This is a genomic window from Ruminiclostridium josui JCM 17888, assembly GCF_000526495.1.
Taxonomy (GTDB): Bacteria; Bacillota; Clostridia; order Acetivibrionales; family DSM-1351; genus Ruminiclostridium; species Ruminiclostridium josui.
Genome location: NZ_JAGE01000002.1, coordinates 519,044 through 576,714, shown reverse-complemented (window position 1 = coordinate 576,714; position 57,671 = coordinate 519,044). Strand labels below are relative to the sequence as shown.

Below are 57,671 nucleotides of genomic sequence, written 5' to 3'. Positions count from 1 at the left end.
TGCAGGATGAACCTTGGTAAACCCTAAGATAGAAACAGCTGCTTCTATGGAAACAAAGCTCTTATTATAATGTTTTGCATATTTTCTTGGTATTTTGAGAAAGACTGACTTACTCAAAATGCCCAATACCTTATATACCTGTATTGACTTATAGACAAACTTTGAATACTTAAATTTTCCTACTGGATAACTATCATAGAACAAACACTGCATTTCAACAGGCATTCTCAAATATTCTAAGTTCATATTTAATAAGTCATTAACATTTACGCCAAGTAATTCAGCTACATAATACTCTGGTAGGTACTCCTTAAAAAAGGTTACAGCTTTTGCATAAAATATACAGACTTCTTCGCCATCATATTCCGGATTTATATCGCATAGTTCTAATACATTTTCAGCTATTTCATTTTCAAGAGTAGAAATGCCAAGCATGGTCATTACTTCAAATTTAGTCATTTTCATTTTTGTTATACCCCATTGCTATATTGCTGATGTCATTTATATTTTTAGATACCGCTTCACTTAAAGTATACTCGTCAATGTATACCATAGATGATTCTTCTGAACTGTCTCCTCGTAAAAGAGCAACTAGCTTTGGAATGGGTTTATTTCCACTTCCATTAGCATATCCTTTTTTTACTATGGTGTTAGTGAAAATATGCCTTCCTATGTGAGTACCCCAACGATATTCCTTCATTTGCTGGGCCAAAGCTGGAAGTCCTTCGTTTTCTAAAAACTTAATAAAATCATGTTTCAAATTATTAAAATAATTACTAAAGGAATCTCCTGACATTGGCAGTCCATAAGCATTTACAAAAAGTGCTTTATTCTTTATATACCGACTATTATATATTTTTCTTAAGTATTTTTTATGAGTTTCAAAAATTTCTACTATTCTTGAATGGAGTGGTAATACGGGTTGTTTCTGACGTGGCTTTTTAACTTGTGAATTATTTAGATTTATGTCTCTATCTCCAAATAATTCATACTGATTATCTTTTATGTTAAGATACAGCATATGATTTTGTTTATGTAATTTGACGTCCTTTACACGTAAGTTCACACAACCCCCACGCCGGATTCCACTACAGATTGTGATTATAACCCCAATGGCTATATTAGGATAGTATTCCTCTGCATATTCTACAAAAAGATTCCATATTTCTTCCGGCATATCTTTTAAAACACTTTGAGAATTTGTAAGTTGTTTTGGATATGAAATTACAATATCTGGGCACATGTCGAAAGGAGATATTTTTTTGGATTTCTTATTAATATTTTGGGAGTTTAGTAGGTCCACTTTTTCAATGATATCATCATTAAGATTATTTATATTGGATAGGCTTAGGAATTTATAGAACATAAACAATATATTTTCCTTTATTTTCGCAGTACTTAATAGGGGTAGTGGGAGCATCCGTGTCACCAGGGGCAAAGTAGATGTAATTAATTACCGTTTATTTTTGTCTCAAACTCTTTAACTCTTCTATAAAAGGTGCCTCTATTTAGGTTTAATCGTTTCATAGCTTCTATGGCAGTTATATTCCCTTTTTTCCAAAGCTCTATTACTTTATCCCAGTCTTTTGGTGTCTCAATAAGTGGCCTACCAAATTTTTTACCTTTAATTCGGGCTGCAGCAATCCCTTCCCGCTGACGTTGAAGTGTACTTTCCCTTTCTAATTCTGATAATGCACCAAAAATAGTCAATACGAAGCGACCTTGCGGGGTTGTAGTGTCAATATTTTCTTTTAGGGAAACTAGATCAACCTTTTTATCCTGCAGTATATTTACTATTGATAACAAATCTCTTGTACTTCTGGCTAATCGAGAAATGCTTTCAATATAGAGTGTATCTCCTTCTCTGATATAATCAAGCATTTTGTTTAGCTCCAGTCTATTTGTACTTTTTCCCGAAATTTTCTCAGAAAATATTTTATCCATCCCTATTTCAGATAGAGCTATTTCCTGCCTATCCGTATTTTGTTCAAATGTCGAAACTCTCACGTATCCGATCTTAGACATTATTGAAGCCTCCTACTAAAAAACAATTTTACAGTTGTAAATATATCATAAGTATCACAAAAATACTATATTGCTATTTGTGATATCAATAAATTATTTTTGGTGACTTTTGTGACAGAGTTTTGTTCTGACACAAAACCCCTACTTATTGGGATAGTATATATAATTAGTTTTAAATAATTTTAATATACTTACATAAACTAAAAACTGAATAAAAATAAGGAGTGAATAGAAATGAGAAACTTTAAAAATTTAAAGATAAATATTCTTATTGGAACACTATTAATCACAATTTTACTAGCTACATACAATAATGTAGCTGCATCTATTCAAACGCAAGGTAAAAATTATGTTGTTGCCGACCCTAGTAGAATTGAATCCAAAGAGATACTTTACAGGGATTTTCTTCTTACACAGCTTTCACCACTTATTAGCGATGCTGTACAAAATTATTATGGTTATCCCAAAAGTTTTGATTTATTTGATGCCAAAGTACTGGAAATTAAGAGATTAGAAAAAGGATCTTTTTATTTTAATATTATAATACAAGTAATAACATATGAGGGAGCACATAATCCCCCATATGGACTTGAAACAGTAACTATTCGTCAAGACTACAAAGGTATTAGAGTTACGGACTTTAAACATAGTGATTATATTGATAGGTCTTCTAATTAAGGTAATAAAATAAGGCTAAGTAAAATTCCCATTTACCTAGCCTTATTTCTTTAATTAAGTAATTAATACATTACCATCTGACTGTATAATTACATTTCTGCTTTCCAAAATTTATTGCTGCTTGATCATATGTAGGTTTCAATCCAACATAGCAATCAAACCAATACTTCGTTAGCCCCCTCGTATTATTTACATCCCCGATGTCTTGTACTTGAAATACTGTCATACCATCGCCTGCATTTGGAAGATATAATTCCGATGTAGTTGTTATAAATGCTCCAAATGGGAATAGTGGATTGGTATGACTACCCCAAGTTTTAGGATGAACAGCAACATAACCTACTTCTGGGGTTGCTCCGCTTGCCGTGAGTGCACTTGAATAAGCCGTATATGCTGTTACATCTTGATTGGAATAAGAATATGACGTAGCATAACATACCGAGAAAGCATTAGATAATACCGCAACTAGTAAAAATAGTACAATTATTCGTTTTTTCAAAGCAAAAACCACCTTCTTTTCATCTGTATTTTTTGTGCAAGTAGCTTAAGAACGTCGCCAAGCGTTCATAACACTGTTTAAAAGAGATTTTTTACATTTAAACCACCTCCCATTTCATCCATTGACTAGTTCCACTATCAATTTGTTTATAAAATGCTGATTCTACATTTCCAATTAATGTATTAAAATTAACTTTAGCAAAATTGCCATTGGAATCTAGTCCTACAACAGTTAATAGTGTTTTTCCACCGATTTTATTCAAAACGAAGTGGTACCCTTGGGCCCACTCTTTTCCCGGATTCAAATTATACTTCTTTATCGCCGCTTTTACAGCATAGGTACTATTCATTTCTATCTCACTGTAATTAATTAAGTTTTCATTTAGGGTTAGGGAATTAACCTGGTTACAGTTGATTATTACACCGTCATGTATCGTTAATAGCAGATGGTGGTTTGTATTTTTTACTGCATAATCTATATTCCAATATCTTCTCCTGCCATTCTTACCAGATTCGTTATTTTTATAATTAGGATTATCAACGCTTGTCAAAAAATATAAGGAAGCTTGATTATTCCACTCAATAGCTCTTTTAGAAGAAATATTAATTGCTTGTTGTAAATCTATTAATACAGTATCTTTTTCTTTCTTTATCCCGTAAATTGAGGTTATACATAAAATAGTTATGATGGTAGTGCATAAGGCGATGACGAGCATTATCTTTTTTAATCTCATAGTTCCCTCCAAAGATATTACTATAAATCAATTTTATACTATTACCTCTAAATTACAAATTTCCCATACTTATTCCTTATAAAATAAAAAATCTGTTCATATTTTAAAGGATATAAAATATTCTTCAATTGCAAATATATCCATAACTACCGTATGTTATGATATACTGAAATAGACGAAATTCAGTAGTGGAGGTATTCTTTTGAAAAGACATTGGGAAATAGACGAACTTATTGAAAACTTTACATTTCTACCTAATGAGCTTACTGAGTTAAGTAATAAAACTGGAACAACTCGCCTTGGCTTTGCTGTATTATTTAAATACTTTCAATATGAAGCAAGGTTTCCAAGTAACAAAAATGAAATTCCCAAAGAAGTATTATTATATATAGCTAAGCAATTGAATCTTGATGATTGTTCTATTGAAAATTATGACTGGAACGGAAGAACCAGAAAGTATCACAGGGCACAAATAAGAGAATTCTTCGGTTTTAGAGAAGTCAATACCGAAGACATCCAATCAATTACCAGTTGGCTATCAAAGCACGTGTTTTATCACGATGCAGAAGTAGAAAGTTTAAAAGAAGAAGCATATAAGCGTTTCAGGGAACTTCATATCGAACCACCTACCGCCGATCGTATTGACCGCATTACCAGATCTGCTGTTTTTGCATATGAAAATCAATTCTTTAAGGAAACATATGCAAAGCTAGCAAAAGAAACAATTCTGAAGATGGATGAACTAATTACAACCCTTACTACATACGACGAAACAGAAGTTGATTATACATCTAATGGTGATTCCATGACATTTAGCGAATTAAGAGCTGATCCTGGACGAATAGGAATAGACAGTGTTTTTAGAGAAATAGCAAAATTGAGGACAATTCAGCAACTGGAACTTCCTAATAATCTTTTTAACAATATACCTCAAAAAATAGTAAAAAGGTATAAGCTCAGGGCGGTATCAGAAAAGCTACCTGAGCTTCGTCGGCATCCAGATCATGTAAGGTACACAATTCTTGCTGCTTTCTTCTGGCTCAGGTGTAGAGAAATAACTGATAATCTCATTGAGCTGCTAATACAAATAATACACAGAATAAGTGTCAGAGCTGAAAGAAAGGTTGAAAAGCAGCTTATTAATGATTTCAGGAAAGTTAATGGTAAGACAAATATTTTGTTCCAAATGGCTGATGCTGCTTTAAATAATCCTGATGGGATAATTAAAAAAGTATTATTCCCGGTAGTCAGTGAAAATACATTAAGAGCATTGGTAAAAGAATTCAAAAATACCGGTGCTCAGTACCGTCAAAAGGTTTATACCATAATGAGGGCTTCCTACGCTACTCATTATAGACGAATGGTTCCTGAATTACTTAATACATTAGAATTCCGTTCTAACAACGAAGTTCACCAACCAGTAATAAAAGCTTTAGACGTAATCAGAAAGTACTATGACATTCGTACTCATTATTTTTCTGATGCAGAAAATATTCCTATTGAAGGTGTTATACGCTCCGGCATGAAGGATGCTGTCATTGAAAAAGATAGCGAAAAAGGAATTGAACGAATTAACAGAATGAACTATGAAATTGTTGCTTTACAGTCTCTCAGGGATAAATTACGCTGTAAAGAAATATGGGTAGTTGGTGCTAACAGATACAGGAATCCTGATGATGATTTGCCAACCGACTTTGAAGAACGTAGGGAGGAAAATTACAAGGCGTTAAAGCAGCCGATGGATGCACAAGAATTTATAGATAAAATCCGTCAAGCAATGTACGATGGTTTATCTAAACTAGATGTAGGTATGCCCAGAAATTCCAAAGTCAGATTTACTGATAGGGGTAATGGTTGGATAACAATATCTCCAAGTGAACCACAGCAAGAATCAATGAATTTGTCAAAATTAAAAGCAGAAATTATGCGGCATTGGCCTATGACAAATTTACTTGATGTATTGAAAGAAACAGATTTGAGGATAAATTTTACAGACCATTTAAAAACAGTAGCTTCACATGAACGATTGGAAAGGTCAGTAATTCAAAAACGTTTAATACTGGCTCTATATGGGCTTGGCACGAATACGGGTTTAAAACGTGTATCCGCCGGCAATCATGGAGAAAGCTACCAAGACTTGCTTTACATCAGAAGGAAGTTTATAAATAAAGATAATTTACGCAATGCAATATCCTCTGTAGTTAATGCAATACTTCAGAGCCGTGTTCAAGATGTTTGGGGTGAAGGAACTACAACCTGTGCATCAGACTCTAAAAAATTCGGTGCCTGGGATCAGAACCTGATGACTGAATGGCATATTCGCTACCGTGGCCGTGGGGTTATGATTTATTGGCATGTAGAAAAAATTCAACCTGTATTTATTCTCAACTGAAGTCTTGTTCATCCTCAGAAGTATCCGCTATGATTGAAGGACTATTAAAACATTGCACAGACATGGAAATTGAGAAAAACTACGTTGATACGCATGGACAAAGTGAAGTGGCTTTTGCATTCTGCCATCTGTTAGGCTTTAATTTAATGCCCCGTTTAAAAAACATCGGCTCACAAAAATTATACCGTCCAGACACTGGTATATCTGATGCTTTCCCAAACTTACAGGCAATTCTTACACGCCCAATTAATTGGGAACTTATTCGGCAGCAGTATGACCAAATGGTAAAATATGCTACCGCATTACGGTTAGGTACGGCTGAAACCGAGGCAATAATGAAAAGGTTCACTAGAAATAACATAAAACATCCTACATATCTTGCCCTTGCCGAACTTGGAAAAGCCATAAAGACAATATTTCTTTGTGAATACCTTAATTCTGAGGAATTAAGAATAGAAATACACGAAGGTCTTAATGTGGTTGAAAACTGGAATTCAGCAAATAGCTTTATTTTCTATGGAAAAGGTGGAGAAATATCCACCAACAGGATAGAAGATCAGGAGCTTTCCGTTCTATGCCTTCATTTATTACAAAATTGCCTTGTCTATATAAATACCCTGATGATTCAACAGGTTCTATCACAGAAAAAATGGTATGAATTAATGACACATGAAGATTTCAGGGCACTTACACCACTTATATATACACATATCAACCCATACGGTAATTTTGATCTCAATATGAATGAAAGACTTTTAATCGACATTGCCATATAATTACATTGGAGAAAGTGTATCGTAGTGAAACAGAGAACGGCTACCAAGAGTATGAATTTATTACATTTATAGCCGTTTCGTTTTACTAAGGCTAAACATAACTTATTTATTATTAGTCTCAGTTTTGATAAATTTTTCAGCTGCTTTTGCTTTATCTTGTATCATCGCCAAATAATCAAGTGCATTTTCATAATTACCGTTCTTAACAGCTTCTATAATTCGATTTACTCTTGAACAAATATACTCACCTTCCCATACTTGTCCGAATTCCCCTATATTCAAATAATCACCTTCCTCCAGTAAACTACATTTTATTGATATACTTAATTGTTACCACTAATTACCCATGTTACACTTTTACTAAGTATAGTTTCCAAAATTCATTTACACAATTACATTACTTTTCAGTATAGATTACCCTATGAATGAAAGAATACCTATTGAAAACGCACTATAATATAATGGAATCTACTTTGCCCCTAGTGACACGGATGCTCCCACTACCCCTAATAATACCGGTTTTTCAGGGTTATTTGAAATGTGATTTAAATAATGAGCCAGATGATAAAAGGTTAAGCCAGAAAGCCCTTGAGTCTTTAAAGGTTCAAATATTTCATTCTGGCTACTTTGTACATTATCAATTATGTAATTAATAAACAAACACAATTCATTTGCATACTTCCTCTGTGAATTATATGACTTACCATATTTTATTACAAAATGTGTTAATGGACTTGGTAAAACAAAATCAGGAGAATCTGTACAAAATTTCACAATAAAGATTTGCTTATTTCTTTCCTTTTGAAGTTCGTCGTAGACAGTTATGTCCTTGGTCTTGTAAATAATCACGTGCTATCCCTTCTTTTTCAAAATATATAGTAGCAACAATTACCATTGAAGCAAAAATCGCTACTATTTCGTATATATATGCATTTTATGATAGCACATCATTTACAAATATTCTATAACATTATAGAATATTAATATAACCCAGAAACACTATGTTTTGGAAGGAATTTTATAGGCCACATTTAATATTCTATAAAAGGATTATGATAAGCAATAAATACATTTAGAATACACATAATCCATCCAAATCCATAAAGTGATTAAATGCAAACATTTAATAAGAATCCAACTAAAAGTGCAAAAATTATAACATATGATAAATACAGCACAAATCGTCGAGTACCCAATACAATTTTTACAGCACCTAAATTAGTTATTTTTGTGGCTGGCCCTGTAATCATAAAAGCTGCTGCAGAGCCCAAGCTCATACCGTCAAATAACCACTGCCTCAAAAGCGGTATTGTTCCTCCGCCGCACATGTAAAGCGGAACACCAATGGTGGCTGCCATCAGTATACCGAATCCTCTGTTGCTGCCGAATAGATTAGCAAATGCATTTGCCGGTACATACCTCTGAAACAGCGCGGACAATAAAATTCCCAGAAGAAAATACAGACCGGTTGCTTTCACATTTCTTCCAAAATTCTTGAGGAAACGTAGTAATATATTAGGATCTGTATCACGGTTTTTCGTTTCATAAAAACCACTGAAATTAAAAAAAGATTTTTCCTTGTAAAATATTCTTATTAGCAACCCTGCTATAAATCCACATAGTAAGCATGAGACAATTCGTACAATAAATGCTGTAGTTCCCAATGCTGCACTGTAAATAATCAGCTGAGGATTTAATAAAATCGATGACATCATAAAAGCGGCCAACCAGTCGTCTCTCATGCCCTTCTGTGAAAAGGAAGCGGCAATTGGAATCGTTCCATACATGCAAAGCGGAGAAGCTATCCCAAGGCAACAGGCTAGAAAAATGCCTAAAACACCAAGTCTCTTATTCTGCATGCCGCTAAACAGCCGGTGTATCCGTTCTTTGCCAAACACTGACACTGTAGACCCTATGAGCATACCTAACAGCCAATATGTAAAAATCTGTTCAAGCTGAACACTAAAGTAATAGAGTAAATATATAAATTCACGATACAGTATATCAATCATTAATGTTCACCAATTTATAATTGCGACTACCAAGACCAATTTTCTCTGCGTGTTCCAATGTATGTAATCCATTCAAATCTTCAATTCTTCCTACCAGGGATTCATTACCTTTTGCAGCATATACAAGGTCAATACATGCCTGGTCCAACGCTACCGGATCAGTAGATGCAAGTATTCCAATATCATCAATCTCCGGTTCTGCTGGATAGCCGTTACAGTCACAATCTATACTAAGATTATTCATTACATTTATGTAAACAATATTCTTTCCGTTTTTCAGGCTGTCAGAAACTGCCTTACCTGCATCACCCATGGATTCAAGGAAGTCATCCTGATTTGCGCCATATATGGTTGAATTATATTTTCCGGCTGTATGGATTAGACATTTTCCCTCGCTTGAACCAAGACCTATGGAAATATTCTTAATAGCTCCTCCAAATCCAGCCATTTCATGTCCTTTAAAATGAGATAATACTAGATAAGAATTATAGTTGGAAAAGTGTGATCCTACAAGATCTTCTTTCAGATGGGCTCCCCCTACTACTGGAAGACTCATTGAACCATCGGCATCCAAAATATCTACTTTTGCAATCTCAGTAAAACCATGGTCCTTTGCAACCTGCATATGCATGGCTGTACTGATTCGAGATCCTCCATACGCTGTATTACATTCTACAATTGTACCATTGACTGACTGCACTAAATCTTTAATCAATTTAGGATCCAGATAGTTACTAGACGGCGGCTCACCAGTGCTTAGCTTTACTGCAACATTACCCTCCGGTGCCCAGTTCAGCGCATTATAAGCTGCCATTAAGCCTTTAGAGCTGATATCAGTGGTCATATACACGATTGGAGTCTCTTTCTGTGAATTGGTTGCTGATTGGGTTGATGGTGAGGTTGATGATTTGGTTGGTGACGAGTTTACCTTAGCAACTTCATTAGCACTGTCCTTAGTATTACTGCATGCTACGAGATAAGGAATCATCACCATGCTTAAAACAATACCTATCATACGTTTTATATTCATTTTTCTTATCCTCCCACTATTTCAATACTGCTAATCAGAAGCAATATAAAAATTATGAAATATATACCAAACTTTACAATAACATACATATATAATCTGAGTCAAGGTTATTATTTAAATATTAGATGCAAAAGGATAAGCAAAAAAATAATGCGAAGAATGTATCCAAGTGTATGTTTAAGTTACCACACCAAAATATACATTGGGATACATCTCCGCATAAATCGTCTATCATTAATTAAATGTATTAATATATGATAAAAATAACATCAGCTAGTTTCCAAATAATTTTATAATGTTTTGTCTTACTTCATCCTGCCGAAAGGTTTTTTCATGCATAATAAGCTCTTGTCTAATTATTTCATTCAACTGTATTCTTAATGGAGCAACAAAGTGTTCTTTTAATGTAATTAATGAAAGTCTTGGTTTTTCCGCTATTTTTTTCGCCAAATTATAAGCATGATCAAGAACCTCTAATCTGGGAAGTACCGGAAATGGAACTCCACGTCTTTCAAGTTCAGCCCCACGGTAATTATCAGCACTATATAACATTTCCTGGGCAAGACTGCTGCCCAATTTATTAGGTAAGATGAATGTCGCACCAAAGCCGGGAGTAAATCCGTATCGCATAAAATTAGCACTATAAATACTTTCTCTTGCCAAAATGACAGAGTCAGCAAATAATCCTAATGCAAATCCACCCCCTATTCCATGACCTTGCATAGCTGCAATAACTGGAACTTCACAATTCAATGGAAGATTGTAAAGACTTTTGTCGGTGAATACTTCCTTGCCCTCATTCAATGCCAACAGTCCCTCTTTTGTTCCACCTGTACAAAAATAGTTATCATATCCTGTCATAATGACCACTTTACAGGTAATATCATTCTTTATAGACTCAAAAGCTTCTTTTAAACCAAGCATTAATTCATCAGAAAAAGTATTTTTATTCTCTCTGTCTTCCATTTTAATCAGTACAATTCCTTGTCCCAATTGCTCAATATATACTACCGATTTCATAATCATTCAATCTCCATCTACTTTTACTTTGCCGCATTTTTATGCTTGGCGTCGGCAATCATAATTTGTCCGAGAGATAACCCTCCGTCATTTGATGGTACTGCACTGTGGTAATAAACGTTAAAATCCAATTTCCTCAATGATAAAATTGAGTTTACTAAAAGGTATTCATTAGTAAATACCCCACCACTTAATGCAACATCATTTACCAAATATATATCCCGTAGTTTTACACACATATTTGCAACGATATCAACAATAGTTGTATGGAAACGTCTGCTTAAAGTAGCTACATCTTGATTTTTACTGAGAATATTACTTACAATATCTTTTACTATAGGTCTATAATCAATCTTTAAAATTTCGTCCTTTTCGATAATTTCATACGGAAATGCTTCCAAAAGATCAAAATTTCTATTTAAAAGCCCCTCAAGTTCAACTGCAGCTTGAGCTTCATAATCTATAATAGAACAAATATTCAAGATTGCAGAGATTCCATCGAATATACGGCCCATACTTGAAGTTTGGAAAGCATTGATTTTATTTTCTGCCATTTTAAAGAGCACATGTAATTCTTCTGGCTTTCTATTTTTAATAATATCAAGAGGAAGATTTAAAAATTCTTCACCATAAGTTCGGAAAAGCATATCTATTGCAACTCTGAAAGGTTCTTTAACAGCTTTATCTCCACCAAGTAAATATAAAGGAGAAAAAGTACCTACCCGCTTAAAATCACTATAATCACCAATCAGAAATTCTCCTCCCCAAATTGTCCCATCCAATCCATATCCGGTACCGTCAAATATGACACCGATTGTTTTTCCATCCAGCTTATTTTCTGCCATACATGAAGCCATGTGTGCATGATGATGCTGAACTAATACAACAGGTAATTCCTTTTGATTTTGAGAAGCAACTGTGGACCTAAAAGCAGGATGACTGTCACAAGCAATAAGCTCCGGCTTAATAGAAAGTAGGTTCTGCATATGTGTGGAACAATCCATAAGAGATTTAAATGTAGTATCATTTTTGATATCGCCAATATGTTGACTAACAAATACCTGGTTATCTTTACTTAATGCAATAGTTGCCTTTAGCTCAGAGCCTAGAGCCAATATTGGTTTTATATTTTTATGTATGGTTATGGGATACGGAGCAAATCCACGGGCACGTCTTATATGGGATACGATAGTCTTTTTTAATGGCTTATAATCAGTACATCTTGCTATAGAATCATCTACACGTATACAGATATCCCTGTTATTTAATATATAATAGTCTGCAATACTGTTTAATTGCTCTAATGCATCCTTGTTTTTATAAACAATCGGGTGACCAGAAATATTAGCGCTTGTCATAATCAATGCAGGTAATTTCTCGTTTTCTAGTAAAAGATAATGCAATGGTGCTGACGGAAGCATAATACCTAAACTAGGGTTATTAGGTGCAATAGATTCGGGCAATACCCCTGGCTTTTTTTTCAAAATAACAATGGGTCTTTGGGTGCTTTTTAGTAGTTCTATGTCTTTATCGCATAAATAGGCGATTTTATTTGCCGTGTCAATGTCCTTAACCATCAGGGCAAAAGCTTTAAAATCCCTCTTCTTCTTTTTACGCAGTTGTTGGATTGCTTCATCATTTTGTGCATCAACTGCAAGATGGAAACCGCCTATGCTCTTTATCGCAAATATTTTGCCCTCTAGCAATTTCTCTTGACTAAAACCAATAATATCATCAACTTCAATAGTTTCTCCTTTATTATTAGTCAATTCCAATTGTGGTCCGCACACAGGGCACGCATTGGGCTGGGCATGATAACGGCGATCTTCAATATCAGTATACTCGTGATGACATTCGGGACACATCTTAAAATGCTTCATAGTCGTTTTAGGACGATCATATGGCATGTCCTCAATGATAGAATATCTAGGTCCACAATTAGTGCAGTTGATAAACGGATACCTATATCTACGGTTGGATTCATCAAATAATTCGGATAAACAATCATCGCAAACATTTGCATCCGGGGGTATAAGTGTATTGGTCTTGTCAAGCTTTACACTGCTTCTGATATCAAAACTAGTGTATGGCTCACATTGCTCCGTTTGAAGCAATAGCACAATACTATCAATTCTTGCAATAGGAGGTAATGATGTTTTAACATCATTAATAAATGAAGATAATACTTCAGCCTCCCCCTGAACTTCTATCAGAACACCATCCGAATCATTTAAAATCCACCCGGTTAACCCATATTTTGATGTCAGCTTATGAATAAATGGACGAAACCCCACGCCCTGAACAATTCCTGTTATACGATAACGACGCAGTTCCATACATATCTCCCCCAAAAAATTTATTTTGTATAAGATGAAGAAAATTTTATAAGAAAATGGCTCATTGCAGGTTTTCTTCATCTTATACCAATCAGACTATATTAGTTGAATTCATAGGTGAATCAGCTGATATATCTTGATGTTAACATAATCTTGGCAGTTCCATTCCGATTAATTCTTCGACTATTTTGGAGGAACCATCCACCTTTATCATAACAACATCTGTGGATTTTTCATTAGATACACTTCCTATTGTAACTGCCTTTTGCCCGTACTTATGTTTTTTCATTATTTCTAATACCTTTTCTTCTACCTCAGGTTTTACAAAAAGACAAATACAACCTTCATTAGCAAGATGAATAGGATTGATGCCCAGCATATCACTAGCCATAGCTGTCTCAGGCATAATAGGCAGTTTCTCTTCTTCTATAACTATAGACTTTCCTATGTGTCCTGAGAATTCATTTAAAACAGAAGATAACCCTCCGCGAGTAACATCTCTTATAGTTTTAATGCTTCCAGCAGGTACGGCATTTAACAATTCCTCAATTAATCCGTTAAGTGGTGCACAATCGCTCATAATTCGCTTTTCATAGCCAAGACCTACACGGACGGAAAGAAGATGGATACTGTGATTACCTATATATCCGCTTAAAATTAGTTTATCGCCAGATTCAATTTTATTCATATTCAAAGGCTCTCTCTCAAAAATGCCTACACCAGTTGTGTTGATACATATCTTGTCTATTTCACCTTCATTGACAACTTTTGTATCTCCGGCTACAATCTTAATATTCGCTTCTTTTGAAGCATTACGAATTGATGTAAGGATTTTTACGAGATCAGCTATAGGAAAACCTGTTTCCAGTATCATTGCCAATGTTAAATATAGAGGTTTTGCACCGCTTACGGCAATATCATTTACAGTACCACAAACAGATATTTTTCCAATGTCTCCATTCCCGAAAAACACAGGCGTTACAACAAATGAATCTGTTGTAACTGCAATTCTATCTCCTGTTATGGGAAGTACGGCACTATCTTCCATTTTGCCGATGTAAACATCTCCCAATGTTTCAACAATCAGTGAAATAAGTTCATGACTCAGTTTTGCTCCTGTTCCATGATCTAAAACAATTTTATCGTTTTTCATATCATTCACGTTAACAAGCAAAATGAAACTGTAATTGCAAAAGAACATTTTCTTTAGCTTTATACCTAATTAAAAAATTTAATCTTAATTTAGCTTATGATTTAGCTTATGTAAATACAGTTTGATATCCTCATAATCTAATTGCTTGTTATTCTCCTTTCTAAATAAACATTTTGTCATATTCTCAATAGTCATATTACTGCTGATTTAAAACTTTTAACCATGTAGCCCAAATAACCGCAGCTTTTATATATCCTTAAAGGTAGTTTTTGGGGCAAAATCATCATTTTTCAGTAAGTGCTCATAAATTTCTTCTGAGGTCATAATTAATGCAAAATAATCATTTAACCATTCCAATGCCCTATCAGTATCTTTTTCTTCAGTTGAAATTACTGCATCGCTTGGAACAACTACTTTATACCCTCTGAAAAATGCGTCTGCAGCTGTAGTCTGAACACAAATTTGTGTCTGGAATCCAGTAATTATAAGAGTCTTAACCTCCAATTCTTCAAGAACTTTATCAAGGCTGGAATTATAGAAACCACTTGGTTTGGATTTTTCCACTAGGATATCCTTTTCGTCAAAAAACTCAGCAATAATCTTGGTATCTGGAGAGCCTTTAAGCATAGGTATATTGTCTCCGTAAAGTTTTTTTAGAGTTGGACTGTTAGGATCGTTTACTTGCTGCAGATGTATAATTGGAACGTTTAGGGAACGCATTTTATTATAGAAATCCGCTAATTTTGTTTGGGATTTTAAAACACAGTTCCATCTTTCTTTTTTTGCATCCATAATTCCATACTGAAGATCATTGGTTAACACAACAACGTTTGGCATACTCTTGTAACCTCCTTAAAATTATAAAATTTATTTTTCTTTGCTTTAAGTGGTTTTACCACTTTTTAACGCCATATCTTTTGTACGCCTGTCTATCTCTTCTTTGTTTACCTCTACATATTTACAGCTAGGTTCTGCTCCACATTTCCGACATGACATGTCATACGCTGAATTAATGGTATTGCATTGAGGACAGGAATACCATGCCACCATCTCTTCATACCATTTTTCATATCCTATATTTTTGATTCGCTCTAGGCATCCTGCAACTTCAATCCTATCCGGTGCTTCGGACTCAAAAGCTTTGAACTCTTCACAGGGATATTCTTCGCACAAACTGCAAAAATCAACTTTATGTTTCTCGGCACAATCTCTCATTTTGCATACTGTCGTACAGTAAAAGGACTTATTATCGGAACGACAACCGTGACATGTAACTTCTTCTATAGTACGGTTCGTTCTCTTTGAAATTCCTTTAAGCCTTTCGGGATCTTCCTGAGAGCCGATAAACAATGAACATGCGGTGCAAAAATGCCCACAAACTGCGGCAAGTGTAAAATCTGGCTTACTGAAACGGCTTTCAAAATCACTCATATGTATTCTCCTTTTCTTAATATATTTTTAATGCCCCTATACTTTATATTTTACATGGCAAGTATAATGTCCTGAGGAAGCTTTAAACCAGTCGTATCCTTGCTGTGTAACGCTAAAGCTGCTGCAAATCCAGCCCTTTCTAACTGGTTTGCCCACATTTTACAACTCAGCAGTGGTGAACCTGAAATTCGATGGTCTTCATCCTCATAAAGCCACCAGCCATCTAGCAGTCCGAAGGTAAGCGTCAGAAAGCTGCTAAACGCTGTTATTTCATTTAAAATAAGCAACCCCCGGGGCTTCAAAAGTTTTCTAGTATTTTTCAATGTTTTTTCAATATATTTTGTAGCATGCAGAACGTTGGCTGCAATGACAATATCAAAGGAATAAGGGCTGTATCCCTGAACTTCTATGTCATTTTCAATATTCAATTCCTTAAAATCAACAAACCCATAGGTATTTCCGAACATACCTTTACCATATTGTATAAAGGTTTTAGCTATATCGGTGTAAACATACTCTATATGTCCGTTATACTTTGATATACCCATAAGCACATGCTTACTGGTTCCTCCTGTACCTGCTCCGATTTCCAAAATCCTTATTTGCCCAGTCTTATTAAAATCAAGCTGTTTTTCGATGTAATTCTCTACGCTGTGTGTAACTAAGCCATTGTAGTAATCCGAGCTGGCATTATGTTTATAGATATTCTCAACAAGCTCCATGGACCCCTTAGGAAACATGATTTGTGCAGGGTGTATTTTCCCTGTAAGAATCCTTGGATAATTCTCTACACAAGCTCCCAGGAACTTTATTTGAGCCTTCATTTCAGGATAAGCATAAAGATAATCGCCAAACATTCTTTCTTTATTATTCAGCTTATATCTTATGCTTTCGTCCTCTGCCTTTCTGGTCAAAAATACATATTTACCTTCCCTGTAAACAAACCCAGCATCTTCTACCATGCCTAAAAGTGCACCAAAAAGGCGGCCGTATTGGTAAATGATATTCAGTTTGCTTTTTAACTCATCTTCATGGTACCTTTCTCCTGCATCACAGAAAACTCCCATTTCCCTAAAAGCATTGAATAATAGTAGCTTAGATATATTTTCTAATTCTGTGGCTGCCTCTTGAAACCTATTAAACTCCTTACTGGGTACCATGTATTCATTCATAGTTTCTGTCAAGGCTTCTAGCCGGGCTTGTCCTTCATAACTGCTTGGCTGTTCCTTGTTAAAGATAGATTCGTTATTCGGTACTTCTTGCTCTCTGTTTGTTGTAATTATTACCATCATCTCCTTTGTGACATGATTGATTAACAGTCATATGTATAAAATGCCATTGTCCCTCTGATAATTACCCTTGCATAAGAGTGCCATATTCCACCATTTCCATCTTCTTCCTGAGCAAAAAATGTCAGATGAATAATTCTACCAGTCTCTTTTCGTCCGGTAACAACATTTTTTATGTCATAAATAGGAACATTATTATTGGCTGCCTCTGGTGAAAAGTGGTACTTAAAGCGGCCATTCTCCACTGGAATTTCCCCTTGCTCTACCAATGCCCCCGGTGTAATAGAAGCATAATATACCTTCTTGGCACTGCTTACTCCTTCAATAATCAATCCTTCCTCTATATCAAATTTCTGCTGTTTTCTAAGGTTCAATTTGATATAACTGAAATTAGCAGGTCTTTCCTTTTCATATACAAAGATATAAGCTCCATCTTTGGGCATACCAGGCATACTTCCCTTGTAGCCATTCCAATTTGACTCAAAATTGATTCTGTATACGCCTGGTTGGTCAAGAGGAAACCTTTCAGGTGACATAAAATACCCCAGTTTACTATCGGCACTTCCTTGAACAGTCCTTTTTCTGCCATCAGGATATGTTAGTGTATAATTTATATGCGCCGGAACAATAGGATCCATCTGCAAATATGGCCAGAACAAGTAGTCTTGTTCGTAGAGCAATCCAGGACGGTGAGAGATAATATAGTACCTGAATTTCGCTCCTTTTGCTCCTACCAAAAGTTCTTCTCCAGCTTTGATAACTCGTGCTTCAGAGCCTTTAGATATAATAAATGCATTGGAAATATAATCACCATACATGGGTGTTTCATTTTTTTTGCGTAAAACTACGCCTCCAAGTAGCCTGTATGGAGTTCCCAGAGTACTGCCGGTATTTGATGCGCCAATCTGACCGCCAAAATTAGTTGCACTTACGGGCCAGGACGGCTTGTACACACCATCTTCTGCAACCATAAATCTTGCCGACAGACCGGGGCAAGATGCACCTACATAGTAATATGCCCAGTCAGTTATATATTCCGGATAAAGATGAGGACACAAATCCTTTGAGGCTACGATTCTGACATTGCTGGCACCGACTTTTTCAAAGTCATTCTTATCTTCTCTTCCACTGATGGTGTACGTGAGAACCGGCTCAATCATATTGGCACCGTATCCATCCTCTGGCACAAGTAGTACTTCTCCGTAATTGTATGGATAACCATACTGTTGTGGAGATAAATAATCTTTACATTCCTTCAGCTTTTTCCCATGGGCTATAAGAGGTCCTTTTCCCGTATGAATAACACCTGCATGACGTAAAGTACATACCCATAAGTGGCCTTCATTATCAGTGTATGTAGCCCTTAGTTTTGCATGATATTCTCCCGGTTCGTCAAACACAAATTTTTGCATTCCATAGGCTGTACTGAACATTCCACCGCTACTTGCTTTGCCTTGGGAAGTTGACGTCTTTACATTATTAGGATCAGAACCTACGTAAAGATCTACCTTGACAGTAACATCCGCAGGAACCGCAGGGGCAAACCCAATTTCAGCACCATATCCGTATCCAACACTAAAAGGCATTCCCATAAATGTGGATGTACCAAAAGTTATTCTTTTTGCAATCCAAAATTCATAGGTTCCGCCTCCATAGTAGCGGTTTCCCCATATATCTTCAATCCAGCCCTTTGCAATAACCTTGTACTGTCCATACTTATGGGGCTTCCATTGTATAAAACTAGTTTTGCCTGTGGTTGCACAACCGTTTATATTTTCAACAAATGCAGCAGAACCCAGATCATTTTCGTTTCCATCAGGATCATACACTTTAATTGATAGTTGTCCTGAATGATAATTCCAAGGTATATTTCTCTGACAATCCACAAGGTCAGTTGCAAATACAGGTTCCAAATTATATGTATTTATGTTTCCTCTTTCATCATACAAAGGCAGAATAACTTCATCATGAACAATATTCCTGTTAGATAACGCAAAGTTGTGTTTGTCTTCTTCTGCCACAACACCTTGATATCCATTGGATTTGTATTGATTCAGCAGCACCCAGTACAACCTTTTCTCAATATTGGCTGCATTAATCCAATTACCATAAACATCTTGTCCGCTTACAGTAAAAGGCGGCGAATAAACTAATGAAATATCATCATCATTTTCAGGCCGTCCACCAAACTCTTCATGGTTAAGGCTGAAATTGTTTTTGCCATCCGATATTCCAAAATCCAAGCGTATCCTATAAACTCCGGGTGGCATGTCTTGGGGTAAAGGAATTTCATATTTGCCTTCTATCCAAAAAAAGTTGTCACTGTACCCTTTTTGAAGTTCATTTAGGGGTATCTCAAACATTTCATCAATAGGGTTTCTATACCTGCTGCCCGTATGTTTACTTATGGCATTGGAACTGCCTCCCTCAATAGCCAGGCCTGTAGGTGTCAACAGTGTAGACATTTTCTCATCTAGCGGTATTCGATGGATGCCTTGGGAGTCGAAGCACCGCTCTGAGGTAAATAAGAGTAGCAATGATTTTGGTGTCAGTCTACTGCCATTCATAAATCCATTAAGTATGTTTGTCGATAGGTTTATTCGCAGCTTAAACTGTAGATTTTCTCCGGCTTTAAGGTTTTTCTTGGACATTTCCATGTCTAAAGTCCATTTACCCAATTTTGCTTTTCTTGCCTCCGAAAAGGTTATTGCTCCATCAAATTGTTCTTTTCCTCTATTTGCCATAATGACACCCTCAATTTCAACCAGAAGATCACTTCTGCATACATCAGCCTTTAAATAAACGATTGATTTATCGGGCAAAAATTCCTTGCTGCAAATATCTCTGACAGTCTCAAAGTCCTCTTCGTTTTTAATATATACCTTGATACAATCCAGGTCTTCAAGAGTAAAACCTCTATTTATCCCATAATTGTATAAATTCTTTTCAGATATCAGAACCTTGATATTATCTATGGTTGTCTCACACTGCTTTCTTACATCACCTACGTGAACTGTCTCATGGCCTATAATGCTGGCTGTCCCAGATATATACAATGTCCCTTTGTCTGGACCATACCCCGTATAGGTTGCTCTTGCAAAGCTCGGGGACTTTATTCCATACTTCTGCGGATATTTATATGCAGGAGTCTGGTTTGGGTTTTCAATATATTTGTTTATATCTTTTGATGTGGAAATCGCATAAATTCCAACACTGTCTCCACGACAGCCGATTCCTGTTGCTGCAGGATAAATACTTCTGTTGTTCTGGAAAGAATCCGCTCTGCCATGGCAAAACTGAGTATACCTTTCTGTTTCATTTGCATATTCGTTAATATTGGGGATATTATTCCAAATTCTTGAAATGTTCGGGTAATTATTTCTTCCGATAGCCTCAAAGATTGAATCATATGCAAGCTTGCCAGCTTCTTTCAGTCCTATGTTATCCTCTTTTATGCTAACAGTTAAAAAGTGGTGAAATCCGTCTGTCGCATATTGCAGATCACCCATACTTCCATAAGAAACAGGCTTACTTGACGTCCAAACTTCGTAATATACATCCCCCAAAAGCACCTTCATGTTAACACTTAATTCAGGATAGCCATCTTTTAATGTTTCAAAATCATTACTCTTTTCTTGATTACTATATTTGATGACTCCAAGGATATTTCCATTTTTCATTACTTCTTTCAGTTTGCTTGAATCAGAAGGAAGCAAATATACGCTAACCTCAGGTAACTCTTCATTGCAGATAACGCCTTCTTCTATTGCACTTATCATTGCAGCCATTCCCTCCTTTACAAAATCATTCTACCTATAATTCCATGTATTTACATACTTTTAGTCCAGTAACGCAAGCTGCTTCAAAAATTGATTCCACCATGTTTCATCCAGAACCGGAAATTCAATTCCTGTATCTTCCAGTGCTGCATGTGTATTTGAATTCATAAGACCTTGATATCTAAAATAATATACTTCAAACAACCTATAACCAGTCGCTCCTCTTTTGATAAAAAAGTCCAGTAACACAGTCCTTTTATTGCTTTCGGGCAGGCTTTCAATGTATTTTTGACAGTACTCCACCCATTGTTGATAAGGAATTTCGGACATCGTGGTATTCTTTTTTCTCAAATATCCAAAAAACTCCTTAATGGGAATCGGTTTGGGATTTATCAGGTTATAAATCTTCCCGTAGCAATCGTTTTTCTGACTTATTGCAAGAACCGCTTGACTTATATAGTCAATGGGGGTAACGTCTATCACACCATCATCCCAAGCAGGTGTATATTGTAATTCGCTGAATATTTTCAAAAATCTATGCAACATATCTACTGCAATACCGACACATTTATCACTTGTACCAGTAACCTGACCGCATCTCATAATAGTAACAGGAATCCCTCTTTCATGGGCTTGCATCATGTGATGTTCCGATACCCATTTTGTCTGTGAGTAGCCATTTGTCAGGTATCTTCCGTCTTCCAGCAAATTTTCCTCTGTGTAGGCCGGTAGCAGCAAATTGTCATCACCAGTCCGTATGCATACTCCAGTAGAGGAAATAAAGTGAATGGGTTTAATTTTAAGGTTACCTGCAAATTTGATAATAGAAATTGTCCCATCTACATTCGCCGTTTTCATTTGTGAATAATTCAACACATGGTTTACAAGTGCTCCGCAATGATAAATTGCTTCTATCTCTTTGCTGAGCTCTTCATAAACATCCATGCTGATTCCCATTCTTTCCTCGTTTAAGTCACCTAAGACAGGAAATACACGAGTTTTGTAACCTTCACTCCACAAATTGTACTTTCTTAAATTTTCCTCAATCCGTTTTAAGCCTGATACTTCTGACTCAGCTCTGATAAGACAGTAAACAGATGTAGAAGTACTTCTTAATATTTCGCCACATAAAAATGCACCAAACAGACCTGTTACCCCTGTCAGGAAAACCTTTTCCTTTACAAAGCTATGCTTGAATGGAACAGCATTCTGCCCCAAACTTAATCCCTCAGGCAGTTTTCTGTCCAACTCCCATGGGGACAAGGAGTTGTTACTTGCTGTTGTTACAGGTCTTTGAGATTTTTTTATATCCTCTGTTTCTCCAATATTTTGTATTTTCTCTAAGGAAGTTTTCTGTTCTGGCAGTTCCTTATCCTCAGTCAATATTGGCACCGGAGTACTCTGTTCTTTCCTGGGACAATTTTGCAACTTTTGAAGCTCTTTAATTTGCTCCACTACTTCAGCCATTGTGAATTTCTCAACAAATCTCCTGCCATCAAGTTCTATCTTTAGATCGTTCTTTACCCTATCCTGTAATTTTATTGCTGATATGGAATCCATTCCGTATTTGGACAACTGCTCTTCTGGCTCTATTTGGGTGTTGGAAGATAATCCTAATAACTCCCTTGTTATTTGTTCTACATATTGCTTAACATCAAAGGAATTATTTTCTTCCCCACACGGCTTTTCATCTTCTACTTTCTTTGTCTGTTCCTTGACTGTCTCAAAAGTTGTTTCGGTATTTGGAGTTTTTTGCTCTTTCGTAGGGCAATTTTGCAATTTTTGGAGTTCTTTAATTTGCTCCACTACTTCATTCATTGTAAATTTCTCAACAAATCTTCTGCCGTCAAGTTCTATCTTCAAATCGTTCTTTACCCTATCCTGTAATTTTATTGCTGATATGGAATCCATTCCGTATTTGGACAACTGCTCTTCTGGCTCTATTTGGGTATCTGAAGATAATCCTAATAATTCCCTTATTATTTGTTCTATATATTGCTTAACATCAAAGGAATTATTTTTATTCTGACAGACCTTTTCTTCCTCAACTTTCTTTGGCTGTTCCTTTTCAGTCTCAAATGTCTGTACCGAGACAGTTTGATTTGCCACAGGATTTCCTTGAGGTTTCCTGACTTCGTCTATTTGATTAACCAATTCATTGACTGTAAATTTATCAATAAACCTCTTGCCATCAATTTCAATATTCAAATCCTTCTTAATACGGTCCTGTAATTTTATTGCCAATGTGTAATTCATTCCGTACTTTGACAACTGCTGACCGGGATTGATTAAAGTTTCGGAAACCATGCCTAATAATTCTTTAACAACGCTTTTGACATATTTTAAGCTGTCAAAGGTATTACTTTCCAAATTAATTTGAACAGGCTTACTGCTTACAGAAGATACTTTTTCTTCTGACTTATTACTTTCTGGAATAGTCATTATAGGAAGAGTTGTTTTGCTTTCCATATTTCCTATCATCTTATTTCCAGATACGGGAACCCAATACTTTTCCTTTGCAAAGGGATAAGTAGGAAGGCTTATTCTGTGCAATTCAGCATCACAATAAAGAAGGTTCCATTTTATATCAAAGCCCTTGGTCCAAAGTTCTGCGATTTTAGAGTATTTTTTCTTTATTACCCAATTTTCTATGGCTTTTTGAATATCCTCATCACCGGCAAAAATATCCAAAGCCTTTTTGCTGCTCTTAACCTGACCTCTGTAAAAATCATCAATATCCTGCTGACCTTCAATAAATGCCTTAAGCTTTTCTTTCAGCTCCTCAACTGTTTTTACCACAATTGCAATACGTTCTTCCATGGCGTCACGTCCTACCTGAAGGGTATATGCCATATTGACAATATCATTTTCCTCAAACTGCGGCTTAGATATTGCTTCCAGCAGCTGATTTGCTTGTTCATTAAGACGTTCTTCATTTCTCGCTGACAGTATTATAATGTAAGGCTCACCGCTGTTTTGAAGATTCTTGCTGCAATTGCAGGCTTTAGGTATATACTCTTCCAATACAATATGGCAATTAGCTCCGCCAAATCCAAAGGAGCTTACACCAGCTCTGCGTGGTATGTCATTGCCTGAATCATCTTTAAGAGCCTTCCATTCCTTCTTTTCATTTACAATATAAAATGGACTGTCTTCCAACTGTATATATGGGTTAATAGTTTCAGTGTGCAGACTTTTAACTAAAGTCTTATACTTCATTTGCAGAAGAACTTTAACTACTCCTGCAATTCCAGCTGCCAGTTCCAAATGTCCTATATTACTTTTCACAGAGCCCAGCCCACAATGTCTGCTTGTAACTTCACTATCTCCTGTTTCTTTGTACAAATCCCTGAATGCCATTTTCAATCCGTTTATTTCTATGGGATCTCCAAGTTCAGTACCTGTTCCATGTGCTTCAATATATGTAACGGTTCTCGGATCTACTCCGGCATTAGTGTATGCAGTCTTAATCAACTCTGCCTGAGCTTTAGGATTAGGTGCAGTCAGTGAATTTGCACGACCTCCGTGGTTTTCGGCAGTCCCTAAAATGACTCCATAAATATGATCCCCTGCTTTTTCAGCATCACTTAATCTCTTTAAGAAAAGTATGCCTGCCCCTTCACCTCTCACATATCCATTGGCTTTATCCGAGAAGGTTTTACACCTGCCATCCTCGCAGAGCATTCCTGCTTTGGAAAAGCTGATATGTGCATCGGGGGATACCAATGTGTTTACACCGCCGGCAAGAGCCATATCGCAGCTTCCATCCTTTATTGCGGATACTGCCCGGTGAATTGCAATTAACGAGCTTGAGCAAGCCGTTTCTATAGGTTCACTGGGTCCATGGATATTAAGGAAATAGCTCATCCTGTTTGGACCGACAGAAATAGACAATCCGGTAGCAGTATAACCTTCGATTGGAAGATTTGCCCTGCATATCAATTGGCTATAACCCGTGTTTGCGGTGCCGATAAACATTCCTGTTTTACTTCCTGAAATGCTTTGAGCTGAATATCCGGCATCTTCTATTGCCTTCCATGCATACATCATAAGTAGACGCTGCTGTGGATCCATGAGCTTTGCTTCTTGAGGAGAAATCCCGAAAAATAGCGGATCAAATTCATCGACAGCCTCAATAAAGCCCCCCCACTTAACATTTGTTTTGTTATCTTCTTTAGAAGGGTCTCCATAATATTCCTTATAATCCCAACGTTCTTTTGGAATTTCGGTAATACAGTCCCGTCCGTTTACTAAATTATCCCAGAACATATCTATATCCTTGGATTGAGGGAATATTCCGCTAATACCGACAATGGCAATAGGTTCTTGTTCCCTATGGATACTCTTTGAAGTAGGTGTTTCCTGTATTAATTTATACTTTTCCATCCCTTTATCCATATGTACCGATTCTTCTTTTATATATACATATTTTTCCATATATGTTTCTTTCTCTTGAACAGGAACATCAACTACTTTTCTTACACCAAATTTTGAAGCAAGAACTTCTTCATATTCGTCAGTTAAATACTTGGCAAAGCTATGAAGTGTGGAGTATTCGAAGAAAATTGTAGGAGCCAGTTCAAGTTTGTACTGCTCATTAAGCTTATTTATAAACTGTGTTAGTGAAATAGAGTCAAATCCATATTCACTTAACTCTCCTTCCAAATCAATATCCTGTATTTTGACCTTAAGTAGCATGGAAACCGTTTTGGCTAAATCTGTCTGAACCTTTTCAAATAAATTATCCTTATCAATGACAACTCTGGCTTCTTTCAATGGAGTACTATTCAAAGCTTGCACACCTTCGGAATCATTTATTGCATTGATTTTATCCTTTAACATTTTATACCTCCCCTCCAATACCATTATCTGTTCTTTTGTTGATGAAAAGCATCGGTAAAATGCCTTTATGCCCCTTGAAGATTTCATTGCAACCATTCCGGTATTTCTCATTACCAGCTTTTCATTTTCTTCATCCACATGTAAGCCTCCAGATTTCCAAAGAGGCCAATTGATTGCCAAAGTCCTGCCGTACCGTTGCTTCGATGACACTAGCTCATTACGATAGGAAGCAAATTGATCCATAAATGCATTAGCAGCAGAATAATCTATTTGCCCCATATTTCCCATTGCTCCGGCACCTGATGAAAAGAGTAGGATAAAGTCGAGATTCATATCTTTGCTTTCCAAATCCATATTTACAAGGCCGGTAACTTTGGGTGCCAAAACATTTTTTAATTCTTTCTGAGTTTTCTTTACAATAAAGTTATCCTGAATTAAACCTGCTGCATGTATGATTCCATTGATATTTCCATACTGGTTTTTTATGCTTTGAATTACCATTCGGACATCTTGTCTATTAGCAACGTTCATTTGTTGATATCTGACGGTAGCACCAAGTTTCTCTAATTCTTCTAATTCTTTAAGCCTGCTTTCATTCAGAGGGGATCTTCCTGTTAAAATCAAAATTGGATTTTCAACTCTTTCTGCAATCTCTTTTGAAAAAATCAAGCCTAATTTTCCTGCTCCGCCAGTAATAAGGTAAACTCCGTTATCTCTCCATGGCATTGATTCAACTTGTTCAGGTTTATCTAATTGAGTCCATTGACAAACAAACCTTCTGCCATCCTGATATTTTATTTCTTTATTGCTTAGGTTGAATTTATTTACGTTTATTTTGTTAAAAATTTCATCTAAACTTTCATCGGATTCGATACCAATCATCTGACCGATAAATTTTGAATATTCTAACCGAGCAGTTTTCAACAATGCTGAGAGAGCCCAAAATAGCTGTTTTTCACCTGTTGGTTGAACAACTATTTGGAACAGTACCTTATCTTTTGGCTTTTCTTTGAGTACCCTTTGAATTATTTCAAATATCTGAATGCTATACTCTTCAAACCGTTTGTCAATGTCCTTATGTTTAGAATCTAATATAAAAGTCTCTATGCCATCCATTTCGGCTACGCAACCTTCATCTGAAAGTTGCGGTATCTCACAAAATACTGCGATATGCTTGTACAAGGATGGCATATGGCCTTTTCCAGTTGAAGGCTGTTCTATCCATGATGGATAAATCATGACAGTATCCATATCTGAAGGGTTCATGTCATCTACATTGGTTGTTTCAGGTCCTTTTGATGTCAGCCCTTTTATCTGAGCACAAACCAGCCCTTGTTCATCACACAAGTCAATATCAAGCCTTTGAATCTTTCCGGAACTATTGCTGTCGTTGCTATAACGGATTAAGGCCCACATGTTGGATGTAGATTTACTAAACACATTCAATTGCTGCAATTCAAAGGGAAGAGCAAATTTTTGATTATCCGTACCCATTACCAGAGCAACCGAGGCCTGTAAGGCAGCATCGAGTATGCTTGGATGCAGACCAAACTCCTCTTTGGTTGATGATACGGATGACGGCAGGACTAGCTTTGCAAGAGCCATCTCCTTACCTACAAATACAGATTCTATTCCTTTGAATTCCTGACCATACTCAATACCCAATTCACTAAACACCTGATAGCATTGCTCTGAAGAAATTCTCTTTACATTGGTTTGACATTTCAATTCCTCTAAGTTCAATACAGGTCGCTCACCGGATTTTTCATTGAAAAGAATTTTACCCTGACAATGTAACTTCGAATTTTCATCAGCTGCTTCAACGTCACTGTATACCTTAAAAGCAAATTCGCTGTTGTTATCTTCAGAAAGGTTAATATCGACCTTTGCCGGGGTTTTTTCTACAATAATAGGGTGTACCCAAACCACATTTTTTAATGTTATTTGAGCCTTTGAAAAATCTCCGGACAACATTTCCGCTGCCGCCCTTGCCATCTCAAGATATGCTACACCCGGCATTATCCTTTTTTCTTTTACAACATGCCCTTTTAAGAAGAATTCATCTCCAGTGAAAATCGAGGTGTACCTGTTATGATATAAATCAGAGGTATTTTGGTGCAGTAAAGGATGTAACGCTTTTAAGCCAGTGGTAGTATCCAAAGGCTCATTAGCCTCTGTATTTCCTTGGCAGTTCCAATACCGCTCTCTTTTAAATGGATATGTAGGAGCATGAATACTTCTTGGCCTTTTATCATCATCATAAAGCATGTCCCAATGGATATTAACACCTTTGACAAAAGCCTTTGCCAATCCACTGAAGTTTTTATCCTTAATCCATATTTTTACCGCCGCTAGTATTTCTTTTTCCTCATTTATCTCTTCCACAGACTTTTTTCTTTTAGCTCGACCTGTGAAAACTCGCTCAGAAGGATGTCCGGAAACAACCCCTGCTAACTCCTCAATTAACTGCTCTCTGGATTCTGCAATAACTGCAAGGCGGAAATCCATAGCATCCCTGCCGACCTGAAAAGTGTATGCCAGTTCCTCAATATTGATGTCTTTCTTTGATTCAAGCCAATTTTTTAGTCTGTCAGCATACTCAATGAGGGATTCTTCTTTTTTGGCAGACAAAACAAATAATCCAGGATTATTTGAGTTTATTACAGATGCAGAGTCTTTTATCTCATTTTGTGAAGCATATTCTTCAATTACCAAATGGGCATTTGTTCCACTAAATCCGAAGGAGCTGATACACGCTCGACGCAATTGCCCCGGTGCTGTTTCCCATGGTTTTAATTGTGTGTTGATATAGAATGGGCTATTTTCTAAATAAATATGTTCATTTAAGTTTTCAAAATTTATCGTAGGCGGTATCATTTTATTTTTCAAAGAAAGTAATATTTTAATGAGCCCTGCAACTCCTGCGGCCTTAACAGAATGACCTATATTGCTTTTAACAGAACCCAACGCACAATAATTTTTTTTGTTTGTAAAATGTTGAAAGGATTCTGTAAGTGCCTCTATTTCAATGGGGTCCCCAAGCTTTGTTCCGGTTCCGTGAGCTTCGGCCATTGTAATGGTTTCGGGATTAATTCCAAAGCGCCTATATACTTCCTTCTCAAGCTCAATTTGTGAATTTGCACTCGGTGCAGTAATACCATTGGTTTTCCCGTCATGGTTTACTCCCCATCCGCGGATAACTCCGTAAATAGGATTTCTGTCTCTTATAGCATCAGACAGGCGCTTCAGCAAAACTACGCCTACCCCTTCCCCAGGGACAAACCCATCAGCTCGGGCATCGAAAGTATGACATCTGCCGCTCGGTGACAGCATCCCAGCTTTACTTGCCATTACAAATCCCGCAGGACTAAGCATAATATGTACTCCACCTGCAAGGGCAATATCACTGGTATTCAACATCAAGCTGTTACAAGCTTCTGATATTGCAACTAAGGAGGAAGAGCATGCTGTATCTATGGCCATACATGGTCCTTTTAAATTTAGTATATACGAAATCCGTGCTGCCAAAATAGAAGGGGAACTTCCCATCAGTCCATAGGCATTCAACTCTTGGCCATCCCCCTGCTGTCCATAGTCGCTGACTCCGCACCCTACAAAAACTCCGCATTTGGTTTCAGACAATGATTGAGGATTAATTCCAGCATCTTCTATACAGCCCCAACAGCTTTCAAGGATAAGTCTCTGCTGTGGATCCATGATTTCGGCTTCAATAGGAGATATGTTGAAAAACAAAGGATCAAACTTGTCTACATCCTCAAGTACTCCTTGCCATTTGCAATAGGTCTTTCCCGGAACATTTGCATCTGCATCGTAATATTTTTCAGCAGGCCATCTCTCCGGGGGTACCTCCGAGATACAGTCGATACCGTTTGCGATATTATTCCAAAATTCATGCAAAGTTTTTGACTTTGGGAATTGTCCGGACATACCTATAATTGCAATTCCATTCTCACTTGCGGACACTTCCTTTGCACAGGTCTTTGTGGATGTGCTTATCCTGCTATTTATCCCAAAATCTTTTTCTTCAGGCTTTTTCCTATTTTCCAATATGCTTTTTGTATCAGATATACTTATTTCTCCGGATTTTAATGCCTTTAATATGCTGTTCAATTTTGTCCGGTCTTTGTCCTGCATAGTACTCATCACTCCCCCATTTACCTCAAGAAACCTAACCTATTTCATATTTTCTATAAATTGAAATATTTTGTTGAGATTTTCCGGATCAGAAAACACATCACGATTTGCTTCAACTGCCAATTCTTTTGACTTTACTAAATCATTGTCCAGCATGCTGATGTACTTTTTATACTTTCGAACCGCAGTTTTCGATATATATTTCAACCTTAGAAAATGTTTCCTGAGTAGTAATTCGCTATCGTCTCCCAAAGCATCCACCAACCCCCACGAGTAGGCTTGCTGTGCCGAGATGGGTTGTGTCATCAAAGACATATAATGGGCTTTCTGTAATCCTATTTTTCTTTTTAAGAAAGGCAATACACATGCCGGAAAAAGTCCAAACAGTAATTCAGACAAACTGAACTGAGCATTTGAATCTGCAATAACAATATCGCTTGCAGCAACAAAACCCACTCCTCCGGCATTGGCTTTTCCTCTGACATGAGATACTGTAATATATGGGCCTGTCGCCAACTTAAGCCATAAATTATACAGGGGCTCCGGGTCCTGTTCAAACTGTTCTCCCTGTTTCATAGTTTCATAGATGACCTCAAAATCAGCACCAAAGCAAAAGTATTCAGGAGATCCTTCCAGAATCAAAACAGTCACAGATTCTTCACACATTTCCGCAACTTGGAGTACTTCATCAACCAAGCGGTTGGTTATGGCATTTTTGGCCTCGAGTCGATTAAATTTTAGAAAGCAAAAAGTATCCTGAAAACGTACATCAATAGTCTCAAAATTCATTAGATCCACCTATATTCACGATGAAATTCGTGAATTCCTTCCAAATATAATTTTGGAGTATCCTTAACTGAATCAATAATGCCTGGAAGTAAATCAAAATCAGATTTGCAGTTTCTTGTTCCAAACTTAACTGCACCACTTCCCCTTAGCAATATTTCATACTCATCCATAGACAACTTATAGCGTTGATCCAGTCTCTTACCTATATCAAATTGACGCTGAATTTGCTGTCCCCTTGCTGTAACAACCCCACTGTAGAACTCCGAACAACAACCTGAGCCGTATGAATAGCAACCTATCCTTTTGGGCGTATCAAAATTCCCCAAATCAATAGTGCTTGCAAGGGATAAGAATACCGTAGCCCCCATAATATTGCCAACTCTTTGACAATAAACCATACCCGGCATAACTCGACGGATGAAATCTTCTTCGATTTCGGCCGGCTTTGCATGCTTCATTTTTCTCATCATTGTGCGGTGCGCACCTTTTACCATTCCCCCAAAAGGAGTGTGGAATGCGAGATAATGGAAGGTTTCACCGTAATCTGCACCTTTAACTCTTTTCTGATATTCCAAGAACGTCTGCTCACAGCAATCCAAATATGAGGTTAAAGACAAGTCTGAATCGCCGGCTTCACTATCAGGCACAGGACGGCAAGTATCCATAACCTCATATCCGTAGTAACCATTTGCTCCCACATCTACCCTGTAGACATAAGGAGTCTCACTTATCAATAAAGCCACTGCCCCTGCCCCGGCACTGGGTTCTACAAATGACCAGTCCATTGATAAAGCCTCACCTTCATCCACTATCAGAAACCTTGAAATATCAGTAGCAATTACTAAAGCCTTTGCTCCCGGTGAAGTTTGAGACAATATAAAGTTTACAGCCATCTGCAAACCTGCAGTCCCGGAATAACATGCATTCTTCAATTCAAATAATCTGCAATTGCGATTAAGGCCAAGATACTGATGGATATAAGTGCTGATAGATTTTCCAAAGTCAATCCCCGATTCTGAACAGGTAATAAGCAACTCAATCCTATTTTTCTCATCCTCTGTCATCCTATCAACAATCGGCTTTGCTGCATTTACGCCAAAGGTAATAGGGTCTTCATAAGGCAGTGCGACAGTCTTTTCCTTCATTAATAGGTTTTCAAACCTAGCTGTATCTAATTTGCGGTGCTCTGCCAATTGCATTACATCCAGATAAGCTGTTCCGCCAAATACATTTAAAGCCTCAATTCCAACTGGTACCATATTCCCACTCCTATCAATTACTTGTTTTCTATTCCTCATACCCCAATCGTGTCAATAATTCCTCAGCTTGTTCAATATTCATTAATCCAGACTGAACTTTCATCAATATTTCATCTGCCGACAGATGAAGTACCGGATTTGGTGTCTGTCCCATTTTCTCGATTTCCTTTTGCAGAAATGTTGAAAACTCAAGTATATTTGGATAATCATAAACCTTAGTTGCCTTGATGGAAGTTCCGTATTGCTGATTAATGAGCCCAACCCAATTTACTCCAGTGATAGAATCTAACCCCATATCTACAAACTTCTCGCTCACATCAATCTGATTCTCATCAATATTCAACACATCAGCCAAACAAGCCGCCAAAGAAGCTTGAAGAGCTTCAATATCAACAGAGATTGCTTTCTGGCTTTCCAATACTTCTCCTGATGTTTCACTCTCCGGCTGCGTATACATAGCTTCTTCCTTCACAGGATTTTGCAGCGAGGTATATGTTGATTTATCTGGTGTAGTAAAGGAATTATCTTTCCCGGAAACAATCAAATCATTTTTATAAAGTTCCTTTTCCAAATATTTTGCAAACTCTTTTATGCTGGGATAATCATAAATTTTTGTTGCCCTAATGGTAATTCCATATTTTTGTCCTATTGCCTGCACCCAGTTAACTCCAGTGATTGAGTCAACACCCATATCAATAAATTTCTCATGGGGATCAATATCACCCTGACTCAAATTCAGTACTTCAGCAAGACTCTCCAACAAATATTCTTCTAATGCTTGTCCAGATATTATCTTCTTTTTATCCGATTCCGCGGATAATGCGCTTTCTGCCTCAGAATGCTTTGATTCCTCTGCCGAAACTTTTATATCAAGATGGTTTCCCACATCTTTCACATATACTTTTTCCATATCCGGCGATAAATTAATTAATGAAATCCCTTTCGGTTTCTCAAGGGTTTTAGTAAAAAATTCAGTTTCCGTCCCTATTTCTAGTGGATTTACAATCTGCCTTTCCACTGTTTTTACTGAAGCCTGTTTGAAATCTACTTCCTCCTTTATACTATTTTGGGAAAGTTCAACAGGATTGATGTCAAACTTTTTGCTCTTGCCCTTTGGCACCCAGTATTTTTCCTTAGCAAAAGGATACGTCGGAAGACTCATTCGGGTTGGCTTTTCATTGACATACAGCTTATCCCAGTCTACCCACAAGCCTCTGACCCAAATTTCTAAAAGCTTGGTATATTTTCTGTTATGAAGCCATTTGTCAATGGTTTCCTGAAACTCATCATCTGAAGAAAAAATTGATAGCAAATCTTTATTCCGCTTTGTTTGTCCATAATATAAATCAGATATTTTTTCTTTGTTTTCAAGAAAACCCTTTAATTTATCTTTGAGTTCCTGAATTGAACTTACTATAACACCTAACCTCTCATCAAAAGCCTCACGTCCTATTTGCAGCGTATATGCCAAATCCCTCAAATCGGCATCTGTCAGATTATTTTTGCTTATATGTGAAAGCAATAGCTCTACGTACTCTCTTAAGCGAGCTTCATTTTTTGCTGAAATAACTATCGCAACAGAATTTTGATTACTAGCAGTTGTCCTTACAGTCTTACGAGGAATATATTCTTCTAGGACAATATGTACATTTACACCACCAAATCCAAAAGAACTTACACCTGCACGCCGAGGAATGTCATTACCACTTTCATCCTTACAAGTCTCCCAGTTCTTTGCCTCCTGTACGATGTAGAACGGACTATCCTCTAACTTGATATACGGATTGACAGTCTCACAATGAAGGCTCTTAACTAAAGTCTTATGCTTTAATTGCAATAACACCTTAATTACTCCTGCAATACCTGATGAAAGCTCCAAATGTCCGATGTTCGTTTTTACCGAACCCAATCCGCAATGTCTTTCTTCTATGTGAGAAATTCCATAGTCCTGATACAGTTCTTTAAAAGCCGCCTTAAGGGCATTGATTTCAATTGGATCACCAAGTTCAGTCCCTGTGCCATGGGCTTCTATATATGTAATCGTCCTAGGATCAAAGCCTACCTTTTTATAAGCTGTGACAAGTAAATCAGCTTGTGCCTTAGGATTAGGTGAAGTTAATGAATTGGCATGTCCCCCGTGATTTTCTGCACTTCCTCTGATTAGACCATAAATATGGTCTCCGTCTTTCTCTGCTTCACTGAGTCTTTTTAACAAAAGCATTCCAACGCCTTCACCACGTACATAACCGTTTGCTTTGTCTGAGAAAGTCTTGCATCTCCCATCTTCGCAAAGCATTCCGGCTTTGTTGAAGCTGATATGGAAATCTGGATTAACGAGGGTGTTGACTCCGCCAACAATTGCCATATCACAGGTACCATCCCTCATTGCTGATATGGCTCTATTTATTGCAACTAGTGAACTTGAACATGCCGTTTCAATCGCTTCACTAGGTCCGTGTAAATTCAGAAAATAGCTCATCCGATTGGGACCTATAGAGGGAACAATACCGGTAGCAGAATAACCTTCAATAGAAGTATCTTCATAAGAGAAAAGCCTACTATAACCTGTGTCTGCAGTTCCCACAAAGATACCAGTTTTGGTTCCCGAAAGTTTCTTTGCTGAATATCCTGCATCTTCAATAGTTTTCCAAACGTGCATCATCAAAAGCCTTTGCTGTGGATCCATAAATTCAGCTTCACGCGGGGATATACCAAAGAAAAGTGGATCAAATTGGTCTACTCCGTCAATGAATCCGCCCCATTTAATATTGGACTTATTGCGTTCCTTAACAGGATCTCCATACAGTTTTTTCCAATCCCATCTTAATGAAGGTACTTCACTGATACAATCCCTTCCAGCCTTCAAGTTTTCCCAAAACTCTTCCAAATCCTTTGCCATAGGGAAGCTGCCACTCATTCCCACAACTGCAATAGGCTCTTGTTCAAAATCCTTAGCTGCTACCTTATTTGTAGTATGCTTCACAAATCTTGAATTGTTTCTTTTTTTAGCCGCCATATTAATTGTCGTAGGTACTGTTTCCTCATCGACCTTTTCTTCTTTTGCTTTCAAATCCTGCTGTTGCGTCATGTATGTAAAGTTTGATGGGAATTCCTTAATAAGATAATCACAAAGGCTATTCACTGTTGAATACTCAAAAAATAGTGTAGGATTTATATCCAACTCATATTCCTGATTCAACCGATTAGCAAATTCGGTCCATGTAATTGAATCAAAGCCATAGTCATTCAAATCCGAATTATTATCAATATCTTTTTCTTGCACCTTCAAAACCTTACATACAATCTGGACTAAACCTTCACTTAGCTTTTTATGTACGCTTTCGCTTTCATTATTGTTTCTATTCGCAGAATTAGTCATCGTTTTTGGGAATACATCGGAAGTCTCGTCACTTGAAATAAGCTTTTGTCTCATACGCTTCAATAAACCCTCCACAACCATAACTTGGACTTCACCGGAGGAAATACACCGGTAAAGTGCATTAATTCCTGTAGAAGTCAGCATTGGAGTTATTCCCAACCTGCTCATCATCAACTTTTCAGACTCTTCATCCACCTTCATTCCGCCATTTTCCCACAATGGCCAATTGATTGATAAAGTCTTACCAGATCTTTGGTCTAAATCTACCAATATTTCACGATATTCCGCATAAGCATCAAGAAAAGCATTAGCTGCCGAATAATCTGCCTGTCCCGGATTTCCCACCACCGCTGCACCGGATGAAAATATGATGAAAAAGTCCAGTGCAACATCCTTAGTTGATAAATCCAAATTTACTACTCCGGCAACCTTCGGAGCCAGCACTTCCCAAAACTCTTCTTTAGGCTTTTTAACAATAAAATTGTCCTTTACAATACCTGCACTATGGATAATTCCGTTAATAGTACCGTAGGTATCTAACATTTCCTTCACAAGAATTGAAACAGCTACCTTGTCCGATACATCCACTTGCTTGTAAATTATCTTGTTTCCGTTTATTTCCAATCCTTTTAATCTTCCACTCTTTTCCGATGTCAAGGTGGATCTTCCGGTTAAAACAAGAACGGCTCCTTTAACTTTTTGCACTATTTCTTCGGCGAAAATCAATCCCAAACCGCCTGCACCACCGGAAATCAAGTAAACTCCATTGTCTTTCCAGGGGATTTCCTTGTCATCAACTTTATCAATTTCACTCCAATTACAAACAAGACATCTGTCTCCAACATATCTAATGCGGCTATATTTAGATATTTTGCTGCTATCCTCAAGCTTTTCAATCAGTGCATCAGTCTCTTCCTGTGGGTTCAGTTCAAGAATCTGCCCAACCAGATTTGGATTTTCCAGGGTAGCAGTCTTTAAAAGCCCGGAAAGCCCAGAAAATATTTGCTTCTCACCACAATTGGGTATTATGATTTGGATAAGTAATTTATCCAATGGTTTTTCAAGCAAAATACTCTGAATATTTTCAAAAACTTTCATGGAAAAATCCGTAAACGCCGTTGCTGCATCCTCAAAATTATCGCTAAAAGTAAAACATCTCACCCCATTAATTTTTTGCTTAATTGATTTTTTTGCTGAATCAAAAGGCGCACACAGCATCACAATCCGTTTTTTAAAGGATACCTCATCCAAGCATGCAGTTTTTTCAACCCACTTCGGTTTAAGAAGCATACTGCCGTGAGTTTTATCAATGTTTAAGCCCGAAGCATTCATTTCAATTGCCTTGGTAGAAAGCCCTTTAATACTTACACAAAGCATCCCCTGCATGTCGTATAAATCGATGTTTAGCTTTCTTAGTTGTTTTTCTTCTTTGTTGCTGTCTGCATATTTTATAAGAGCTCTCATCTTATTAGTGCAGCTCTTTAATATCCTCACTTCATCCAGTGCAAACGGTACTAAAGAAGTAAAGTTACCGTTTCTGAGAATGAGGCCTATGGAAGCTTGAAGCGCCGAATCTGTTATTCCGGGGTGCAGCATGTACTCATTCACAAAACCGAAAAGCTCAGGAGCCAAGGATAATTTACCCACTACCTGACCATCACCCACCAATAATTCTTCAATTCCATTATGGCTTGGTCCATACTCAAAGCCTACGTCTTTAAAGGCTTCATAACATTGTGCACCACTTACAGTCATCTCCTTACATTTAGCTTCTACAGATGCAATGTCTATAGAAGGTTCTTCTCCCGTTTGCTGTTCCAGCAGTACATATCCCTGACTGTATACAATAAGCTCTTTGCCATCTTCCTCTAAATCTTGATATATTTCAAAGCTAATTTCTTCATTTTCGCCAGGATAAAGCCCAATATTCACTGTTACAGGCTGCTCAACAACTACCGGTCTTATCCAAACAACATCTTTTATCCGCATTTCAGTTCCAATCAGTTTGTCGGCTCCCACAGACAGTTTTACCGCTTCTCTGACCATTTCAAGATGAGCTACACCCGGTAAATGTTTTTGGCCATTAATCATATGGTCTAAAAGAAATATTTCATCACCTGTAAAGGTTGTGCTGAAACGCTGTTCAGAAAAGTCCGAGGTATTCTTCTGCAATAACGGATGTAACCACTCAGTCGCCTTTTTGTTGCCTAATATATTTTTGGCTTCGCTGTCAACAATGGGTATCCAGTAGTGTTCATTGGCAAAAGGGTATGTGGGCAAACTAATTTTTCTAGGTTTTCCTTCACCGTATAAAAGCTCCCAATTTACTGATTCTCCATTAATCCATAGCTCTGCCATTTCTTTCAGTCTTTGCTTTAATGTAATGAGATTCTTCGCAGTTATTGGAGTAAGCCCTTTATCTGACTTTTCCTTTTTGGACTTTTTGTTCTTTATTTCTCCGAACCAACAGTCTTCGGGTAAATCATTTCCAGTGATAAAAGCTTTAATCTTTTCCTTGAGTTCAAAAATACTGCTGGACAAAAATGCCACACGTACTTCCATTGCTTCTCTTCCGGTTTGAAATGTATACGCAAGCTGCCGTAAAGATAACTCCTTTACAGTAATAAAATCCAGCAACTTTTTTGCATACTCCAGAAGTCTATCTTTATTTTTGGCAGATAAGGGTACTAATACCAGATTTTCCTGGTTATCTGCTTCTATGCTATCCCTTGTATGAAAATCATCAGAGATATACTCCTCCAAGATTAAATGTACATTGGAGCCTGAAGCACCGAAAGAGCTTAAGCCGGCGCGTCTTTTTACAGGAATCTCTTTGCCGTTAGTTACAATTGTTGGAGTTTTCCATTCTTCTGTTTTCCTCTGAACATAGAATGGGGATTTTTCAAAATCAATATATGAATTTAACTTTTCGGAATGCAGGGATTTTACCAGAGTTTTGTAATAAAGCTGTAATACAACTTTTTGAAGCCCAATCACTCCTGCAGCAGACTCTGCATGTCCGATATTACTCTTCACCGAACCGATTGAACAATATTGATGATCCGATGTATAGTTCTTATAGGCTCTTACAAGTCCTTCAATTTCTATAGGATCGCCTAATGATGTCCCTGTTCCATGCGCCTCAACATAACTGATAGTTCTCGGGTCAATTCCTGTTTTTTTCAGACAGGCATCAATTACTTCGCCCTGAGCAACAGGGCTCGGTACAGTAATGCCGCTGACAGTTCCCACATGGTTTATGGCACTGCCCTTTATCACCGCATAGATATGGTCATTGTCCTCAATGGCTTTTTTTAGAGGTTTCAGCAATATGGCTGCTACGCCATCGGCAGATACATATCCGTCTCCCCCTTCACCAAAGGCACGGCAGCGACCTTCGCTGGATTGCATATCCATCATGCCATATGTCATATATTTGTTTGGATGCAATGATAAATTAACTCCTCCTGCGATTGCTACTTCGCATTCATCGTGATTTATGCTTTCCATTGCCAGATGAACAGCAGTCAAGGATGAGGAACATACTGTATCAACTGCTATACTGGGGCCATTAAAATTGCAAAAATACGATACTCGGTTGGCAATTTGTGCATGACTGAAGGATACAGGAAGTACTTGTCCTTTTAAGACCGCATCTGACTCGATCATAGTGTAATCCTTATGCATTACTCCTACGAACACTCCAACATCTCTTCTATTGTTTGCGCCCTTGGGTATAACAAGGTTTTTGGGAGTGTACCCCGAATCTTCTATTGTTTCCCAGCAAACCTCCAAAAACAACCGTTCTTGAGGATCCATGGTTTCAGCGTCCCTTGGAGATACCCTAAAAAATTTTGCATCAAAACGATCAGGTTCTTTAATAAAGCCACCCCATTTTGACATGCTTTTTCCTGAATTCGATTTTAATCCGTCAAGGCAATGGTAATCCCATCTGGATTTTGGAATTTCAGTGATGCAATCTCTTCCGTTGAAAAGATTTTCCCAAAACTCCTGGATATTTTCTGCTTGAGGATACCTCCCAGACATACCTATAACTGCAATATCCTGTATTTGAGATCCTTTTATTTCTTCGCATTCCTTAAGTTCTTCTTGGAAAATCGGCTTTTTTTCTATTTTAGCCGTTACACTATTATTGTTTAGTTCTTCATCATTGGCTTCATTGGAATGAATAAAGTGAGAACCGTATCTTTCTACAAGATATTCACTAAGCTCTTTAATGGTTGTGTATTCAAATAACAATGTAGGTGGCAGTATTTCATCCACTTTTTCTTCAATTGAACTCACAATTCTTAATAAGCCCGGTGAATCTAAACCCATCTCATAATATCCGGCTTGAGTATCGATACAATCTGCTGATACTTCCAATTGTTCTGCCATCAGTTGCTTTAAAAAAGATTCTATATCATTTATAACATCGTCCTCTGAATTATTGCCGGATTCTGAAAATATATTTTCAGAATCCTCCATTTCTAATTTATCCTGTTTTAGCTGCTCATATTCCATGTTGGAATTAATCAAATTGGCACTACGTACTAATTTATTAGCAAAGTTTTTTAGCTCGCCAACTTTATTACCGTCCTCATTGAAAAACTCTATTGTCATGTAGAGAAGGTCTTTTTTACGTTGCAAGGACTCTTTTTTAATTCTCGTCAGGCATCGTTTCTGCAATAATTCGGCTGCATAGAAAGACTCATAATAAAGGGGCAAAAACAGTCGATGCTCTTCTTCTACAATTTTAGAAAACATCGTCATTGAGCCTACTGCACTTCCATCAATAAGAACTGGATGAAACATGGCATCATCTGCATCTACAGAAGCTTCCTGTCCTGCTGAAATATCCATAAGGATATCCTGTTCCGTCGCATATACAGTGCCATCAGCTTTCATATACCCATAATGAACTAGTTCCTGCAGTCGGCATTTTCCATATACTTCCTCCAAACTCCAATGCTTTACGGATTGTGCTTTTAACTCACAAAAATCTATTTTTTCGCCGTCATATGTCTTCGGAATAATTCGGTGCATTTCAGCATGCACATATAACTTCTTTTCTGAAATGGATCCGTCATCCTTCTTCTTACTCCCGTAAATATCTATGCTCCATAAATCGGTTTTTGCTTCTGTACAACGGATATCCAACAAAATACTATATCCGCATTCAACGGTCATAGGGTAATAGATAGAGAGATTCCTTAATTCAAGCTCCTTAAAGTTGAATCCTCTTTCCCTGAAAATCTGGTAAAGCATATCAATATATGCCAATCCAGGAAGCAACTCCTGACCATATGCTTTGTGATTTTTTAAAACCGGATGCTCCATATCCAATAATAATTGTTCTCGCACTCTCATCCCCCCTATATTTTACGTTTCCAGAAGCGATTTAAAGTTGTAACAGGTCGGTTTTCTACAGTCTCAGGTTCAGGAAGAGGAATAGGTCTTCGCTTCGGCTCAACTGCATTATCATACTCCCAGTTTTCCAATATTACATGGACATTTGTACCACCATCAGCAAAGCAATTTATTGCAGCTGCCTTCTTGGTGCCTGTCCACTCTTGTTCAGTCCTTTGATACCTGAAACGTGTTGATTCCATATCGAAATGCTTCAGTGGCTCTTCCCCCGAAAGGAATGGAACCATCCTTTGATGATTCAGCATCATCACTACCTTAATAAATCCTGCAATACCCTCTGCACAAAGGGGATGCCCGATATTGGGTTTTATGGAGCCCAGTATGCAAATATCGGCTGAATCTGAATCATACACTGACTTGATGGATTTGAGCTCCAACAGATCTGTAACCTCTGAACCTGATCCGTTGACTTCAATATAACTTATGTCCTCCGCTCGCTTGCCACTTTTCTTCAATGCTGTAAGCATTACTTCCTTCTGTGCCTCTAGGTTTGGACTTGCCGGACCTGCTGTCCGCCCATTATTATTAACTGCAACAGATTTAACCACAGCGTAAATTTTATCTCCATCAGCAAGTGCCTTATCCAAAGTTTTCAGCAAAACCATGCCGATGCCTTCCCCCAGAACCACACCATCTGCTCGACGGTCAAATACATGCATCTGGTGGTATTTACTCAAAATTTTCCTCTGCTCAAATATGTGATGTACTTCATCTGAATTCAGCAAACTAACACCACCAACAACTGCTGCCTCAATATCAGCAGACTGCAGCGCTTGAATGGCCATGCTCATTCCTACCAGTGCAGAAGAACAGGCAGTGTCGACAACCATACTAGGACCTCTTAAATCAAAAAACTGTGAAACATTTGCTGCCAAGTAATTCTGTCCAACTGCTACGATGGGATTTCTTGCTTTTTCAAGAAAAGTCTTTTCCGGGCGGTGTTGACTCCTTCCGCCAATATAAACCCCTATAGGTTTTCCCTTTACTTCCTGAGCAGAATATCCAGCATGGCTAAATAGCTTCAAACTCTCTTCCAGAACTATAAGTGCTTGTTGATCCATAGCCTTGACATCCGCTTCAGACAAAATGAAGTACTTTGAGTCAAATTGTCCGCTATCTTCTAATAAACCCGCCCAATATGTGCTTTGATATCCCCATTTCTCCTTTGGAACAGGTCTTATGGCTTTTCGACCCTCTTTTAATAGTTTCCAGTATTCTTCCAAATTTCTGGCGCCAGGGAATTTGCATGAAAGTCCTACCACTGCAATGTCTAGCATACTCCCTGCAGTTAAAGGTGTACTATTGTATGTCGTCTTCTCCGAGGTAGCCAAAACTTCTTTTGCCTCTACTGACGAAACATTTTGCTCTGGTTTCTCAAGTTTGATTACTTTAGCCAGTGATGGGCCATGCTCCTTTATAAGCCAGCCTGAGAAGGTCTCTATAGTAGGATATTCATATAAAATTGAAGTATCTAAATCCTGTTCAAGCTGCTTATTGATTGAGCTTATAATCTGAGCCAATATGATTGAATCCATACCATAGTCTTGGAATGCAACATCCTTTTCCAGTTCCTTTTCAGAAAGCTTCAACTCCATTGCAAATAAATCTGTTATCCACTTTTGAACATTGTTTCGGATATCTTCCGTCACTTGTTCTTCATATAATTTATATTTAGTATCAAGCTTTTTTATTGTCTTTGTGGTTTTTATTTCACTTTTTGCTTTCATAAGAGCTTCAGGACTCCATGTACGGCTATCTACAACCGCAGGCAATACAACAGGCCCCAATTGACCAGATAAAATATCATCCAGAAAATGCAATCCTTCTTCATTTGTTTGGCTTAAAAATCCAGTTTGCTTGAAAGCAGGCGTCTTCGCTTCACCCATTCCCGTTTCCTTCCAGCTGTTCCATTGGATACTCACAATAGGAAGCTCTGAAAATTTAGCTTCTGCAACATAATCCATGTAAGCATTTGCCATTGCATAATCACTTTGCCCTGAAGCCAGTGCTGGAACTACTGCCGATACAGAGGAAAAAAGTATGAAAAACTTTAAGGGTTGATTCTCAAAGGCTTTCAGCAGTGTATTAAGCCCATCTACCTTAGGAGACAATACTTTACGGAGTCCATCCTGTTTTTTTCTGATAAATGCAGGATTTTCTGCATCGTAAATCCCTGCAGCATGTATAACACCACCAATATGGCCCATTTTTTCATGGATTCTTTTCACTTCACTGCAAACTCCCTCAAAATCCGTCAAGTCTAGAGACAACACTTCAACTTCAGTGCCCGTTGCTTCTAGTGAATTAATATTGCGGATTTTTTGACCAAGGGAAGTGTTATCATCTATATACAAATCCCATTGCTCTTTCGGCGGGAATTTTTCTCGTCCCGTCAACACAAGGTATTTAACTCCATAATTCTTTACTAAGTACTCCGCACAAAGGAATCCAATTCCCCTTGTTCCTCCGGTCACCAGCAAAACCTTATCTTTGGGAAAAGCTTTATCAGCTATTGATACAACATTCTTTATTTGTTCTTCCTGGAAAGAAGTCTTATATCGGTTACCTCCACGGTAGCAAATTTCTGACTCATTACTTTCAAGACAAAATTCTTCTAAAACGAGTTTTAGAAGAGTCTCGTTATCTGTCTGGGCTTCAACATCCATATGCCGTGAAGTCAAATATCCGTATTCACTATGGAGCATACGGTACAAGCCAGCATGTAAGGCTCCCGACAAGTTAACGCTACAGTTATGAAAAAACTCTAGTCCTTTCGTAACACATAATAACATCATCCCATCCTTATCTCCGTATTCCACAAGACGCTGTAGCCATTCAATCCAATCATAAGTTTCGCTTTCTTTATTTCCACATCCAACTATATCAATACAGCCATTGTAGCTTTCCCAGAATTTCTCCGGTTTCTTAAGCTCCGCAGTAATGTCAGATATATTTATTGTTTTACCTTTTGGAAAATGATTTGAAAGCTCCGCTGCTAAATCCTTCGTTTCCTCGTTGTATAAGATTGCGATTCTTTTATGTAAGCATTTCTCTGATATCTCAGAGCAGAGATTACTCTCTTTCCAAGACTTTTTAAGGTATACCATTTTCCGGCTTTCTTGATTACGCCCGGCAATCCAGTAAGTCTGCTTGTCAAAGGGGTATGTAGGCATATGAATAGTTTTGGGCTTAGTCCCTTTGTACAATAACTCCCAATTTATTATTGAACCATTTACCCAATGCTCTGCAATTAATTTCAAATTTCCGTCCTGTACAATACTATCCAGTACGTTATCTTTCTCAGCATCAATATTCCATCCTTGCTTATTTCTCTCACCTTTTACAACCTGCCCCTGGAATATTTTGCTGACTAAATCTCCATCTACAAACCTTTGTAGAGTATTAATCAAATCTTCCCGGGAGTCTGTTACAAATGCAATTCTATAACGCATTGCTTCTCGACCTGTTTGCAATGTGTATGCAACATCCTTTAATACAAGCTCCTTTTGCTCAAAAACCCAGTTCAGTATTGATTTGGCATAAACTTTAAGTAAGCCTTCCTTTTTAGTTGACAGAGTAAACAATACCGGGCCTTCTTCTGGGGTAACAAGCCCTAGCAGGCTGTCCTTATTATCTGTTCTGTATTCTTCTATCACAATATGTGCATTGGTTCCACTAAATCCAAATGAACTGACAGCGGCACGCCTTGGTTCATCCTTTACAGACTCCCATGGCTGCAGCTTTGTATTTATATAAAATGGACTTTCCTCTAAATTTATATGCTCATTTAGCTGTTCAAAATTGATAGTAGGCGGCAACATCTTATGCTTTATTGAAAGCAGTACTTTAATGATACCTGCTATACCTGAGGCGGTAAGCAAATGTCCAATATTGCTTTTGGAGGATCCCAAAGCACAGTAATTCTTCTTTTGAGTATATGCACCAAATGATTCAGTAAGAGCCTCAACTTCTATGGGATCTCCTAACTTTGTCCCTGTACCGTGAGCTTCAATCATGGAAATGCTTTCAGGATTGATTGAAAAACGCTCATATACATCTTTTTCTAAAGAAATCTGAGAAAGTACACTAGGGGCAGTAATTCCGTTAGTTTTTCCATCTTGGTTCACACCCCATCCACGGATGACACCATAGATAGAATCATTATCCCGAATAGCATCAGATAGTCTTTTTAGTAAGATAACACCTACACCCTCACCTGGAACAAATCCATTAGCCCTCTGATCAAAAGTAAAGCATTTTCCATCTTTAGACAGCATTTCTGCCTTGCTAGTCATGATATGAATAGATGGTCCTGTTAACACACACACACCACCGGCTAATGCTAAATCGCTGGTTCCAAGGATAAGGCTGTTACAAGCTTCAGCAATTGCTACCAAGGAAGACGAACACGCTGTATCAATTGCCAAACAAGGCCCTTTTAAATTAAGCAAGTAGGAAATCCTTGCACTTAAGATTGAACTTGAATTTCCCATCATCCCATGTGCATTTAATCCGTTATTTCCGGCAATATTCGCATAATCACCTGTCATACAGCCCACGAAAACACCACATCGGCTTCCTGAAAGTGAAGTTGGATTAATACCCGCATCTTCGATGCTTCTCCAGCAGTTTTCAAGGAAAAGTCGCTGCTGTGGGTCCATTAACTCTGCCTCCACAGGTAAAATGTTAAAAAATTGCGGATCAAACTTTTCTATATCTTCTAAAATCCCCATCCATTTTGAATATGTTTTGCCTTCAGCCTTTGGATTTTCATCAAAGTATTCTTCTACAGGCCAGCGAGTTGAAGGAATTTCAGATATACAATCTCTTCCATTTTTCAGATTATCCCAGAACATATCAATATCCTTTGATTTCGGAAATTGACCTGACATTCCAATCACAGCAATGGCACAATCCTCAGTATTTCTATTTTGTAAGGTTTGCGGCAAATCATATTTCTGTATAAAATCACGAGCCTTGTCCATCAATAGTGTCGCAATCTCACTTACTTTGCGGTTTCTCCACTGTTCCAGTGCAGTGCCCCGTACCCACTGGTTAAAAGCACCCATTGCCGGACCGCAATGGATCATGAAATTATCTTTTTCTGATACATCACCTTTCAGAGTCACTTGACTACAATGAGCAAAATACCATTTATACACAAGTGCAGTCTTAAATCTTGGATTTTTGTTAGCTTCAGCAATTTGCTCCGGGTGCTTCTTCTTTTTATATTCACAAATAATGTCCCATACTTCTGAAATTGGCTTTTTAAAATACTTTGTTTCAATTTCACGCCTTATTGCATCGGGCATTTCATCAATAGAATTGTACTGCATAAACAAACGATATAAGCGGTTAGCCCTAGCTGCAAATTGTGTATTTTTCTTAACCACTTGTATTTTCGAGCCTATTTCAAACATGTCTCCAGCCATTGTAATGCAAGTATCATGAATGGTAATAGAAGAAAGCATATCCTTAACCACCTCATGGGCACCACTTTCAACTGTACATTGATTTATTGAACCCGTAAATATAAAATCTGCACCCAGCATAAATGCAGATGCCACCGCTTCTGGAGTCCCAATACCTCCCCCGCAGCCAACCATTATGCTTATTTGGTTTTTATATTGCTTAACCATTTCATTCTTTAAAGAAATAATGGAAGGAATCAGAGCAAATGAGACTCCCTGATCTGTGTGTCCACCTGAATCAGCTTCTATAGCTAAATCGTCGGCCAATGGAATCTGCTGAGAAAGCTCTGCTTCGCTGGCACTTATAAGACCTTCATTCAATAAGGCTTTAACAATTTCTACAGGCGGAGGAGACATAAACATCCTTGCAACTTCCAAGCGTGAGCACTTTGCAATGATACGTCGCGGAAATATGAACTTATTGCCTTCTTTTTTCAGCCCTTTTAATCTATAATAAACCAAAGGTGCAGAAGCCGATGAATAGGCAGCCGCTTCAATTACTGGTACTTTATATTTCAATAACAATTCTACTTGTTGCTTTTCTTCATCAGGGTCATTCAAATTGCATATCAATCCAACGCCATAAGGCTGTCCGGAGCTCAACTCTCTTTGAATGCTTTGCATTTGTCTTTCTAGTTCATCAATGGCTAATCCTGCACTTCCCAGAAAACTTAAATAACCAGATTTCCCCATGGTAACAACCATTTTAACGGAGGATACCCCACAGTACATTGACCCAGCATAATAATTTGAGATACAGTGGTATCGCTCTCGGAAAGCAGGAGTTCCCAATACTTCGGGATTCTGTACTTCTTTCTCCTTATTTTCAGACTTGACCTCCAACGTCATAGGCAAGCTCTCTTCTATAGTAGCAGCTATCTCCGGCAAAACAGGATTTTCTGATGCATTCAAAATCTCGTCATCCAGATTTAAGAGTTCTACTTTGGGAGCTTTCTCGGGCTGATGCATTTTTATCATGTTATTATTTACAGCATTTTGTAGGGGAATTGACGGCTCAACCCTTTCGTCAAGAACAACACTTATTGTTTTATTATGCTTAGCCAATTCACTTACTAAAAATTCCGAAAACTCCCTTATAGTAGGATAATCATAAACTTTTGTAGCAGCAATTGATAATCCGTACTTTTGGTTTATGGTCTTAATCCATTCAACCCCTATAATAGAATCCATACCTAAGTCTATAAACTGGCTGTCCAAGTCAATGTCAGACTGTTTTATGTATAACGCATCTGCTAAACTTGCGGCTAGTTCCATTTGATATTCTGAGATAGGGATGCTTGCTGATGATTTTATTTCCTTTACACTCAAATTCATACTTCCATAGCTAACATCGGTGGGCAAATCTTCAAAGGTAATAGTGTCGGATAAATCCACCTGTAAAGGTTTTGAATACTTGAATTTATCATAAGACTCACCAGAGCTTACTGCTACATCAGTTTCCCCTAGCTTCCTTATCAAAAAATCCGAAAACTCTCTTATCGTTGGGTAATCATACACTTTTGTTACCGCTATAGAAACACCGTATTTGTTGTTTACAGCATTAATCCATTCAACTGCAATGATTGAATCCATACCCATGTCGATAAATTGTTTGTCAATATCTACATCACCGATTTTTATATATAAAGCATCCGCCAAGCTAGATACCAATTCTTTCTGAAGTGTCTCCAATGAAACAGATACTTTTTCAATTTCCAAAGAAGCTTCTTTTCCATTCTCAGCAAGTATCTCGTCACTTTGTACTAAAGTTACCATACACGGAATTTGATTGTGGTTTTTCTCCAGTTCATAAAGCGCTTCCTCATCCAAAGGTTGCAATACAATCCCTCCTGGCTCGGTATGCGAATTTAAAATAGTGCTTGGCTTTATATTTTCAGTACTGTCAACTGAATCCTCGGCTACAAGCTTTACATCTTTATGGGAATAATTTTTACCATTCCCCTTAACCCAATAGCTGGAACGTTCAAAGGGATAAGTAGGCAAGGAAATTCTTGAATACAAATCTTCAGAAAACAGTCTTTCAAAATTCAGAGAATATCCTTGAATGTATAGTTCCGCTAATAAATCATAGTTTTCTAAAAACTCCCCTACTGATTCAGTATTTAGAGAGTTTTCAATACATTGATTTCCAAAACTCTTTAATAACCCTTGATCCTTATGCTCATTTATATGAAGCTCTGAAGTATGAACCTGTGGTATATTTCCTTTCTCCAGCCACTTTGTTAAAAATTCCACAAGTTCATCTATATCCCTTACCACACAAGCCATTCTGTTTTTCAAATGCTTTCTTCCCGTGAGAAGGGTGTAGCTCATATTTCCTAAATCAATGTTCTTATTTTTTTCAATATGGCTTAGCAATTGAGCAGCCTGTATCAGGAGCTGCTCCTTGGTACGAGCTGAAAGTACAATCAAGTATGCGGGCTTCTTTGAATGAACCCTTTCTGTATAAGGTGCTTCTTCTATAACCACATGTGCATTTGTACCACCAAAACCGAAGGAGTTTATGGCAGCCATACGTTTATCTCCCTGGTTTGCCTCCCAATCTATAGCTTGTGTATTCACAAAGAAAGGGCTTTGGTCAAATTGAATATTTGGATTGCAATTTTCAAAATGAATTGACGGTGGTATTTTCTTATTTTTTAATGACAACAGAACCTTAATTACACTGGCTATGCCCGCTGCAGTGGAAGTATGTCCGATATTTGTCTTAATTGATCCAATAGCACAATAATTGCTCTTATCCGTATAATGTCTAAAGGCTTTGGTAAGTGCCTGGAATTCAATAGGATCTCCAAGTTTTGTCCCAGTTCCGTGAGCCTCTACCATCTGAATTTTCTCAGGGTTTATATCAAATGTGTCATATACACTCCGCTCTAAGCTTTCCTGAGAGCTTGCATTTGGTGCCGTTATTCCGTTTGTAGCACCGTCTTGATTTACAGCAGAGCCAGTGATTACTCCATAAATGTGGTCACCGTCCGCCAAAGCATCTTCCAACCGTTTGAGAACTATAACTCCAGCCCCTTCCCCAGGAACGAAGCCATCTGCAGCACTATCAAAAGTATGACAATGTCCTGAAGGAGATAACATTCCCGCACGGCTGCACATCAAATGAAACTCTTCGGTAGTTCGTATAAATACACCTCCGGCCAAAGCCATGTTGACTTCGTTTTCTCTCAAGCTTTGGCATGCCATATGCAAAGCAACCAACGAACTTGAACAAGCAGTATCAATTGCAACCGCTGGTCCTTTAAGATTTAGAAAATAGGATATTCTGGCTGGGATAACCGACCCGGCATTCCCCCAAAAAGCTTGGGCAGGTGCATTATCGTCAAAGAGATTGGGATAGTCTCCTGGCACGCATCCTACAAAAACACCACAGGAATATTCATTCAGGTTATCATTAATATATCCAGCGTCCTCTAAAGCTTTCCAGGACTCTTCTAGAAAAATCCTCTGCTGCGGGTCCATATAAGTTGCTTCAAGACCAGAAATATTAAAAAACCCCGGGTCAAATTTGTCAATTTCATTTATAAAACTACCATAATTGCAATAGCTCTTATCGCCTGAAAAATGTTTGGAAAGGTCCCAACGTGTTACTTTTTCTGTTAAATCAGAGCCTTGAATAAGGTTTTCCCACAATTCATCCAAGGTATCAGACTTTGCAAACCTTCCACTGATTCCTATAATTGCTATTGAGTCCTTTTTTCTTTTAGCAGTAGCAGGTTCATCTTTGATTATCTCTTCAGGTGCTTCCTGCTTGTTAATTCGGTTTTTATGTACAGACCTTTTAATCTGCCTAATGTCCGGATTCCTATTTTCATCATCGAATTCTTCTTCAACCTCAGAATGCAGTTCTTGAGAAGGCCGACTTTTTTCAAGGATACCTTCAATGACAGGTTTAAATTCTTTGATAATATGCTTTAACAAACTATTTACATTATTATATTCAAATAATGCTGTGGTATTTATAGAAATGTTAAAACACTTATTCAGAGAATTTATAAGGTTTACTCCAATGATAGAATCAACACCATATTCGGAAAAACTACGATCATCCTGTATTTTTCTTTCATCAATTTTTATGGATTTTGCTATACTTTCACGAATTATCATTCTTGCATAGTCATTTACCATCTGCTCGGTAACATCTTTGCCTTGAACTACTTTTGCTCTCTTTTCATCCCGTTTAAATTCATGCGCAGTCGTCAAATTGGTACTTTGGGTTGCAATTTGCTTCACCTTTTTATTCTCTAGATTTTCTCGTTTTCTGATAATACCGTCACTCTCTGCTATAATTATCTGTTGCCCCCTTGTATGTGCCTCCTTCACTGGAAAGAATACATGCCTGAAACCTTCATCTTCCAATACATTTTTCCAAACCTCAGGATACAGTCCGGGACATCCCGGTATACGTAAATCTGCATCTTCGTATAGCCACCACCCCTCTAGAAGACCGAAGGTAAGATGTAGAAGCAGGGTATTACAGCTTATTTCATTTAAAAGAATCAAACCGTTATTTTTCAGTAGTCCTTTTACGTTTCTTAAAGTATTTCTAATGTTTGATGTTGCATGAAGCACATTAGTAGCCAGCACTGCATCATAACTGCCCTCTTGGATTCCCTGACTTTCACTGGACAGTTCAGCGTTGTAAATTCTATATGTCAAAAAGTGATTGTCTGGACCGAAAGTATTTTCGGCATGCAACAAAAATGCTTTAGAAATATCTGAATAACAATATTCCTGTATATGGTCCTTAAAAGGGCGCAGATTTTGAAAAACCTTTTCGCTAGTTCCTCCTGTACCAGCACCGATTTCAAGTATCTTCACTTTTGTTTTTGGGTTTTGCTTAAGGCGTTCTTCTATGAAAGCAGCCAAAGCATCAGCAAGTACTTTATTAAAGAAATCAGAGACCTCATTATTCTTATAAATTCCTTCAACCAAATTCATGGATGAATTCGGAAACATAATATCAGTAGCAGGAGTTTTGCCTGTAAGAATTTCTGGCAAAGCTCTTAAAGTTACATCTACCAAAGATGCATAGGCTTTAGTATTCTGACCTTTCAGCCATTTATCCCTATTATTGTCCCATTCTTTCCATACTTCTTTTGTGTCAATATTAAGATTCTCCGCCAAAGTATAAGCATATCCATCAAATTTTAGAAAACCGACATTTTCCAAAATTTTAATACTTTCTTCCAGCCAAGGGCTATATAAATCTCTTATCTTATTTTCTATTTTCAGTTTTGATAGAATCAATTTTTTTTCATTAAAAATGCCGCAGTTTTGAAGTTGTACTAATAAAAGCTTTTTTAAAAGCCCTTCCATTTCTTTCATGAATGCAACCCTCCTTCCCTATATGCTTGCAAAGTACTTTTTCTTTCCTCAGATATGTAATTAGCCAGACTTTCAATATTTCGATATTCAGATAATAAAGCAACATTTATTTCCAACCCAAATGTCTGGTTCACTTTGTCTGTCAGCTTTGCCATGGCAACATTATCCATGCCTGCTTCAATCCAATCGACACCTGCATCTATATACTCATGTGCTACATCAAGTATTGATGATACGGTATCCACGATTATTTTCTTCAACATATCCTCGTCCATTTTGGATGTATCCTGACTGTCTGTATTCAGGGTAGTACTTATTTTTTTCTGTAAATATTGTATGCTTGAAGGAAAATGTGTGGGTAGCACTGTAATCTTCTCTTCATTCGCTATATAGGCATTCAATCCAGTAAAATCAGCAAGCTTCAATTTTTCAAAGAAGACTAATTGAGACAAAGCTCCTTGAAGCAGCATTTCCAATGTTTCCATAGCCTTTATATGATCTATGGATGCAAAACCTGTTTTAGCCATTCTATCCATATATTCTTGAGAGGCTACAACCCCAACATTTCCCCAATACCCCCAGTTTATAACCTTTACTGCACAATTCCATTCCTTACTCAGCCGTTTTGCAAAAGCATCCTTAAAGGTACATCCTGCAACATAGTTGCTTTGTCCTGGAGTTTTCAAAAAAGAGTTTATTGAGGAAAAAAACAGCACAAAATCCAAAGGCTCATTCTTAAATACTTGAGACATATGAACGCTAGTATCAACCTTAGCGGCCAGAGCAGTCCTAAAACGCTCCTCATCCATATTTGCCAAGCTTCGGTCAAGTAACAGGATTGCAGAATGTATTACACCGTGAATAGTTGGATACATCTTCTTAATTTCTTCATATGCATGCTTTAATGAATTGAAATCTGATGCATCTGCACTGATGTATTGTGGAGTAGGACCAAAGGCAGCAAGTCTGTCTAATTTTGCTTGAATGCTGCTGTCTTTCTGCCGTCTGCCGATTAATACTACCTGTGCTTTATAGTTTTTAATTACATATTCACTCCAAACTTCACCGAGCCCTCCTGCACCACCAATCACCACATATACTCCGCCGCTCCTGTACGCGACATTCTCCTGAGAAAGGCTTTGAACAGGAATTAACTTTTCTTCATACCAAACAGAATTGCGAAGAGCTAAGGGTTTTCCATTAGTCTCGCTGGATATTGTAAAAATATTATTCACCGAAAACTCATTGCTATCTTCCAAGTCAAACAGCCGTATATCCCAGTTGGGGTATTCTTGGGCCATTGTCCCAAGGAGCCCATGCAAACTGGCATGTCCTGGGTTTGCTACATCACTTTTGAGTACTTGACAAGTTTTATATGTAATTACACTCCAAACCAGTTTTTTTGTGCCATAGCCTTTATTAAGCAAAGCCTTAATCAATCGGAAAACAGTGATTACACCATACTCCTGCTGTTCTATTAAAGTATTGTCAGTAGCAGAAATCACTTCTTCATCCGGTGCAAACCATACAATATGGTCAATTTGTCCATAGCTATCAAGGAGTGCTGTTAACTCCTCAATAGTATTTTGCATCTCTATGTGAAACTTCTTCGAATTACAGAACTTTTCTTTTATCTCTTCAAATTTCCTGTCATTGCCACCAACAATCAAAACATTTGATTCCTTTTTAGTATCAAATTCGCTCTTTAAAACATTGGCTTTATGCCATTCAGGGGTGAGCAACACTGTTTCCGTTGCATCATAGATTTTGCTAGTTTCATCGTTTTGGAATTCACCTTCTAATACTCGAGTAGAGAACCCCTTAATTCGTATGCATACTTCTCCACTATCATTGCATACATCAATGTCCAGCTTCTGAAATTCCTTTGTTACCCCTTCCTCTCCAGACGGCCTTACGTATGCCCACATTTGAGGTTGAAGTTCTTTCAAAATCTCTAAGTTTTCCAGTGCAAAAGGCAAATATGGATTTCGCTTTTCCTTATCTCCAAAAGAGCCTATCTCCGTAGAACCTATAATTAAGCAAAGCTGTAAAACTGAATCCATAATGGTTGGATGAAGTACGAATTCATCCTCAGCATCCCACATTGACATTGGCAGCGAAAGCTTTGCAAGAAGTTTTTGCTGCCCTACAAAAACCTTTTGTATCCCCTGCAGTCTGCTCCCATATTCAGCGTTCATAGACCTGAATACCTCATAGCATTCATCTGTAGAGAAGCTAGCATAATCGCATTCAGCCTTCAAATCATCAATATTAATTATTTCAGTCTTCGGCTTCTGAAGGATTACCGCATCACCTTGGCAGTAAACCAAATCAAAAGACGTATCTTCTTTATCTTTTCTATATATCTCATAATTGACTTGTCCACTTTCCTCTAGACTAAGCCTTACATTTATTTCTATAGGTTCTTCTTTTACTACTACCGGACGAATCCAAACAATGTTTCTCATTCTGATTCCAGAAACTTCGTTTGTCATATTTCCCATGGCTATGTTCACGGCTGCCCTGGCCATTTCAAGGAAAATAACTCCAGGAAGCACTTTTTCACCCTTGACTACATGATCCTCCAAAAAGAATTCTCGTCCTGAGAATTGTGTGCAAAACCGTTGTTCAAAGAAATTTGAAACATTATTATGCAGTAAAGGATGAAGGGCAGTTGACTTCACTAAACTTCTTATACTGCTTTCAGATATTTCGTCATTGTCAGACAACCAATAGTGTTCATTGGCAAAAGGATATACCGGTAAGCTTATACGGTAAGGTTTTATATCTCCATAAATAATACCCCAGTCAATTTCCATTCCTCTTACCCAAAGTTCTGCAATCTTGGAATAATACCCCTTTGCAGCCCACATTTTTACAACCGCCTGCATGTCCGCATCCTCAGAAAACAGTTTGATTGCAATGGGATCATTTTTTCCTCTTACAAGATTCTCAATATGGTCTTGCCCGTTAATAAAATCTTCAAGTTTTTTATCTAGTTCTTTTAAAGAATTTACAATAATCGCAAGCTTCTCCTCCATGGCTTCTCGTCCAACTTGAAGGGTATACGCCATATTTACAAGATCTTCATCCGATAAACAGCCATCTTCTATTACATTTTTCAGCAAAATAGCTCTTTCCTTTAGTTGCTCCTTATTTTTAGCAGATAATACAACCAGCACAGGCATGAAATTCGCAGATATTCTACTGCTTTCATTTTCAGGTAAATACTCACTCACAATAACATGTGCATTCGCCCCTCCTGCACCAAAGGAAGACAATCCGGCAATCCGCGGATATTCCACAACTTTTCCGTCAACAACACCCATAGGATTATTCCAATCCTCAAGCTCCTGTTGAACCTTAAAGGGTGTAGATTTGAAATCGATATATGGATTGAGTGTCCTTGAATGCAAGGATGGTACTAATTTTTTATATTTCATCTGTAATAATATTTTCGTCAAACCTGCAATCCCAGCAGCTGCTTCCAAATGCCCTATATTTGACTTCACAGAACCTATATGGCAAAACTGCTTATCCTGTGTATACTTGTTAAAAGCCCGGGTCAATCCTGTAATTTCAATAGGATCCCCAAGTGCTGTACCAGTTCCGTGAGTCTCAATATAGCTTATATTGCGTGGGTTAATGTTGGCTTCTTCCAGTGTTTTAAGCACTACTTCAGACTGAGCTATAGGATTAGGAACAGAATATCCATTTGTTTTTCCTCCATGATTTACAGCGGTTGCCTTAATCACTCCATAGATGTGATCCCTATCCTTTTCAGCCTTTTCAAGGGGTTTCAGCAATATAGCCCCTACTCCTTCCCCAGGAACATACCCATCTCCGCCTGCACCGAAACTTCTGCATTTGCCTTCACTTGACAGAAACTTGTATTGATTCAGGAACATATATTTGCTTTCTCCAATGGATAAATTAACCCCGCCCGCTATTGCCAAATCACTTTCGCCACTTTGAATACTCTTACACGCCATATGCAAAGCAGTCAACGAAGATGAGCATGCAGTGTCAACAGCCATGCTTGGGCCATTAAAATTACAATAATATGAAACCCTGTTTGCAATGTTGTAAAGAAGGGTACTAGGGCCAACCATATTCCCATTCTTACGCATATGTACGCCTACTTCCTGATATGGTTGCCATAAAGCGCCTACAAATACCCCTACGGTCTTATCTTTTAATCCTTGTCTTGTATACCCTGCATCTTCCAGTGTATGCCACACAACCTCAAGAAACAGCCTTTCCTGCGGATCCATAAGTTCCGCTTCACGGGGTGATATATTAAAAAACATAGGGTCAAATTTATCAACATCGTCTATAAAGCTTCCCCACTTGCTGACAAGTTTGCCATTTTCTTTGTCCGCATCATAGTAGGGCCTGAAATCAAAACGGTCAGTCCTGATTTCTTCTATACAATCTGTAGCATTCTTCAAGACTTCCCAAAATTCCAAAAGTGTTTTTGCTTTTGGATAGCGTCCAGCTAAGCCTATTATTGCTATATCACGTGAAATTGGCTCATATAATGTTTGTCCGCTGCTCTGTATCTTAATAGAACTCACTTTAGCTGATTCTTCGAAATTTATTTTTTCTGAAATCTTACTAATTTCCTCCTCAGCACTTTCCTCAAGCTCAGGTTGTACAGGCAGCTTTGCTCTAAGTACCTCTTTATGTTCATCCATGAAATACTCTGTAAGCTCGGACAAATTACGATACTCAAAGAACAAGGTCTTGGACAATCCACTTCCGAAGTTCTCTTCCAGCACCTGGTTCAATTCAAGTATCAATACTGAATTGATTCCATATGTTTCAAAATCATCATCTGGCTTAATGTCAGCCGGCTCAACACCGATAACTGGCGCAATCATTGTCCGTATAAAGTTCTGTGCCAATACTGTGTTAATGGATTTATCAACAACTGCTTTCTTTTCAATTGCAGCCAGTGTTCTGTCAGCAGCTTTCTGCCCATCGGTTTTTCTTGCTCTAATTGCAAAACCATTAAGTATTGCTACAACTCCGCCGTTTTCATTGCAAACCATCAAGTCAAATTTCTTTATATCCTGATTGTTTTTGTTTTTAGGATTCGATTTACAATATACATAACATCTTTGAGGTATCAAATCCATTATTTCTATACAATCTATAGCTATTGGAATATAAGTATTGTAATCGCCTTCATAGAAGCGATTATTCATGAGCGCAGTCTGGAAAACCCCTGTCAACATTGTAGGATGAATTAAGTAATCCTGATAAGTATCGCTGATAATCTCAGGCAATTCGAGTATAGCCAGAGTTTCATTCTCATTGGAGTAGATTTCCTGCATTGGCATAAATGTAGGCCCCACTATCAGTCCTTCAGCATGAATTTGCTTATAAACATGTTCTCTTGACCAGGAAACAGAGCATCTATCCTTAATTTCTTTAAAATCAAGCCCTTCAATTACTTTTTGAGGCTGTTCAAAACTTTCAAAAACCAATTCCCCTGTTGCATAGATATCCCTTTGCTGCGTTTTTTCCAAACTATAAATCTCATAACATACACGGTCATCCTTTTCCTGTAGTTGAATGTAAACTGTAAATGGCTCTCCACTGGAAGAAAGCTGCTTTGCCCAGTAATTGTTTGTTAATTTACAAAGCTTTTGATCCGGGTAAGCCAGTACTCCTGCCTGTCTTGCCATTTCTATAAAGCAAGCACCAGGAACATTGAATTTCTCTTCAACTACATGATCTACCATATAAAACTCATTATTATGGTAGACTCGTTGATAAATCCCCTGATTTATTTCCGACAGTTCAACATCTAAAAAGCCTGTGCTTCTGTAT

General features: G+C 37.6%; 23 protein-coding genes and 1 pseudogene (2 of these 24 running past the window's edge). 2 read left to right on the top strand and 22 right to left on the bottom strand.

Annotated features, from left to right (window positions below):
- From K412_RS0118840 to K412_RS0118830, 3 genes are all read right to left on the bottom strand, one after another.
- On the bottom strand, positions 1–465 hold the beginning of the coding sequence (locus K412_RS0118840; protein ID WP_024834527.1) for a hypothetical protein. The gene continues 3,690 nt to the left of window position 1, outside the view; only the first 465 of its 4,155 coding nucleotides appear in the window; its start codon is at positions 463–465; the stop codon falls past the left edge of the window.
- Positions 452–1,366 (bottom strand): site-specific integrase, encoded by a 915-nt coding sequence (locus K412_RS0118835; RefSeq protein WP_157833859.1) that lies wholly within the window; start codon positions 1,364–1,366, stop codon positions 452–454. The genes K412_RS0118840 and K412_RS0118835 overlap by 14 nt, the downstream gene beginning before the upstream one ends.
- Before the next feature lie 83 nt (positions 1,367–1,449).
- Positions 1,450–2,025, bottom strand: a complete 576-nt coding sequence (locus K412_RS0118830) for a recombinase family protein (RefSeq protein WP_024834525.1) — start codon at positions 2,023–2,025, stop codon at positions 1,450–1,452.
- Between the two features lie 234 nt (positions 2,026–2,259).
- Here K412_RS0118830 and K412_RS21560 point away from each other — a divergent pair, with 234 nt between their 5' ends.
- A complete protein-coding gene (locus K412_RS21560; RefSeq protein ID WP_024834524.1) occupies positions 2,260–2,703 on the top strand; it encodes a DUF3888 domain-containing protein in 444 nt (147 codons plus the stop codon).
- A 70-nt stretch (positions 2,704–2,773) separates the two neighbouring features.
- Here the strand turns inward: K412_RS21560 and K412_RS0118820 are convergent, their stop codons facing one another.
- Positions 2,774–3,202, bottom strand: a complete 429-nt coding sequence (locus K412_RS0118820) for an RlpA-like double-psi beta-barrel domain-containing protein (protein ID WP_024834523.1) — start codon at positions 3,200–3,202, stop codon at positions 2,774–2,776.
- 97 nt (positions 3,203–3,299) lie between these two features.
- Entirely contained in the window at positions 3,300–3,935 is a 636-nt protein-coding gene (locus K412_RS0118815) for a hypothetical protein (protein WP_024834522.1), read from the bottom strand.
- A 202-nt stretch (positions 3,936–4,137) separates the two neighbouring features.
- Between K412_RS0118815 and K412_RS21190 the strand changes: the two are divergent.
- Positions 4,138–7,103 (top strand): annotated as a pseudogene (locus tag K412_RS21190) (Tn3 family transposase).
- A 102-nt stretch (positions 7,104–7,205) separates the two neighbouring features.
- Here the strand turns inward: K412_RS21190 and K412_RS0118805 are convergent.
- The 17 genes from K412_RS0118805 to K412_RS21545 form a co-directional block, all read right to left on the bottom strand.
- On the bottom strand, positions 7,206–7,385 hold the full coding sequence (locus K412_RS0118805; RefSeq protein WP_024834521.1) for a hypothetical protein: 180 nt from the start codon (positions 7,383–7,385) through the stop codon (positions 7,206–7,208).
- A gap of 186 nt (positions 7,386–7,571) precedes the next feature.
- Complete coding sequence (locus tag K412_RS0118800) at positions 7,572–7,952, bottom strand: hypothetical protein (RefSeq protein ID WP_024834520.1); 381 nt, start codon at positions 7,950–7,952, stop codon at positions 7,572–7,574.
- Positions 7,953–8,212: 260 nt separating this feature from the next.
- Positions 8,213–9,115, bottom strand: a complete 903-nt coding sequence (locus K412_RS0118795) for a permease (RefSeq protein ID WP_024834519.1) — start codon at positions 9,113–9,115, stop codon at positions 8,213–8,215.
- Positions 9,108–10,145, bottom strand: a complete 1,038-nt coding sequence (locus K412_RS0118790) for a DUF362 domain-containing protein (protein WP_024834518.1) — start codon at positions 10,143–10,145, stop codon at positions 9,108–9,110. The genes K412_RS0118795 and K412_RS0118790 overlap by 8 nt, the downstream gene beginning before the upstream one ends.
- A gap of 273 nt (positions 10,146–10,418) precedes the next feature.
- Entirely contained in the window at positions 10,419–11,165 is a 747-nt protein-coding gene (locus K412_RS0118785) for a polyketide synthase (RefSeq protein WP_242835731.1), read from the bottom strand.
- Positions 11,166–11,188: 23 nt separating this feature from the next.
- Positions 11,189–13,501, bottom strand: a complete 2,313-nt coding sequence (gene hypF / locus K412_RS0118780) for a carbamoyltransferase HypF (protein WP_024834516.1) — start codon at positions 13,499–13,501, stop codon at positions 11,189–11,191.
- Between the two features lie 142 nt (positions 13,502–13,643).
- Positions 13,644–14,654, bottom strand: coding sequence for a hydrogenase expression/formation protein HypE (hypE, locus tag K412_RS0118775; RefSeq protein WP_024834515.1), 1,011 nt, complete (start codon positions 14,652–14,654; stop codon positions 13,644–13,646).
- Positions 14,655–14,900: 246 nt separating this feature from the next.
- On the bottom strand, positions 14,901–15,491 hold the full coding sequence (locus K412_RS0118770; protein ID WP_024834514.1) for a cysteine hydrolase family protein: 591 nt from the start codon (positions 15,489–15,491) through the stop codon (positions 14,901–14,903).
- Between the two features lie 45 nt (positions 15,492–15,536).
- Complete coding sequence (locus K412_RS0118765; protein ID WP_024834513.1) at positions 15,537–16,085, bottom strand: DUF3795 domain-containing protein; 549 nt, start codon at positions 16,083–16,085, stop codon at positions 15,537–15,539.
- A gap of 50 nt (positions 16,086–16,135) precedes the next feature.
- On the bottom strand, positions 16,136–17,374 hold the full coding sequence (locus K412_RS0118760; RefSeq protein WP_024834512.1) for a class I SAM-dependent methyltransferase: 1,239 nt from the start codon (positions 17,372–17,374) through the stop codon (positions 16,136–16,138).
- A 23-nt stretch (positions 17,375–17,397) separates the two neighbouring features.
- A complete protein-coding gene (locus K412_RS21555; protein ID WP_157833858.1) occupies positions 17,398–21,162 on the bottom strand; it encodes a chorismate transformation FkbO/Hyg5 family protein in 3,765 nt (1,254 codons plus the stop codon).
- A gap of 51 nt (positions 21,163–21,213) precedes the next feature.
- A complete protein-coding gene (locus tag K412_RS21180) occupies positions 21,214–30,159 on the bottom strand; it encodes a thioester reductase domain-containing protein (protein ID WP_051461068.1) in 8,946 nt (2,981 codons plus the stop codon).
- Between the two features lie 30 nt (positions 30,160–30,189).
- A complete protein-coding gene (locus K412_RS21175; protein ID WP_034848345.1) occupies positions 30,190–30,939 on the bottom strand; it encodes an enoyl-CoA hydratase/isomerase in 750 nt (249 codons plus the stop codon).
- Positions 30,939–32,198, bottom strand: a complete 1,260-nt coding sequence (locus tag K412_RS0118740) for a hydroxymethylglutaryl-CoA synthase family protein (protein ID WP_024834510.1) — start codon at positions 32,196–32,198, stop codon at positions 30,939–30,941. The genes K412_RS21175 and K412_RS0118740 overlap by 1 nt, the downstream gene beginning before the upstream one ends.
- 28 nt (positions 32,199–32,226) lie before the next feature.
- Positions 32,227–40,941: an SDR family NAD(P)-dependent oxidoreductase gene (locus tag K412_RS0118735; protein ID WP_024834509.1), complete on the bottom strand. Its 8,715-nt coding sequence runs from the start codon at positions 40,939–40,941 to the stop codon at positions 32,227–32,229.
- An 11-nt stretch (positions 40,942–40,952) separates the two neighbouring features.
- Entirely contained in the window at positions 40,953–51,833 is a 10,881-nt protein-coding gene (locus K412_RS21550) for a PfaD family polyunsaturated fatty acid/polyketide biosynthesis protein (RefSeq protein ID WP_024834508.1), read from the bottom strand.
- On the bottom strand, positions 51,830–57,671 hold the 3' portion of the coding sequence (locus K412_RS21545) for an SDR family NAD(P)-dependent oxidoreductase (RefSeq protein ID WP_024834507.1). It continues 4,376 nt past the right edge of the window; 5,842 of the gene's 10,218 nt are visible here — the last part of the coding sequence; its start codon lies off the right edge, out of view — the gene reads right to left on this strand; its stop codon occupies positions 51,830–51,832. Before K412_RS21545 ends, K412_RS21550 begins: the two co-directional genes overlap by 4 nt.

Excerpts from the sequence above, each read along its gene's own strand:
- K412_RS0118815 (WP_024834522.1), bottom strand. The coding sequence starts at position 3,935 with ATGAGATTAAAAAAGATAATGCTCGTCATCGCCTTATGCACTACCATC.
- K412_RS0118790 (WP_024834518.1), bottom strand. The coding sequence starts at position 10,145 with ATGAATATAAAACGTATGATAGGTATTGTTTTAAGCATGGTGATGATT.
- K412_RS21175 (WP_034848345.1), bottom strand. The coding sequence starts at position 30,939 with ATGAATTTTGAGACTATTGATGTACGTTTTCAGGATACTTTTTGCTTT.
- hypE (WP_024834515.1), bottom strand. The coding sequence starts at position 14,654 with ATGAAAAACGATAAAATTGTTTTAGATCATGGAACAGGAGCAAAACTG.
- hypF (WP_024834516.1), bottom strand. The coding sequence starts at position 13,501 with ATGGAACTGCGTCGTTATCGTATAACAGGAATTGTTCAGGGCGTGGGG.
- K412_RS0118765 (WP_024834513.1), bottom strand. The coding sequence starts at position 16,085 with ATGAGTGATTTTGAAAGCCGTTTCAGTAAGCCAGATTTTACACTTGCC.
- K412_RS21180 (WP_051461068.1), bottom strand. The coding sequence starts at position 30,159 with ATGAGTACTATGCAGGACAAAGACCGGACAAAATTGAACAGCATATTA.
- K412_RS21550 (WP_024834508.1), bottom strand. The coding sequence starts at position 51,833 with ATGAAAGAAATGGAAGGGCTTTTAAAAAAGCTTTTATTAGTACAACTT.
- K412_RS21555 (WP_157833858.1), bottom strand. The coding sequence starts at position 21,162 with ATGGCTGCAATGATAAGTGCAATAGAAGAAGGCGTTATCTGCAATGAA.
- K412_RS0118740 (WP_024834510.1), bottom strand. The coding sequence starts at position 32,198 with ATGGTACCAGTTGGAATTGAGGCTTTAAATGTATTTGGCGGAACAGCT.
- K412_RS0118795 (WP_024834519.1), bottom strand. The coding sequence starts at position 9,115 with ATGATTGATATACTGTATCGTGAATTTATATATTTACTCTATTACTTT.
- K412_RS0118830 (WP_024834525.1), bottom strand. The coding sequence starts at position 2,025 with ATGTCTAAGATCGGATACGTGAGAGTTTCGACATTTGAACAAAATACG.
- K412_RS0118760 (WP_024834512.1), bottom strand. The coding sequence starts at position 17,374 with ATGGTAATAATTACAACAAACAGAGAGCAAGAAGTACCGAATAACGAA.
- K412_RS0118770 (WP_024834514.1), bottom strand. The coding sequence starts at position 15,491 with ATGCCAAACGTTGTTGTGTTAACCAATGATCTTCAGTATGGAATTATG.
- K412_RS0118835 (WP_157833859.1), bottom strand. The coding sequence starts at position 1,366 with ATGTTCTATAAATTCCTAAGCCTATCCAATATAAATAATCTTAATGAT.
- K412_RS21560 (WP_024834524.1), top strand. The coding sequence starts at position 2,260 with ATGAGAAACTTTAAAAATTTAAAGATAAATATTCTTATTGGAACACTA.
- K412_RS0118785 (WP_242835731.1), bottom strand. The coding sequence starts at position 11,165 with ATGAAATCGGTAGTATATATTGAGCAATTGGGACAAGGAATTGTACTG.